Origin of the sequence: Streptomyces sp. NPDC102274 (assembly GCF_044766385.1) — a bacterium.
GTDB lineage: Bacteria > Actinomycetota > Actinomycetes > Streptomycetales > Streptomycetaceae > Streptomyces.
Map to the genome: position 1 here is coordinate 1 of NZ_JBIWLW010000026.1, position 57,671 is coordinate 57,671.

The following is a 57,671-nucleotide window of genomic DNA, read 5'->3' on the forward strand; positions in this document are numbered from 1 at the left end:
CGCTACCACCGCGGCCTGCAACGTGTCTTCTACACCTCCGCACTCATCAGCATCCAAAAGTGCGAGGAATCCCGTCGCTTCTACGACCGCAAGCGCGCCGAAGGCAAGCGGCACACCCAGGCAGTCCTCGCGCTGGCCCGACGGCGCGTCAACGTCCTGTGGGCCCTCATCCGTGACGGACAGTGCTTTCAACCTGGACTCCAGGTCACAGCAGTTGCTTGACAACGGCATTAGGAGGTGACGCCGGTACGGTAGAAACTCCAGTCCAGTGGAGGTTCAAGTGCCTTTGCTCGATGAGACGCTCGGGATCGGCGACCTCTCACGGCTGACGGGCGTACCGGTACGGACCATTCGGTTCTACTGCGACGAGGGCATCCTCGACTCGGTGCGCAGCACGGGCGGGCACCGAAGGTTCGACCAGGCGGCGGTGGAGCGGCTCGGCCTGGTCCGACGGCTGCGTGGGCTCGGACTCGGACTGCCCTCCATCAGGGACGTACTCGACGGCGAACGCTCCGTGGCCGAGGTCGTCGCGGCCGAACGGGCCGCGCTCGACGTGCGGCTCGCGGACCTGGCCTGGCGGCGGGCCTCGCTGCGCGCCGTCGAGGAGGCCGGACCGGCCGACCGGGCCGCCAGGCTGGAGCTGCTGGCCGCCGTGGAGAACGGGGGCGCCGCCCGCGACGCGCTGATCGACTTCTGGAGACGCACGATGGTCGCCCCGGTGTCCGAGGCGATGCTCACGGCGTTCGTGACCATGGCCGTGCCCGAGCCGCCCGCCGACCCGACCCCGCCGCAGGTGGTCGCGTTCGCCGAACTGTTCGCCCTGGCCGACGACCGGGAACTGACGCGTCGCCTGCAGGCCATGGCGCGGGCCAACGCCGAACTGGTCGCCGACGAGGACGAGTTGTTGAACGCGATCAGCGAGGCGTGTGCGCTGGCCCGGCCCATGGTGCGGGCGGGCGAGCCGCCCCGCGTGGGACCCGCACTCGACCGGTTCGTCGCGGCACACGCCTCGGTGCGCGGCGGCAAGGACACCCCGCGGTTCAGAGACAGGCTGCTGGCCTGCGTGGCCGCCGACCGTGACCCGCGGATGCGCCGCTACTGGCGGCTCGTGGCCGAGGCCGGCGGCGACCCGGGCGCGCTCGGCGTCTCCCACCTGTGGCTGACCGACTCCCTCGAACGCTCCGTAAGTTCCGGCGGCGCGGCAGCGGGAGGCGGCGGGAAACCCCGCCAAGGCGGGGCGAAAGACCCCGCCAGGGCGGGATCTGGGCGATTGTCGGGCGGAAGCCGAGCGGGCGCGGACTCTTCGTTGACCGGGGTGTTCGGGGCTGGACAGACTGGTGGTCGACCGTAACGCCGGATACGTCCGGTTACCGGGCAACTCGCGCTGACTGGGGGACAGGTGAACAGTGCGGCACACCACATCGGACCGGACACGGCACCGGACCGCTACCGGCTGCTCAGCTCCATCGGGCGCGGAGGCGAAGCCGTGCTCTACCGGGCGGAGATCGAGCTGGACGGGGCGCCGGAGACGGTGGTCGTCAAGGTGCTCGACTCCGAATCCGCGCTCGGTCCCGGGCAGTTCGCCCGGCTGAGCACGAAGTGGAACGAACAGGCGGAGCTGCTGCGCTTCGCGAACCGGCCCGGCGTCGTCGGGGTGCGCGAGCACTTCGAGGGGGCGCCGATCCATGCGCCGGGCGGCGCCTCCACCGTGTCGGGCCGGGCGCTCGCGCTGGTGATGAACCATGTCGAGGGCGTCGATCTGCGCGACTGGCGGTTCGAGCGGACCCTCACGACGCCCACCGAGCGGCGCGAGGTGATGGGGACGCTCGCCCAGCTCGCCGACGTACTGGACTGGCTGCACTCCGGCCGGGCCACGACCTCCGGCCGGATGGTCGTCCACGGCGATCTGTCCCCCGGCAATGTCATGGTGGACGCCCACGGTCAGGCCACCCTCGTCGACTTCGGCCTGAGCAAGCTGACGGCGGACCACGAGACGGCGGAGGTCTGGTTCACGCCCGGGTACGCCGCCCCTGAGGTCTTCGACGGCAGGCGCACCCCCGCGACGGACCGGTACGCGTTCGGGGCGATCGCGTACTTCCTGCTGAGCGGTCAGGCGCCGCCGAACACGCCGGAGCAGCTGCGCCACGCGATACGGGCGCTGCCGCAGCTCTCGTCACTCCCTCCGGAGCGCAAGGAGCGCGTGCTCGCCGTCTGCGCGACGGCTCCGGAGCAGCGTCCGGACAGCCTGGCGGGGTGGCTGAAGGACGTACGGGACGCGGTGGTGTCCACGTCCTCCGCCTCCGCCACGCCCGCCACGCCCGTCTCGCCTGCTTCCGCCATGCCCGTCCCGCCGGATTCCGCCACACCGTTCGCTCCAGCTTCCGGCACACCCGCCTTCCCCGGTCCCGGCACGCCCTCCGCTCCGACCGTGACCTCCGCTCCCCCGGTGCCGCCCCCGCCGACGCTGCCACCCCCACCGCCCGCCAAGGCGGCCGCACCGGCCCCCGCACCCAGCCCGTCGCCTCCCCCGGTCCACTCCGTGCAGGACGCCGTACCGCCCCGCCGGGTCGCCCCCGAGCTCCGGCCGGGACCGCTGGGCATCACCCCCGCCCCGGCCCGAAAGCGCCGCCCGGCCGTCGCCGTGCTCGCGGTGGCGCTGGCGGGTGCGCTGGCCGTGATCGGCGTTCAGTCGATGTCGACGGGGAGCGACGACGAGAACACCGGGGCGCCGACGGTCACCGAGACCGTCACGGCGACGGAGACGGAGACGGCCGCCCCGGAGGCCCCGGACCCGTCCGCGAGCGGCAGCCCCGACGAGTCTGCCGAACCCGGGAGCGTGGCCGACGCCGACGCCGTGTCGCTCACCGGCTTCGGGCAGGTCGACGGGGACGACGTGTTCTCGGTCAAAGAGGCGGTGATCAACAGCAAGGGCCACAGTGACGCCTTTGTCTCCGAGTCCGACTGCGGTGGATACATGGAGTTCAATATCGGCCGCGCCTGGTCGACCCTCGATCTGGTCGCGGGCATCGAGGACAACAGCGTCGAGTACGCCGCCCGGCTCCGTATCACGCTCGACGGAACGTCCCTGTTCGACGAGAAGATAGAGCTGGGCAAACCGCGGACTCGGCCCCTCAGCGTCAAGGACGGGCTGCGGCTGGTGATCTCGTACAGCGCGACGGACACGGAGACCTGCGACGCGGGCACGGTCGCGCTGGGCACTCCCACCCTGCGGAAGTGACCGGGGCGGGCACGGACACCGGGGCCCGCCCCGAACACCGGGATCCGCCCGAACGCCGGAGTCCGCCCGAACGCCAGGATCCCGCGCCCTACTCCCCGTACGGCCACACCAGCAGCACCGGGCACTCCGCGTGGTCGACCACGAATCGGGTCGCCCGGCCCAGGCTGTGCGGCCCCGGGCGGTCCCGCTCCCCGTCGCGCGCGCAGATCAGCAGCGCCGCGCCGGCCGCCGCGCGTACCACCTCGTGCTCCACGCGCCCGTGATGGTCGAGCAGTTCGCAGGGCCTGCCGAGCCGGTGCGCGGCGGCCTCCAACAGGTCGGCCGCGGCCGTACCCGAGAGGGCTTCGAGCCGGGCGCCGGGGTCACGGTCGGTCCGGTGGCCGCGGCCGAGCAGCCCCGTATAGGCCTGGTGCGCGGCGGCCGCGATCTCGTCGTCGCTCACATGGAGCAGCACCACGTCGTCGTGCGGAGCGCGCTCGCGCGCCGCGTCGACACAGGCGGGCCAGGTGGATTCGGTGATCCAGACGAGAACGGTCCTCGCGGAATCGGTTCTCGCGGAATCGGTCCTCGGTGGACCGGTCGGCGGTACGGTCACAGCGGTCAGCCTCCGATCAGTTGCAGCATGCCCCACAGCGCCACGGTCGAGACGACGAGCGTGGCGGGCACGGTCAGCAGACCGAGCCGGGTGAAGTGACCCAGCGCGGGCGACGTGTCGTGCTCGTGCAGGATGCGCCGCCACAGCAGGGTGGCTAGCGAACCGACATACGTGAGATTCGGCCCGAGGTTGACGCCGATCAGCGCGGCGAGCACCGGTCCGGGACCCGCGGGCGCGAGGACCGGCAGCAGCGCCAGGATCGCCGGCAGGTTGTTGATCAGGTTGGCCAGTACGGCGGCGATCGCCGCGATCACCAGCAGCGAGGAGAGGGACGAGCCGTCCGGCAGGAGCCTGCTGATCCCGGTGTTCAGGCCGTTGTCGACGACCGCCTTGACGACCACGCCGAGCGCGAGGACGAAGAGACAGAACAGCGGGGAGGTGGCCCGGACCAGCCCCGTGAGGGTCGTCCGCTTCTGCCGCAGGGCGCGGGCCGCCAGGACGGCCGCACCGGCGACGGCCGCCCACAGCGGTTCGATCCCGGCGAACGAGGTGACCACGAACCCGGCCAGGGTCAGCGCCAGCACCACCAGCGTGAACACCGGCACCTCGCGCCGCTCGTCCGTGCTCGGGGGGTGCGCCCCGGCGGCCAGATCGGCGGCGAAGAAGCGGCGGAAGACGGCGTACTCGACGGCGATCGCGGCCAGCCACGGCAGCGCCATCAGCGCGGCGAACCGGGTGAAGGACAGCCCGCTCGCCGTGAACGCCAGCAGATTGGTGAGGTTGGAGACCGGCAGCAGCAGGGACGCGGAGTTCGCCAGATGCGTACAGGCGTAGACATGCGGCCGGGGCCGGGCACCGACCCGGGCGGCGGTCGCGAAGACGACCGGGGTCAGCAGCACCACCGTGGCGTCCAGGCTCAGTACGGCGGTGATGACGGCGGCGACGGCGAACACCCCGCCGAGCAGCCGCCGCGGCCGGCCGCCGCAGAACCGCGCCACCAGATCGCCCGCCGCCGTGAACAGCCCTTCCTCGTCGCAGAGCTGAGCCAGCACCAGCACCGCCGCGAGGAAGACGACGACGGGCAGCAGCGTGTACGTCTGCGCGCGGGCGTCCTCGGGCGAGACCGCGCCGAGAGCGATGACCAGCAGCGCCGCGGGCACGGCCGCGACCGCCTCGGGCAGTCCGCGCGGCCGTACGACGGCGAACGCCAGCACGGCGAGCAGCAGCCCGACGGAGACGATCTCAGCGACGACGGAGTTCACGGGCGTTCACGTTCACGGGCATTCACAGGAAGAGCCGGGCCTCTGCTTCGGGAACGACGCCGCGACGAACCGTGCCGCGACGAACGAGCGAGGGCGGCGCACCCGTCGGATGCGCCGCCCCCCGTGGGGTACCTACGAATCGCGTCAGCCCTCGACGCCCGGCTTCTCCGCGCCGCGCCCGGTCATTCCGCCGGAGCGAGCCGCTCAAGGATCAGCTCACGCACCCGCGCCGCGTCCGCCTGGCCGCGCGTGGCCTTCATGACCGCGCCGACCAGCGCGCCCGCGGCGGCGACCTTGCCCGCGCGGATCTTGTCGGCGATGGCCGCGTTGCCCGCGATGGCCTCGTCCACGGCCGCGCCGAGCGCGCCCTCGTCGGAGACGACCTTGAGTCCGCGCTTCTCCACGACGGTGTCCGGGTCGCCCTCGCCCGCGAGCACGCCCTCCAGCACCTGGCGGGCCAGCTTGTCGTTGAGATCGCCGGAGGTGACGAGCTCCGCGACCCGCGCGACCTGCTCCGGGGTGATGGGCAGCTCGTCCAGCGCGCGGCCCGACTCGTTGGCGTGCCTGGCCAGCTCGCCCATCCACCACTTCCGGGCCTGGTCGGCCGGGGCGCCCGCGTCGATCGTGGCGACGATCGGCTCGATCGCGCCCGCGTTCAGGATCGACTGCATGTCGTGCTCGGAGACGCCCCACCCCTCGCGGAGCCGGTTGCGCCGCACCCGCGGCAGCTCGGGCAGAGCCTGCCTGAGCTGCTCCACCCAGTCACGGGGCGGGGCGATGGGCACGAGGTCGGGCTCCGGGAAGTACCGGTAGTCCTCGGCCTCCTCCTTCACCCGTCCCGAGGTGGTGGAGCCGTCCTCCTCGTGGAAGTGGCGGGTCTCCTGGACGATCGTGCCGCCGGAGTTCAGCACCGCGGCGTGGCGCTGGATCTCGTAGCGGGCCGCGCGCTCCACGCTGCGCAGCGAGTTGACGTTCTTCGTCTCGGAGCGCGTACCGAACTTCTCCCGCCCGTGCGGGCGCAGCGAGAGGTTCACATCGCACCGCATCTGGCCCATCTCCATCCGGGCCTCGGAGACGTCGAGCGCCTTGATCAGCTCACGCAGCTCGGCGACGTACGCCTTGGCGACCTCGGGGGCGCGCTCGCCCGCGCCCTCGATGGGCTTGGTGACGATCTCGATGAGCGGGATGCCCGCGCGGTTGTAGTCGAGCAGGGAGTGGGACGCGCCGTGGATCCGGCCGGTGGCGCCGCCGACGTGCAGCGACTTGCCGGTGTCCTCCTCCATGTGGGCGCGCTCGATCTGCACGCGGAAGATCTCGCCGTCCTCCAGCTGGACGTCCAGATAGCCGTTGAAGGCGATCGGCTCGTCGTACTGGGAGGTCTGGAAGTTCTTCGGCATGTCCGGATAGAAGTAGTTCTTCCGGGCGAAGCGGCACCACTCGGCGATCTCGCAGTTGAGCGCGAGGCCGATCTTGACGGCCGACTCGACGCCGATCGCGTTGACGACCGGGAGCGAGCCCGGCATGCCCAGACAGATGGGGCAGGTCTGCGAGTTGGGCTCGGCGCCCAGCTCGGTCGAGCAGCCGCAGAACATCTTGGTCCTGGTGCCGAGTTCGACATGGACCTCCAGGCCCATGACGGGGTCGTAGGTCGCGAGGGCGTCCTCGTACGGCACGAGTTCAGTGACAGTCACGGTGAAACTTTCCCTCTCAGCCCAGCAGGACGTCGTCGTCGCCCAGGCGCTTCAGCTCCCGCAGGAGCAGAGCGACGCCCGTGACGATGGCGGCGGCGGAGACGACCGCGTCGACCAGCCGGAGCGTGTCATTGTCCTTGCGGGCCGTCCTGGCCTGCTTCACGACGCTGATCGCGCCGAACGCGGTGGTTCCGATCGACAGGTACGTGCCGGTCTTGGACTTCTTGAAGCCCTTGGCCTTGCTCATTGCACTGGTCATAGTGACGGAGCCTCCTCAAGCAGCGGGTGGCCCCACTTTTCCACGAAGGCCGCCTCGACGGCGGCACCGACCTTGTAGAGCCGGTCGTCCTTCATGGCGGGGGCGATGATCTGCAGTCCGACCGGGAGGCCGTCCTCCGGCGCCAGGCCGCAGGGCAGCGACATGGCGGCGTTGCCGGCCAGGTTGGCCGGGATGGTGCACAGATCCGCGAGGTACATCGCCATCGGGTCGTCGGCGCGCTCGCCGATCGCGAAGGCGGTGGTCGGGGTCGTCGGCGAGACGATCACATCGACCTGCTCGAACGCCTTCTCGAAGTCCCGGGTGATGAGCGTACGGACCTTCTGCGCCGAGCCGTAGTACGCGTCGTAGTAGCCGGAGCTGAGCGCGTACGTACCGAGCATGATGCGGCGCTTGACCTCGTCGCCGAAGCCGGCCTCGCGGGTCAGGGCCGTGACGTCCTCGGCGGACCTCGTACCGTCGTCGCCGACCCGCAGGCCGTAGCGCATGGCGTCGAAGCGGGCGAGGTTCGAGGAGCACTCGGACGGCGCGATCAGGTAGTACGCGGCGAGAGCGAGGTCGAAGGACGGGCAGTCCAGCTCGACGATCTCGGCGCCGAGCCTCTGGAGCAGCTCCACGGACTCGTCGAAGCGCTGGACGACACCGGCCTGGTAGCCCTCGCCGCGGAATTGCTTGACGACACCGACGCGCATTCCGGCGACCGAGCCGCTGCGGGCCGCCTCGACGACCGGCGGGACCGGGGCGTCGATGGAGGTCGAGTCGAGCGGGTCGTGGCCGGCGATCGCCTCGTGCAGCAGGGCGGCGTCCAGGACCGTACGGGCGCAGGGGCCGCCCTGGTCGAGGGAGGACGAGAAGGCGACCATGCCGTAGCGGGAGACCCCGCCGTACGTCGGCTTGACGCCGACCGTGCCGGTCAGGGCGGCGGGCTGGCGGATGGAGCCGCCGGTGTCCGTGCCGATGGCCAGCGGCGCCTGGTACGAGGCGAGCGAGGCGGACGAGCCGCCGCCGGAGCCGCCGGGCACCCGGGTCAGGTCCCAGGGGTTGCCGGTGGTGCCGTACGCGCTGTTCTCCGTGGAGGACCCCATGGCGAACTCGTCCATGTTGGTCTTGCCCAGGATGATGACGCCGGCCGCCTTGAGCCTCTTCGTGACCGTCGCGTCGTAGGGCGGGATCCAGCCTTCGAGGATCTTGGAACCGACGGTGGTCGGCACGCCCTCGGTGGTGAAGATGTCCTTGAGCGCGAGCGGGACACCGGCCAGCGGTCCGAGCTTCTCGCCCGCCGCCCGCTTCGCGTCCACGGCGCGGGCCTGGGCCAGCGCGCCCTCGCGGTCGACATGGAGGAAGGCGTGGACCTTCTCGTCGACGGCCTCGATCCTGGCGAGATGGGCCTCGGTGACCTCGACGGCCGTGAGTTCGCCGGAGGCGATCTTCGCGGCGATCTCGGCGGCCGTGAGCTTGACGCAGTTCTCGATCTTGCTGTTGACCGTCATGGCTGTTAGTCCTCCCCCAGGATCTGCGGCACCTTGAAACGCTGCTGCTCCTGGGCAGGGGCGCCGGAGAGCGCCTGCTCGGGGGTGAGCGACGGACGGACCTCGTCCGCGCGCATGACATTGGTCAGCGGCAGCGGGTGGGAGGTCGGCGGTACGTCTTGGTCGGCTACCTCGGATACGCGGGCGACCGCGCCGATGATGTCGTCGAGCTGTCCGGCGAAGTGATCGAGCTCTTCGGCCTTCAGCTCCAGACGCGCCAGCCGGGCGAGGTGGGCGACCTCCTCGCGCGTAATGCCAGGCATGCAGCGATCCTCAGGGGTGAGTGTGATTGGTTTTGGCCCAATCCTATGGGGCCGGGGCCCCTGGCCACGAAACGGTTAGGCCCCACCCGGTCCCGCGGGCCCCGGGGACCCCGTCCCAAGGGCCGCCGCAGGCCCTCACCGCCGTCCGTTTCCGTCAGCGAACGGCCTGCGTCAGCGGACGGCCGACCCGGCAGCCGTCACCCGACAGCCCGCGCCCGGCAGCCGGCCCGGCCGGGGGTCCTCGCCCGGCCGGGGGCCGTCACTGGACGACCTGGCCGGACTGCTCCCGTGCGCGCTCGACGGCGAGCTCGCGGGCGCGCGCCGCCTCCAGCTCCGCCGGACGCTGCCAGCCGCGCTCGCCCCTGGCCAGCAGCCAGGCCGTCGCCTCGTGCGGCGGCATCGCGGCGGCCACCAGCCAGCCTTGCACCGCGTCGCAGCCCAGATCTCGCAGCCGCTCCCAGGTCTCGTCGTCCTCGACGCCCTCCGCGACGACCAGCAGGCCCAGCGAGTGCGCGAGATCCACCGTGCAGCGGACGATCTCCGCGTCCTCGGTGTCGACGGCGAGCCTGGCCACGAAGGAACGGTCGATCTTCAGCTCGCTGACCGGCAGCCGCCGCAGATGCACCAGGGAGGAGTAGCCCGTACCGAAGTCGTCGAGGGACATCTTCACGCCGTGCCCGGTCAGGCCCGCGAGGGTGTCGGCCGCGCGCTGGGGGTCCTCCAGCAGGACGTGTTCCGTTATCTCCAGCTGGAGGGAGCCGGCCGGTACGCCGTGCCGGGCCAGCCTCGCCGCCACCGCGCCCGCGAACCCGGGGGTGTGCACGTCACGCGGCGAGACATTGACCGCCACCGGCACCATCAGGCCCTGGGACCGCCAGCGGGCGACCTGAGCGAGAGCCATCTCCAGTACGTACTCGGTGAGATGAGGCATCAGACCGGAGGACTCGGCGATCGCGATGAAGTCGTCGGGAGGGACGCGGCCGCGCTCCGGGTGCACCCAGCGCACCAGCGCCTCCAGCCCGGCGACCTGGCCGTCGAACCGGACCTTGGGCTGATAGTGCAGCTCCACCTCGCCCGCGTCCAGCGCACGGCGCAGATCGCCCAGCAGGCCGAGCCGGTCGGGGGTGTTGGAGTCCCGCTTGGACTCGTAGACCTCGACGCCCGTACGGTCCCGCTTCGCCTGGTACATCGCGACGTCCGCGCGCCGCAGCAGCCCTTCCGCGTCCACCGCGTGGTCGGGATAGACGGCGACTCCGGCGCTCGCCTCCAGGACGAGTGTCAGCCCGTCGAGGTCCAGCGGCGAGGACAGCTCGGCCACCAGATGGCGGGCGACCCGCTGGGCGCTGGTCGTGGAGTCGCAGGTGGGCAGCAGCACCGCGAACTCGTCTCCGCCCAGTCGCGCGGCCTCCGCGCCGCGCGGCAGGGCCAGCCGGAGCCGGTCGGCTATCTGCAACAGCAGCCGGTCTCCCGCGAGGTGACCGAGCGTGTCATTGACCGAGCGGAACCGGTCGAGGTCGATCAGGACCAGTCCGGCCCTGGCGCCCAGACCCTCCGCCTCCTCCAGCGCCGACCAGGTGCGCTCCAGCAGCCACTGTCTGTTGGGCAGTTTGGTCAGCGGGTCGCGCAGCTGCTCCTCGGCCCGTGCCCTGGCGATCCACAGCGTGGAGTCGAGGGCGATCAGCGGGATCGCGAAGAGCGGCAGCAGGACGGGCAGGGACACCGCGACCACACAGATCAGCGGCGCGATGCCGAGCAGGGCGACCGCGACGAGACCCTGCCGGTACAGGGCCGTTCGGGCGGCGGTCGGCAGCCCGCCGCTCTGCGGGGAGAGCGCGTACCAGAGCAGCAGCCGGGTGACCACGAGATGCGCCGCGGCGGCCAGCACGATTTCCACGATGCTGGCGAACCCCCAGTCGAGCGGCTGCCAGGGGTGCTCGACGGTGGGGACCACACCGAACAGGGCGAGCACGAGCGCGGCGGCGCCGACGCCCAGCATGTCCGCCGCGCCGTGCAGGACACCCAGGCGCCAGCGGTGTCTGCGGGCCACCCCGACCAGCACCACGACGGCCACGGAGACCAGTCCGGCCGCCACCCAGCCGTAGAGCAGCAGGACGGCCAGGGTGAGGGCGGCGCCTGAGCCCGTGCCGCCCCACCAGCGGTCCCGGCCGAGGGCGACCAGATGGCCCACGATGATGCCGGTCAGCACGGCCAGGGCCCATCCCGATGTGCCACCGGGGAAGAGCGCGTGGCCGTCGCGCACCGTATGGAAGAGTCCCGTCGCCAGGACGACGACGGCGAATCCCACCACAAGAGCGGGCGTCCTGGCCGCAAGGCCCGCAATTCGCGCGAATCCGCGCGGGGGTGGGACCGGGGCGGCGCTCTCGGTCGGTTTCATTCCCGTCCCTCTCACAGCCGGCGAAGCCGATGCCACACGATGTCACGTTGTCATGCACACACGGCCGGAATCACACCACTCAGCCGTTCACGACAGGCGCGCTTCTCAACAGTAGGCCGCGGAACGCTCCGACGGGCAGCGCTCTACAGCTGTTGCCCGAATGCGACCTGCCCATCCGTATCCATCTGGTATGCACCGAACGGGTGAGCTTTGCGGCCCGAATTCGACGGTATGGGACCCCGCTTTCCGGGGGATTGCGCGCTACTCCTCGGGGGTGACCGCCGGCTCTTCCGGCCTGACAGCGGCCTCCCTGGCCGCGTCCGGACCCTGTTCGAGCAGGATGGTGAACCCCTGTTCGTCCAGGACCGGAACCTTCAACTGCATCGCTTTGTCGTACTTCGAACCGGGGTTCTCCCCGACCACCACAAAGCCTGTCTTCTTCGAGACGGCCCCGGTCACCTTCGCGCCACGGGTTTGAAGCGCCTCTTTCGCGCCATCCCTCGTGTACCGCTCCAGCGTGCCCGTGACGACGACCGTCAGGCCCTCCAACGGCCGTGGTGCCTCGTCATCGCCGGTGCCCTCCTCCTCCATACGTACCCCGGCGGCCCGCCACTTGCGCAGGATCTCGCGGTGCCAGTCGACCTCGAACCACTGCTTGACGGAGGCGGCGATGATCGCTCCGACACCGTCGACGTCGGCCAGCTCCTGTTCCGTGGCCTCCTCGATCCGGTCGATCGAGCGGAACTCCCTGGCCAGCGCCTCGGCGGCGACCGGCCCGACATGGCGGACGGAGAGCCCGGCGATGATCCGGGCCAGCGGGCGTTCCTTGGCCGCCGCGATGTGCTGAAGCATCGCCAGGGCGTTCTTCTTCGGCTCGCCCTCCTGATTGGCGAAGACCGTGACGACCTTCTCCTCGCCGGTCTTCGGGTCGCGCTTGGGCAGCCCGCTGTCCTGGTCGAGGACGTACGCCTTGATGGGCAGCAGCTGTTCGACCGTCAGATCGAAGAGATCGCCCTCGTCCAGCAGCGGCGGTGTCTCCGGCTCCAGTGGTCTGGTCAGGGCGGCGGCGGCCACATAGCCGAAGTTCTCGATGTCCAGGCACTTGCGGCCGGCGAGATAGAACAGCCGCTCCCGCAACTGGGCCGGGCAGGTACGGGCGTTGGGGCAGCGGAGGTCGATGTCGCCCTCCTTCATGGCCCGCAGCTCCGTACCGCACTCGGGACACACCGCCGGCATCTCGAACTCGTACGCGTCCTCGGGGCGCAGATCGATGACCGGGCCGAGGATCTCCGGGATGACATCGCCGGCCTTGCGGATCACGACCGTGTCACCGATCCAGACGCCCTTGGCCTTCACCACGTCCTGGTTGTGCAGTGTGGCGAACTCGACCTCGGAACCGGCGACCGTGACCGGCTCGACCTGCGCGTACGGCGTGACGCGCCCGGTGCGGCCGACGCCCACCCGGATGTTCACCAGCTTGGTGTTGACCTCCTCGGGCGCGTACTTCCAGGCGATCGCCCAGCGAGGGGCGCGCGAGGTGGAGCCCAGCCGGCCCTGGAGCGGGATCTCGTCGAGCTTGACGACCACACCGTCGATCTCGTGCTCCACGGAGTGGCGGTGCTCGCCGAAGTACGCGATGAACTCCCGCACCCCCCCGATCGATCCGACCACCTTGTTGTGCCGGGCGGTCGGCAGCCCCCACCCGCGCAGCAGGTCGTACGCGTGCGAGAGGCAGTCGATGTCGAAGCCCTCGCGGGCCCCGATGCCGTGCACCACCATGTGCAGCGGGCGGGTCGCGGTGATCTTGGGGTCCTTCTGGCGCAGTGAACCCGCCGCCGCGTTGCGCGGGTTGGCGAACGGTTTGTCACCCGCGGCCACCAGACGCGCGTTCAGCTCCTGGAACGCCTCCATCGGGAAGTAGACCTCGCCGCGAATCTCCACCAGATCCGGGACGCGCTCGCCCGTCAGCCGGTGCGGGATCTCGGCGATCGTACGGACGTTGGGCGTGATGTCCTCGCCCGTACGGCCGTCGCCGCGGGTGGCGGCGCGGGTCAGCCTGCCGTGCTCATAGGTGAGATTGACCGCGAGCCCGTCGACCTTCAGCTCGCACAGGAAGTGGAAGTCGGGCGTGCCCACGTCCTTGGCGACCCGGTCGGCCCAGGTGGCCAGCTCGGCGTCGTCGAACGCGTTGTCCAGGGAGAGCATCCGCTCGCGGTGCTGGACCGCGGTGAAGTCCGTCTCGTACGCCCCCGCGACCTTCTGGGTCGGCGAGTCGGGCGTGCGCAGCTCGGGATGCTCCTCCTCCAGCGCCTCCAGCGACCGCAGCAGCCTGTCGAACTCGCCGTCGCTGATGACCGGCTGGTCCTTCACGTAGTACCGGAAGCGGTGCTCCTCGATCTGCTCGGCGAGTTGGGCATGTCGCTCCCGTGCCTCGGCGGGCACCGCCGTCCGCTGTTCGCCAGCCACCGTTTCGTCCTCCCGTTCACCATGACCCGGCATCCGGATCGTCACTCAGGGTTGTCCACGAGGGATCTCGCGGCCCTGACGCAGTGCGCCATCGTGGCGCGCGCGTACGCGGGAGAGGCCCCCGCGAGCCCGCACGACGGGGTGAGCACCACGGACTCCGCGAGAGTCCCCGGATTCAGCCCCAGCCTGCGCCACAGCTTCCTGACACCCATGACGCTACCGGCAGGGTCTGACAATGGGCCGTCGGTGCCCGGGACGATTCCGGCGAAGAGTTTCGTTCCGCCCTCGACCGCCTCACCGATGGTCTCCTCGTCACGCTCGGTGAGCAGACCGAAATCGAACGAGACCGCCGCCGCGCCCGCCCGCCGCAGCAGGGCGAACGGAACGTCGGGCGCGCAGGAGTGCACGACCGCCGTTCCCGCGCTCAGCGCGGTCACCTCGCGCAGCGCGCCCTCCACGACCTGACGGTCCACGGCCCGGTGGGTGCGGTAGCCGCTGGCCGTCCTGACGTGTCCGCGCAGTACGGCGGTGAGGGACGGCTCGTCGATCTGGAGCACCGGTACGGCGCCGGGCACCCGGCGCCGTACCTCCGCGAGATGCGCGGTCAGCCCCTCCACCAGCGAGCCGGTCAGGTCGCGGCGGGCTCCGGGGTCGCTCAGCGCCGACTCGCCGTTGCGCAGCTCCAGTGAGGCGGCCAGCGTCCACGGCCCGACGGCCTGGACCTTGAGCGGACCCACGTACCCCTGGGTGAACTCCTCCAGCGCGTCGAGGTCCTCGCCCATCCAGGACCAGGCCCGTTTGGTGTCACGGCCCGGCCGGTCACCGATCCGCCAGCCGCTGGGCTCCACCCGCGCGTAGACCTCGACGAGCAGCCCCGCCGTGCGGCCGATCATGTCGGCGCCGGGGCCGCGGGCGGGCAGCTCGGGCAGATGCGGGAAGTCCTCGAAGCTGCCGGTGACGGCCTTGGCGGTCTCCCGCGCGTCGCCGCCGGGCATCGAACCGATCCCCGTGGCGGCCCCCCAGACGCTCCCGGGCGGCTCTGCCCGCGACACGGCGCCCGGCTCGTTCCGCGACTCGTTCCGCGAATCGTCCATCGGCGCGCTCACCGGCCCAGCCGTACGGTCACGTCGTCGATCCGCGCGTCGCGCGGCAGATCGAGCGCCGCGAGGATCGTCGTCGCCACGGAATCGGGGTCGATCCAGCGGGTGGCGTCGTACTCCTGGCCCTCCTGCTGGTGGACCTTGGCCTGCATCGGGCTCGCCGTACGGCCCGGGTACACGGAGGTCACCCGCAGACCGCTCGCCCGCTCCTCCTCGCGCAGCGCGTCGGCGAGCGCCTTGAGACCGTGCTTGGACGCGGCGTACGCACCCCACCCGGCATGCGCGCTGAGCCCGGCGCCCGAGTTGACGAAGATCACCTGGCCGTGGGAGATCCGGAGCTGGGGCAGCAGGAGCCGGGTCAGCTCGGCGGGGGCGACCAGGTTCACGTTGAGCTGGTGGTGCCAGGTCTTGGGGGTCAGGTCCCCGACCGGCCCCAGGTCGACGACGCCCGCGATGTGCAGCAGCGAGTCGAGCCGGTCCGGAAGCGACTGCTGGGCCAGCGCCCAGGAGAGCCGGTCCGGGTTGGCGAGGTCGCCGACGAGGGTACGGGCGCCGGGGAAGGCGGATCCGAGGTCCTTGGCGCGGCCGGCGTCGCGGGCGAACAGGATGAGGTCGGCGCCGCGCTCGTGCAGCCGGCGCGCGACCGCGGCGCCGATGCCGGAGCCCGCACCGGTGATCAGATGGGTAGCCATGCGGTCATGGTCGCATCACCGCACCCCGATCACTGAACGCCGGCCGACTCCTCCAGACAGGCGAGGGCGCTCACCCCGTCCTCGGCGAAGAACACCAGGTCGCCGAGGGGCAGCGGCAGGAAGCCGTCCTCGTCCATCCGCCGGTACTGCTGCTTGAGACCGTCGTAGAAACCGGCCGTGTTGAGCAGCACCACGGGCTTGGTGTGCAGGGCGTGCTTCTTGAGCTCCAGAATCTCGGTGGCCTCGTCGAGCGTCCCCGTACCGCCGACCATGATCACGACCGCGTCGGACTTGGCGAGCAGCAGGGCCTTGCGCTCGGCGAGGTCCTTGGCGATCACCATCTCGTCGGCGTTCGGCCGGGCGACCTCGCTCAGGAAGTCCACCGACACCCCGACCAGCCGCCCGCCCGCCTCCTGCACCCCGTCGGCGACGACCTTCATCAGCCCGCTGTCGGAACCGCCCCATACAAGGGTGTGGCCGCCCTTGCCGATCAGCTCGGCGAATTCACGGGCGGGGCGGGTGTAGTGCTCGGGAAGATCGGCGGCGGAGAGGAAGACACAGATATTCATGAGGTAAACGGTACGGGCGGGAAGAGCACGCCATGGTTCGTTGCTGAACATACGGAGGGACCGAGCGGGGCATCGCGATGTCCCGCAGCCGCGAAGGGGCCGAGCACCATGAGCACTGGACACCGCATCACGATCGAGCAGGGCACGGAGCATGTACGTGTCGTACGTGACGGACAGATCATCGCGGAGAGCCGCTCTCCGCTGGTGCTGCGCGAGACCGGGAGTCCGGTCCGCTACTACCTCCCGCCCGAGGACGTACGTACCGAACTGCTGACGCCCTCCGACTCCAGCACGCACTGCCCGTTCAAGGGCGACGCCTCGTACTGGTCGCTGCCCGGCGCGCCGGACGTCGTCTGGGCGTATCCCACACCCAAGGCCGAAGTCGCCCAGGTCAAGGACCACTTCTGCTTCTACGACACGGAGGTCGTCGCGGCCTGAGAGAAAAACTCCCCGCGCGAGCGATGAGTTGCGCCGGGCACGCCGGTCTGAATCGGTATGGACAATGTGTGCACGGTGACATCGGGGGACGGCACCCCGATCGCGTACCGGCGGTCGGGGGACGGCCCGCCGGTGATTCTGGTGGGGGGCGCGCTCAACACCGCCGAATCCGACGCTCCGCTGGCGAAGCTGCTCGCGCCGCGTTTCGACGTGATCACCTATGACCGGCGCGGGCGCGGCGCCAGCGGCGAGAGCGGTCCGTACGCCGTGGAGCGGGAGACGGAGGATCTGGCCGCGCTTCTCGACGAGGCGGGCGGCAGCGCGTCCGTGTACGGCAGGTCCTCGGGCGCGGCGCTGGTCCTGGAGGCGACGGCCGCGGGCCTGCCGATCACCCAATTCGCCTTGTACGAACCCCCGTACGCGATCGATCCGGCCGATCTTCCGGGCAAGGCGGCCTACCGCGAGCGGCTCACGGACCTGCTGGCGCGGGGGCGGCGGGGCGAGGCGGTGGAGCTGTTCCTCTCGCTGGTGGGGATGGTGCCCGAGATGATCGCCCGGATGCGCCGGTCCCCGATGTGGCCGGATCTGGCGGCGCTGGCGCACACCCTGGCGTACGACAACGCCGTACTGGGCCCGGGGCTGATCCCGGCCGACCGGCTGGCGACGATCAGGACGCGCGCGATGGTCGTGGACGGCGGCGCCAGCCCGCCACCGCTGCGCGATGCCGCCCGAGCGGTGGCCGGTGCCCTCCCCCGGGGCCGGCACCGCACCCTGACGGGCCAGACACATGAGGTGGCGCCCCACGTGCTGGCGCCGGTCCTGGAGGAGTTCTTCGCGGCGTAAGGCGTTTCGCGGGTGCCCGCGCTCTCCGGCCGATGAGTGAGGCGTTGGCCTGCTCACAGGGGAACTACCGCTCCACCGAGGTCACTTAAGTGGCTCACGAGTGGCTCGCGCGACCCGTGAGGGTTGACATGCCCATGACCACCCGATAGGTGTGGAGCGTTCAACTCGCGTAGACCCCCCACGGATCCGCTCAGGCGGAGACCGCGAAACCGGCCAGGAGGAAGCATGTACCGACGATCGACGCCGGGAAACGGAACGCCGGGAAACAGACTGTGGCAGAGAACGCGGAGAACGCGGAGAACACTGCCGAAGAGAACGGCGCTGTCCGCACTCGGTGGTCTGGTCACCACGGTGCTCCTCGCCACGGCCCACTCGGCGGGCGCCGCGCCCGCGCCCGGCCCCCCGTCGGACCGGGACGACATGAGCCGGGCCTTCACCCGGGCCGCGGCTGAATTCGAGGTCCCCCGGGACCTGTTGGTGGCCGTCGGGTACGGCGAGACACACCTCGACGGGCACCGGGGCGAACCCAGCCAGGCCAACGGCTACGGGGTGATGCACCTGGTGAGCAACCCCAAGAACCGCACCCTGGAGAAGGCCGCCGAGCTGACCGGCGAGCCGAGCGCCGAGTTGCGTGAGGACACGGCGGCGAACATCCGCGGCGGCGCGGCCGTACTGCGCGCCTACGCCGACGGGCTGGGGCTGGACACCGCGGAGCGCGGCAGCGTCGACGAGTGGTACCCGGTGGTCGCCCGGTACGGCGGAGCGGCCGACGTCCGTACCGCGCGGCTCTACGCGGACACCGTCTACACGCTCCTCGCGCAGGGCATCGACGCGGACGTCACGGGCGGCGAGAGCGTCACCGTACGGCCCCGCGCCGTCGAGCCCGAGCGCGGCGCGTACGCGGCCACGGACACGGACCGGCGCGCCGAACTCTCCCCCGACTACCCGGACGCGGCGTGGGTGCCGGCCAACTCGGCCAACTACGCGGCCGGCCGGTCCGCGTCGATCAGCAGCGTGGTCGTGCATGTCACGCAGGGCTCGTACGCCGGGACCATAAGCTGGTTCCAGAACCCGTCCTCCAAGGTCAGCTCCCACTACGTGGTCCGCTCTTCGGACGGCGCCGTCACCCAGATGGTCCGCGACAGCGACACCGCGTACCACGCGCGCTCGGCCAACTCCTCCAGCCTGGGGATCGAGCACGAAGGCTTCGTCGACGACCCGAGCTGGTTCACCGACTCGATGTACCGGTCGTCGGCCGCCCTCACCAGGTACCTGTGCGACCGGTACGGCATACCCAAGGACCGGGCGCACATCGTCGGCCACGTGGAGGTGCCGGGCAACGACCACACCGATCCGGGACCGAACTGGAACTGGAACTACTACATGCAGTTGGTGGGCGGCAGCGCCGGCGGGGGCGGCGTACAGCTGAGCTTCCCCTCGTACACCACCCTGAGCAGCGGCTCCACCGGCGCCCAGGTGAAAGCCGCTCAGACCCTGCTGAACCAGCAGGGGCACAACGCCGGCACCGTGGACGGCATCTTCGGCAGCGGTACGGCGAACGCGGTCAAGTCCTTCCAGAGCGCCCGCGGGCTGCCCGCGGACGGCGCCGTCGGCCCCCGTACCTGGACGGCCCTGCTCGCCGCGGGGAGCACCCCCGTGGTGCGGGAAGGAAGCACCGGCGCCGATGTGGAACGTCTCCAGCGTGCGCTGACGGCGGCCCTCCGCCGGACCGTGTCCACCGACGGCCAGTTCGGGACGGGTACGGCCCAGGCGGTCCGCGACTACCAGAACAGCCGCTCGCTGAGCGCGGACGGCATCGTCGGCCCCGCGACCTGGTCCGCCCTGCAGGCCGGCCGGTAACACCACGCCACCACGCTCGGGCCACCGTCTCCGGCCCTGGACCGGTGGCCGGAGCGGTGGCCTCTCGTACTTCCCCCTGTCGGTTCTTGTTTTCCGCTGTCGGTCAGCCAGTCAGGTGAGCCCGCCGGCGGACCGCGCCGCGCCACAGGTCGGGCTCTGCCTCGGCGAACCAGCGCTCCCGGGCATCGGCGTCCGGCAGCACGAGACGCACCTCACGCCGGAAACGCTCACCGTGGCCAGGGACCCGCAGATGGCACAGTTCATGGACGAGCACCAGATCCACCAGTGCGGGCGGCAGCTGTAGAACGGCCCAATGGACCTTGATCGATCCGTCTCTTTCGCGGGCGCCCCAGCGACGGCCGAGGTCATCTGCTCCGACCACTTCAGCAGGGACACCGGCACGCAATGCGAGAGAAGGCATCCTTGCCGACAGCCAGCGACCGCCGCACGCCTTGTACCACTCGGCGACCCGGAGCGCGCCCTCGCTCGCGGTGTCGGGTTGGGGCAACTCCAGCCAGCCACGGTGCAGACGTACGCGCCGCCCCGCTCCCGCCGGAACGAGCTTCAGCCTGTGACGGCGCCCGAGGTAGGCGAAGCTCGTCCCCCCGACGAGTTCCTTGACCGGTTCGCCCGGACGCTCCTGTCTGCGCCGGACCTCCAGAGCGAGCTTCGGCAGCCGTGACCGTACGGCGTCGGCCACCGCGGCCGGGTCGGCGCCTGCCGGGACGGCGAACAGCACACCGCCGTCGGGCGCCACCTCAATACCCAGGGTTCGCCGACGAGGCCGTACGACGACCTGCCACAGCCACTCCCGGGGCACCGGGAGGGCGGCGATCGCCTGCTGGACGGGTGTGGTCACACGGCCATTCCTACCACCCACCCCGGACAGTGCCGTATCAGGCCCCAGTTGCCCGGGACTCGGTCACGGCCGGACTCGGTCACGGGGACCCAGCCGAGCCTTCCCCCGCGCGATAGCCCAGAAAGTCGTCCCTCCGCTCGACCGCCAGTTCCAGCAGGAGGTTGGCCAGCGGGCCGGTGTCGTCCCAGTCAAGGTCGAGGCGCAGTTCCAGTTGGCTCCGCAGTTCCCTGCGCACCCGGTCCTGCGCGTCGTCGGCGGTCAGGAACTGCGGCGGCCGGACACGCAGTGCGATGTCGGCCGCCAGCCCACGGGCCGCCTGGTGGAAATCCACACCGGGCGGCGACTCGACGGCTCCGGCCTCGACGAGTTGCTGCCGCAACAGGCGGTAGATGGGCTGTTCCGTACGGGGGGCCAGTCCGCTCGCGTCGTCCGGTTGCCGCTCCGCGGCGTTCACATCCTGGATCAGGCCGACCAGATCCGCCGCCGCCTTCTCGAAGTCGTCCGCCATGCGGCGGGTGATCTCTTCGAGGCGCTTACTGAACGGCGTGTACCGGCCTCGGTCCGCGGCGATCTCGGCCGTGATGTGGAGCCTCAGCCGACTCGTCATGTACGCGGTCCTGGCGCGCGGGTCGCTGTTGGCGTTGACGCGTGCCAAGAAGTCGGGCGCGGTGAGTTCCACAGGGGGAATGCGCTGCTGGATCCCGTTGACTTCGAGGTGCTGCGAGATCAGTTGCCGCACCTTGGCCCCGTAACGCCGCGGGCTGAACTGGTCGCGGCCGTCCAGGTAGCGCTGCCTTGCCAGGACTTGGGTCTCACCGAGCAGTCGTGCGGCGCGTTCGTGATCCAGCGCCTCGGGGCGCGGCAGCACCGCGTTGAGCGCGGTGAGGAAGTCCCGCACCAGTTCATCGAACTCACCCCGCGCGAGCGGCTCGGCGAGCGCCGCGAGCAGGTCTTCGCGCCGGCTCTCGTCGGCGAGGTCCTCGATGTCATCGAGGCCGCGCAGCGCCAGAAACTCACTGATCCTCCGCGCCAGGTCGGCCAAGAGCGCCTCGGCGGCCACGTCGGACTGGAGCAGCAGGCCCTCGCGGGCGGGCTCTTCCGCTCGGCCGGACTCTCGTGCCGCCCGGTCCGCGTGGGGTGCCTCACGGTCTTCACGTGTCAGATGGTCGACGGACATCGTGTCGTAGCCGTACACCTGCCGCAGGTGCGCCTCGTCGTAGGCGGCGAGGGATCGGGCCAGGGCGGGGCCGATGCCGACGAAGTCGACGACCTGTCCCCATTGCTTGCCGGCATAGGGCCGGTTGGTGCGGGCGACGGCTTGCAGCAGCCCGGCGCCTGCCATGGCCCGGTCCAGGTAGAGCACCTGTTCCACGGGGGCGTCGAAGCCCGTGAGCAGCATGGACTGGACGAGGAGGAAGGCCATCGGACCATCCGCCGTCTCCGAGGTCTCGCCCCTCCCGCTCTCCGCGCTCGCTGCTTCACTTGCTTCTCTCTCGGGCGCTTCCGAGGTCTGCGGCTGCGACGCCTCGTGCCAGACCTCGCCGGTCCCGGCTCCTGTCCCCCACCCCGGCGACACGGTGCCGTGCGGATCGACGTCCCACGACGGATCGGCAGCCGCCGCGTGCGGATCGCCGATGCCCTGCTTGAAGCGATCGATGTGGGCGTCCTGGTCGGTCTTCGTGGTCCAGGGCTTCCAGTCGTCAGGGTCCTTGGGCTTCCCGGGCTGGGCCTTGGAGATCACCACCGCGGCCTCGATGGACGCGAGCACGTCCCGGTGCGGCAGGATGTCCAGCAGCTCGCGTTCCTCGGGTGTGACGACGGCGAGCGGGTCGTACGTCAGCTGCGGGTCCAGTGCGTCGAGGCGTTCCAGCAGCCGGTCACGCGCGTCGAGCAGCGCCTCGTGGTAGCGGACCGCGGCGAGCCGGGACGCTGCGGCGATCTGCGCGCCGAAACGGTCCGGCAGAGCCGACCGCGCCCAGTGGCGCAGCATGTGATCGGCCTTCTCCGCGATCACGGAAGGCGCTTCCAGAACCTCTTTCCGGCGGGCGAACGTGCGAAGTACGCGGGTCCGCTGTTCCGGGTCGCTCGGCACCTTCTCGTCGAACTTGGCGTCCAGCGCGGCCTTTTCGACCACTTCGAGCGACACCCTGTACGCCTCGTAGCGCACCGGTTTCACGGACCGGTCCCGTTCGGCGTCCCGCAGTGTGTAGATGTCGGCGAACGCCCCGAAGATCTCCTCGGTCGTCCTACGGTTTTTGTCGATGATCGGAGTGCCGGTGAATCCGATCAGTACCGCGTTCGGCAGCATGGCACGGAGCCGGGCGTGCTGCCAGGCGGCGTGGCCCCGGTGGGCCTCGTCGATCAGAACGACGATGTCATGATTCGGATTGGCGATCCGGTTGTGGATGACCTGTCCTGTGCTCTGCTGCCCATCGGCGTCGTTCTCCTCCTCACCGTTCGCGCCGTCGTCCCCCAGGGACTCGGTGGTCCCGTCGTTGGCCGTGTCGTCCCGCTGGGCCTTCTGAATCATCACGAGGACCAGGTCCGGCACGTCGACGGCGAGGTAGGCACGGGCGCCCTTGACGCTCCCCGCCCGGTGCACCGTCTCGTCACTCGCGCCGAGACTCTTCCTGATCTGTTTCTCCAGATCGATCCGGTCGGTGATGACGACGACCTTGTGCCCGGCCAGCTCGGGGTCGCTGCGGAGATGCCGTACGAGAAACGCCATGGTCAGGCTCTTGCCGGAACCTTGCGTGTGCCAGATGACCCCGCCGCGCTGGTCGGTGTCGCGTCCTGCCGCGACAGCCTCGCTCCGGTGCCGCAACCGCTCGGAAATGGTCGATACGGCCCGGAACTGCTGGTAGCGGCCGATGACTTTGACCGTGCGGGCGCTCCGGCCGGTAAAGGTGGTGAAGTCCCTTACGAGGGTCAGCAGATGAGCGGGGCGCAACACTCCGGCGACGAGTATCTCCTGCGCGGTGAGAGGTACGTCCGCGCCCTTACCCACCTCCCCCTTCACCTGGGCGTCGGAGATCGGCCGGACGGTCCGCCACGGTGCGAAATGTTCGGGTTCGGCGGTGACGGTGCCCAGCTCGGCGTGGTCGCGGTCGGTACCGATGAGGACCTGGGCGAATCGCGTCAACTCGGCGGCTGATGCGTTCGCGTTGGCGCCCGCGTAGCCGACGACCTGCTCGACAGCCGCGTCCAGGGCGGCCCGGCTGTCGTTCTGGGTGAGTGAGGGCGCCTTGCACTCGATGACCACCCAGGGCAGGCCATTGACGAACAGGACCAGGTCGGGAGTGGTGGGCTCGAAGTCCTTGCGTTCGACGCGGAACTGGGAGACGGCGAGCAGATCGTTCCCGCCGTACCCGTGCGTGTCGCCGTCGTCGGCCGAGGTGGTGAACTCCCCGTACCAGTCGACCAGTCGTACGGTCTCCGGTTCTCCTCTGCGCCAGCCGGGGACGGTACGGGAGGGGATGCCCTCCCGGAGCATCGAGGTCACTTCCGCGTTGCCCGCCACGCCTCGGCCGGCGGGGCCCTGACCGGGGGCGGTGCCCTGGACCCACGCGAGGATGTGGTCGATTTGAGCTGCCGAGAGCCACGTCCGGCCGTTCGGCCCCGGGTTGATACGAGCGATAGCGGTACGGAACCGATCCTTGTACAAAACCTGGGCGAACGAGGCACGTTCGGATGCACCAGGCTCGGTAGCGGGGCCGCCCGGCGGCCCACCCTGGAGGTATTCCCAGCCCATGGCGATCAGCTGATCGATCAGCGGCTTCTCGGTCTTGTCGTACTCCGGCTGCGCCATCGCTGGTCTCTCCGCCCGCCCGTCACCGTACGTCCCGCGTACCCCGAAAGGGTGTACGCGGAACTCTACCCGCGGGCGGGCGCAAGGCCAGGGGCACGGACGGGGGCAGACGTGGACAGCGACCAGGGCGGTCAGGCGAGCAGGGCGGAGGTGCTTCCCGAACCTGTCGATGGGCCCTCATCGAGGGCGAGTTCGAACCAGATGGTCTTACCGCCCGGACCGTACGGCCCTTCCCCTATGGCGCAGCCACCCCATCGGTCGGCGACGAGATCGAGGATCACCAGCCCGCGGCCGGAATCGGCGTCCCGGCGCGGCCGGCGGAGATGGCGCGGCTCGGGCAGATCGGGGCTCATGTCCCAGACGCTGACGCGGAGTACGGGGAACGTCCAGTGCAGGCGTACGGAGGCGGGGCCCTTGGTGTGCCGTACGGAGTTGGTGGTCAGCTCGGACGCCAGCAACTCGGCGCGATAGGCGAGTTCGACCAGACCGTGCGCGGCGAGGACGGCCCGCAGTATGGCGCGTGCGACGCGGGGCCCACGCGGGTCGCAGGGGAAGCTGAGTTCGTACTGCCAGGGGTCGGTGAAGCGGATGGGGGCGGGGTGGGTGTCCGGGTTGGCATCGCGGGCGGGGTCGCAGACGGATTCCGGGGCCGCGAGGGGGTTCGGGTGCGGACGACTATTCACGAGGCACCTCCTGGGGTGCGTGACGTGAGGTGGACGGGTGGAGTTGAGCCGTGTGGTGGTGCGGGGCGGGCTTGTTGATGCGTCGGTGGTGGCAGTGCCGGCGGGGCCTGCCGTCCCGGGCGGGCAGGGCGAAGCCGGTGCGCTTCCGCTGACGCGGTGCGAGTAGCCCGGGTCACACACTAAGTTAGATCGACTCACCTGTGAGTCACTTTTCACGAAAGAGTGACCAGAATGCAGACTCACTAGATCTCACCATGGCGTGCTGACAGACTGCGTGTGCCCCTGAGAAGAGGAGACATGGCCTCACGAAACGCTCCAACCGGTCGTCAGCGGCGCTTGGCGACGGAGATCCGCCGCATGCGCGAGCAGACTGGCATTTCCATCCAGGAAGCGGCGTCCATGCTGGGCGCGGACCGAACGATGATCTCCAACATTGAGGCCGGCCGGACGAGACTGAGCGAGGAGCGCGTCCGGCAGATCGCCTGCTATTACAAGTGTCCCGATCCGGCATTGATCGATGCGCTGGCCGACATCGCGGCGGGCCGTCGAACTCGCTACTGGTGGACCGAATACCGCGGCAAGCTTCCTGACGGTTACCTCGACGTCTCCGAGATCGAGTTTCACGCCGCACGTATCAGAACAGCACAGACCGTGCACTTGCCCGGTCTCCTTCAGACCGAGGAACACGCACGCGCCATCTTCGACTTGAACGTGCCGAAACTGCCGCGTCTGGAAGTTGAACTGCGCGTCGCGCATCGCATGAGCCGTCAGTCGATTCTCACCGGAGCGAACCCGACACCGTATGTCGGCATCATCCACGAAGCAGCACTGCGGCTGGAGTTCGGCGGTCGGGACGTGGCGCGCCGGCAACTGCACCACCTGGCCGAGGCAGTCGATCAGACCAACGTGACGCTGCTGGTCATCCCGTTCAGCGCGGGAGCGTTCCACGGCGCAGGGCAATCGATCCTGTATACCGAGGGTGTTGTGCCACAGTTGGACACCGTCCAACTGGATACCGCGTTCGGGGGTCACTTCGTAGATGCCCCGACGCCGCTGACCAACTATCGTTCATTGCTGGACCTCATGGAGCGCTCCGCGCTCCGGCCTGACGAGTCTCAGAAGCTCATCAGGTCCATCGCACACGATCTCTGAGGGGGCACGACGTTGAACGATGGCATCTGGCAGCGCTCGTCATTCTGCTCAGGAGGCGGCAACAACTGTGTTGAGGTGGCCGCCAATGACACCGATCTCGTGGCGCTTCGTGACAGCAAACAGCCGGAGAGCACCATGGCCACGAACCGCGCCGCGTTTCGTGCGCTCGTACGTGGAATCAAGTCCGGAGCGTTCGTTTCTCCGCTCACCTGACCGCCGCTGGTAGCCGCCCGCCTTCCGGTTCACGCCGCCGGAAGGCGCTCCGCGCCACTGAGCAGATCTTCAACCACGCCTTGTTGTACGGTCCGCAGCTTCGCGATCTGCCGCTCCATCGACGCCTGCCGATACCGAATCGTCCGAATAGCCCCCATGATGCGCTCCTGCTCCTCGCGCGGCGGTACGGGAATGGGCATCTGCTTCACCTGCGTCGAGTTGATCGAGGCAAGGTTGGTCGTCTGTTTGCCGACGCTCTGGAAGTAGGCGCGGCCTTCGGGCGAAGACGTATACAAGGCAAGGAAGTCAGGCAACGTGCGTTCCCCACATCGAACGCGAAAGACATGGTTCTGGTGCAGGCATTCCTCAAGCCTGCCATCCCAAACCGCGCCACGGCCAAGCTTGTCAAGATCCCCACCTTCGGTAAGCAAGAGGTCGCCTTTCTGGAGCGCGAACCGCTCATACCGTGATTGGAGGATTCGGACGGTCTTCACCTCGGTGGTATCGATACGCCCGTCCAACACGTTGGCTACTCGAAGGTAGGGAAGTTCAACAGTGCCGTTGCCAACTGGCTCGGAACCGAGAGTGACCCCGGCGGCCACGGACGCGACCGCATCCAAGCGGACGCGTTCCCAGCGGCCGATGCGCTCCTGATCCAACGCGTTCGCGGCCAAGGCTTCTTCGGCCACGCGCAGCTTGCGGAGCACCCCTCGGAGCCCGACGATACGACGCTCGAAGGCGGCGTGGGCGGCGATGATCCGGCGCTGCTCCGCCATTGTCGGGATACCAATCTCCAACTCCTGGAGCCTCGCTGTATCCAGCCGCCCCGTGCCGTGGCTGGTCTCCTCGACCATACGAAGGATCTCAGGCGTGCGGACCTTGATCGCGTAGGCGAGGAAATATGGATCAATCCCCTCTCTCGGGATCACGGCCTTACAGTCCTGCCCGAAAGCTACTTCGCGCTCTGTCACACCGATACGGAACTCGGACTTGAGGCTCATTCCTCGCACCAGGAACAGGGTGGTGCCCTTATCTACAAGGCGAGAGCCATTCTTCGCGCCGAGCTGTGTGACCCGGCGGTCAGAATCCTTGATGTGGAAGTCCTTCATGCTCGCGCCGCTGATCCACGGAATGTCACCGCCCCAATACGCTGCATTGGACGTGGCGGGCGTGCCACCGGACAGCCACGTTCCTGCGTCAGCAAGAGCCAGCCGCCTCCAGCCAACCGGCCAAGAAGTCCCTCGCCGCCCTTCGGCAGTCTCACCGCGCATATCCGAGCTCCTTCAGCCAGCCCGTAAGCTCCCCCGCCGACACCTCGCTCTCCCCCTCAAGCTCCGCCAGCGACACCTCGTACTTTTCCGCCCATCGTCGGAACGCCTCCACCAACTCCCGGCGCCCCGAAGCGACCGCCACGCCCAGGCGACGGGTCAAGTCACCGTCCAGCACCTCAAGCACCACCCGCTCCGCTTCCCCGTCGGTGGCGTTCGCGACCTCCGCCGCCGCCCGCAGTTGCTTGAGGAACTGGTCGTCCAGCCCCTTGCGCTTCTTCTTGGCCGCCGTCAATTCCCTCTTGCGCAGGGCGAGAGCCTTCTCCAGGCGGGCGATCTCCTCCGGGGACGCCGGCTCCGCCGCCTCACCCTCGCTGTCCGGCTCCTCGGCATCGTCCTCGCCCGCAGCGCCCTCGGCCACCGGCGCCGGCTTCGCCTCCGCCAGTTCCTCCAGCGCGGTCCGCTGCGCCGCGTCCGCCGCCGTCACGGCCGTTTCCGCCGCGGCGACGGCGTCCAGGAATTCGGGGATCAGCGCCCGCACCACCGGGTGGTCCATCGCGCGGCGGCGGTCCGCCGCGGGCACCGTGGACTTCTTGGCCGGGGCTTCACCGTCCGGCTCAGGCGGCATCACTGGTTCGACGATCGCCTCGACCGAGTCGACCCAGCCCTCCAGCACCCGGCCGTACCCACCGGCCGCCAGCGCCTTGAGGTCGTACCTGTTCGCCGTCCACCAGTCGGCCATGATGCCGGCCGTCGTGTACTCGTCCAGGACACGGACGGCTCCCACCGACTCCGTGAAGCCACCCACCAGCGAGCCACGCAGCTCCATCAGTCGCCCGTTCTCCACCAGTTGGGCGAACCGGCGGACCTGCTCCGACCACCAGGTTTCGTACGCCCCCCACAGTTGCTTCTCGCGCTCCGCCGCGAGGCCGGGAATGCGTTGCGCCGTCGCCTCCGGGCCCTCGTCCAGGAAGTCGTAGTAGTCCGGATCACCGTCCCGCTGGGCGAAAAGCGCCGACGGCTCGACCCCGTACGCCGTGAACAGCTCCTGCTTGCTCGCGACCTCCACCACCGGCACCCCTCCGTACAGGTGCGCCCGGACGTCCTGGGTCTCGGCAGGTGGCGAATTGTCCACCCAGCGACGGATATTGAGGTTGGCTTCCGCCTTCAGCAGGTCCGCCACCTTCACCGCCCGCGAGTAGCCGGGGATCTGACGCCAGTTGTGGTAGACCGTGACGATCTTCTCCACGTGCTCCGGGCCCAGCTCATTCTGGTTGCGGCCCACCGTGTAGTCGCGGTCCGCGTTGATGAACAGGACACGCTTCTCCCGGTCGCCGCGCTTGCGGCGCGGGCGCCGCAGCACCAGCACACACGCTGGGATGCCGGTCCCGTAGAACAGGTTCGGGCCGAGGCCGATCACCGCCTCGATGCAGTCGTCCTCAAGTAGCCGCTCACGGATGTCCCGCTCCTTCCCTCCCCGGAACAGCACGCCGTGCGGCATGACGATCGCCGCCACACCCCGCTCCTCCAGCACCGACACCATGTGCTGGACGAACATCAGGTCGGCCTTCTTGCCGCTCTCCGGTGCCCAGCCCCACCTCATCCGGGTGCCGTGGTCCGTGTCGGCCTTGGCCACCAGATCCGCGTCGTAGTTGAGCGAGAAGGGCGGGTTCGAGAGCACCTTGGTGAAGGTACGGAGTCGCTTGGTGCCGGGGGAGAAGTGAAGCGGTTCGGTGAGGGTGTCTCCGTGGTACAGCTCGAATTCGCGGATGCCGTGGAGCACCATGTTCATGCTGGCCATGGACCAGGAAGGGCCGTTCTTGTCCTGGCCGTTGATCCCCAGTTCATTGGGATCTCCGCCGTGCTCCTCGACGTGCTCCCGCGCGGCGATCAACATGCCGCCCGAACCCGCGCACGGGTCGTAGACGGACTCCGTCGGCTTCGGGTCGATAAGGCGGACCATCATCCGGACGACGGCACGAGGGGTGTAGAACTCGCCGCCCTTCTGTCCCGCCGAGTCGGCGAACCGACCGAGGAGGTATTCGTAGGCAGCCCCCAGCATGTCGGGGAACTCGAAGTCCTCGTTACGAAGCCGGTAGAGACTGAAGTGCCGGATGAGCGAGCGGAGTTCGGGCGTGGTGAAACGCGGCTTGGTGCCGACGACCGCGTTGAACTCGATGTGTGTGGTGACGCCGGCCAGCCGCCTGTTTCCCTGAGTGAGGGCCACCAGCGCCTGGTCCAGCCCCTCACCCACTTCGCTCGTCAGATGGCCGACCCCGGGCACGGTCTCGTCCGGAGTCTCGGGATCGAGGACATGCGGGCCCTTCCACCATCGCGCCCTCGGAGGCACGAAGAACACCCGGGTGTAGCGCTCGGGATCGTCGGCTCGCTTCAGTGCCTTGACTTTGTCGCCCGTCTTCTCCAGCGCCGCCGCGTACTCACGCCGCCACTCGGGTTCGAACTCGTCGGAGGCACGCTTCAGGAAAAGCATCCCGAAGATGTAGTCGCGATACTCCGAGGCGTCCATCCGCCCACGCAGAATGTCGGCGGCCGAGTAGAGATGCCGTTCGAGCTCGGGCAGGGTGATTCTGGCCACGCGCCATTCCTTCGTACGACTGGGAGACCGGAGTGCTACGGCAGCCTAGACGCCCCAGTGGCCCCGAGGGTAACCACGTTCCTTGCCCGCCGCCGGGCGTGTGGAGTCCGGGACAATACCCAGACTCACCACCAGCCGCCATACGTCCGTCGACGGATCGCGCCGGAGCACCTCGCAGTCATGAGCGTGCCCGGAGCGCGCGGCCCACGCAGTGGTGGACTTCGACGGATTGTCACGGCCGTGGACCGCGGTCTTGGCGTTGTTCGCCTTGCACGAGCCGTGCTCGCACTGGCTGACCAGACTCTTGGCGTGGGAAACCGCACTCTTCAGGACCTCGGCGTCCCCCAGCGCCGTTCGCCGCTCGCCCTTGACGCTCTTGTCGTTCCTCTTGTCGAAGTTCTTGAAGGCTGGGTGAGCCTGCCGCAGCTTCTCCACCACGATCTTGCTGCTTCCGCTCTGCCGCCCGCCGAACGCCTGGAAGTGCAACAGCAGCCACAGGTCGAAGGACGGGTGGGAGAAGCAGACCTCCGTGGATTCGTCTGCGGCGTCCTTCAGAGCTTTCGGGATGTCGTGGTGCTTGTCCCGGTCGAACAGAGCCCATGCCTCGTCCTCCTTCGCCTCCTCGCGTACGGAGGCGACGACTTGGGCAGGGGTCAGGCCATTTTCGGCGTAAACGGGCTGGATCTTGAACCGCTGCCCCTCGTGCCCGCTGCCATCCCCGAACTGGGCGGTGAGGTGGTTGAGGTAGTCCGGCTCGGTGGACTCCCCCTCGCAGCCGACATAGAGCACACGTACCGCACGGGACTCGTCCGGCGGCGGAGGCGGGGGTGCAACCAGCGGCTGCTCGTCGCCCTTGCTTCCCCTGCGCTTCTTCCGCTTCGGCGTCGTGACGTCCCGCGACTCACCACCGTGTTGTTGTCCCGCGTGCCCCTGCTGCCCGCCGCCCCACGTGCTCACGCTGTCGCCTTCGCCTCCTGCCAGGACACCTCACGGACGATCTCGCCCGCACTGACACGCGGCACTCCGCCGTATCGGCCGCGCAGATAACCGCGTTCCAGGTTCTCGCCGTCCGCCGGACGGGCCGCGGTCAGCGGATACAGCTCCGTCGCTCCCGTGCGGTCCTTCGCCGTGATCCACACCTGGTCACGGGCCAGCGGCTGGTCCAGGACCTCACTGCCCAACAAGGTGGCGTCATGCGTAGTGAAGATCAACTGGGCGTCGTGGGGATTGGCCTTGGGGTCCTGGAAGATCCGTACGACCTCGGCCGCCAGCGTCGGGTGCAGGCTGGAATCCAGCTCGTCGACCAGCAGCACCGCCCCCTTGTCGAGCACGGTGAGCATCGGCCCCAGGAAGGCGAACCAGGCGTGAGTACCGAAGGATTCCTCCGCGAGGAAGTCCAGTGAGACGTCCTGGCCGTCATGGGTGCGGTGCCGGAGCCGGATCTCATTCGTCTCCGGGTCAATCTCGATACCGGTGACACCGAGGTCGGCGACCGAGAGCAGATGCAGAATGCGTTCGCCGTAGCCGCCTTTGCGACCGGACTCACCGAGGAGTTCCTGAGTCCACTTGGTTCGGTGGACGACGTCCTCTCCCGGAGTCACCAGCCACAGGTTGTCGAGGAACCATCGGTACAGCGCGGACAATTGCAGGTCGTTCGCGGTAGCGCCGGTGGACAGGAAGAGGGCATCGGGCCGGGTGAACGCGACCAAGTCGTCGCGCCGGCCGGTGAAACCGTCGCTTTCGAAGACGAACTCTCCGCCTTCCGACTCCGGCCGGCCGGCCTCCCGGTCGAACCAGATCTCGCGCTCACCCTGCGGGTAGGCGTGCAGCCACTCGGCCTCGACACGCTCGTCCGAGAGCTCGAAGCCGTACGTGAAGCGGACAGGCTTCCGGCCGAGCGTGAGATCGACTTCATAGAGGCTCGTCTCCCCGGCACTCTCGCGGTCGAGCTTGAAAGGCCGGCGGGGCACGCCGGGCGCCTTCTGCCAGTCAGCGAAAGAGGTCCGCACCGCCGCTCTCATGTCACTCAGCGCGCTGATCAGATTGGTCTTGCCGGAGGCATTGGCTCCGAAGACGCCGAGCACGGGAAGAGCCGTCACCTGGTGGTCGTCGTGGCGCAGGCCGGTATCGCGGGCGGTGCCTTCGTTCGGCGCCGTGCCGATCAGCGACAGCTCGCGCTCGTCACGAATCGAGCGGTGATTGGCCACCCGAAATCGCAGGAGCACCTCGACCTCCCGACAGGACGGGGAGTCTCCCCCGCCGCATGCGTACTCGTGCGGACGTTCCGCATGGGGCAGCCTATGACGGGCGAGCGGGCGGTGCCAGCCCTCTTGATCAGCTGAGACGACCGATCCTTCCGTCGTGCTGTGGCACGACGCGCTCCCGACGGCTCGGCCCTCGGCCGGCTGATCAGCCGGCCAGGGCTCCCGTACGGCGTTCCGTCGTCGCGATCGTCGCCGAGCCGACCACGCGCGTGCCGTCGTACAGCACGATCGCCTGGCCCGGTGCCACGCCGCGTACGGGCTCCTCGAAGCGGACGTGGAGCGTGCCGTCGGCCAGCTCCGCCGTCACCGCCGTCTCGCCGCCGTGGGCGCGCAGCTGGGCGGTGTAGTCGCCGGGGCCGGTGGGGGCGGTGCCGCACCAGCGGGGCTTGCGGGCGGTCAGCGCCGTGACGTCCAGCGCGGCGGCCGGGCCGACCGTCACGGTGTTGTCGACCGGGGAGATGTCCAGCACGTAGCGCGGCTTGCCGTCGGGCGCCGGGTGGCCGATGCGCAGGCCCTTGCGCTGGCCGATGGTGAAGCCGAACGCGCCGTCGTGGCTGCCCACCTTCGTACCGGACTCGTCGACGATGTCGCCCTCCGCCCGGCCGAGCCGGTCCGCCAGGAAGCCCTGGGTGTCGCCGTCCGCGATGAAGCAGATGTCATGGCTGTCGGGCTTCTTGGCCACCGCCAGGCCCCGGCGCTCGGCCTCCGCCCGGATCTCGTCCTTGGTGGTGAGCGTGTCACCGAGCGGGAACATCGCGTGGGCGAGCTGCCGCTCGTCGAGCACTCCCAGTACGTACGACTGGTCCTTGGCCATGTCGCTCGCGCGGTGCAGCTCACGCGCGCCGTCGGGGCCCAGGACGACCGTCGCGTAATGGCCGGTGCACACGGCGTCGAAGCCGAGGGCGAGCGCCTTGTCGAGCAGCGCCGCGAACTTGATCTTCTCGTTGCAGCGCAGACACGGGTTCGGGGTGCGGCCGGCCTCGTACTCCGCCACGAAGTCCTCGACGACGTCCTCGCGGAACCGCTCGGCGAGATCCCAGACATAGAACGGGATGCCGATGACATCGGCGGCGCGCCGCGCGTCGCGGGAGTCCTCGATGGTGCAGCAGCCGCGCGCGCCGGTACGGAAGGACTGCGGATTCGCGGAGAGCGCGAGATGCACGCCGGTCACGTCATGGCCCGCCTCGGCGGCACGCGCGGCGGCGACGGCGGAATCCACGCCGCCCGACATGGCGGCGAGCACGCGGAGGGGGCGAGGGCGCTGGGAATTCTGAGTCATAGCTCCACCAGGGTACGGCCCGAGGGAACCACAGTCGCGCGAGTATGCGTTGACGATCACATGGGCGAGAACACACAGGGCACGACGGGCAGCGGCGCGGGCGGGAGCCATCGCGCGGGCGGGAGCCGTCGTGCGCCCACGGACGGGAGCAAGGTCCGCCGCCGGGCCGTGCTGATCGGCGGCGCGGCGGCCGTGCTCGGCGGGGGCGTGCTGGCGCGCGAGGAGCTGGGGCATTTGTGGTACCGCGTGCCCGGCGTCGCGAAGCCGCGCAAGGAGGGCGAGCTGGACTACGCGGGCTCCGAGTGGGTGGCGGCGTCCTCCGCGAACTGGCGACGGGCGGACCGGCCGGACGACTTCACGATCGACCGGGTGGTGATCCATGTCGTCCAGGGCAGCTATCAGGTCGCGCTGAAGGTCTTCCGCGACCCCGGCCACGGCGCCGCCTCGCACTATGTGGTCCGCAAGGACGGCCATGTGGCGCAGATGATCCGCGAGCTGGACGTGGCGTACCACGCGGGCAACCGCGAGTACAACGAGCGCTCCATCGGTATCGAGCACGAGGGCTGGGTGGACAACGCCGCGTCGTTCACGGACGCGATGTACCGCTCCTCGGCGCGGCTGACCGCCGACATATGCAGGCGGTACGCGATACCCGTCGACCGCGAGCACATCATCGGGCATGTGGAGGTCCCGGGCACGGACCACACGGACCCGGGGACGAAGTGGGACTGGGACAGGTACATGAAGTTCGTACAGGACGCCTGAGCCCCGGCCCGCCCCGGCAGGGCCCGCTCGCGCCGAATCGAGTACGGCACGGTGTACTCAGCACCACCCCCGCACCCGGGCCCTATGCCCAATGTGCCCGCTCTCCCCCGTCCGTAGCGTCATGCATGGGCGCAGAGAGCGTCCCAACGGGGAGGGAACACCATGTTTCGCCGTACGAACTCGACAGAGCGCGCCAGAAGCGCCGAGGCGCTGCGCCTGGTCAAGGTCCGCAAGGTCTACGGATCCGCCGGGAACGCCGTGACCGCGCTGGACGATGTGTCGCTGAGCCTCCCCGCCGGTAGCTTCACCGCCGTCATGGGGCCCTCCGGCTCCGGCAAGTCGACCCTGTTGCAGTGCGCGGCCGGGCTCGACCGGCCGGACAGCGGGCTGGTCATGGTGGACGGCGCGGAGATGACCGGCGGCAGCGAGGCCGCGCTGACGAAGTTCCGCCGCCGCCGGATCGGCTTCGTCTTCCAGCAGTACAACCTGCTGCCCACGCTCACCGTGGAGCGGAACACGACCCTGCCGCTGAAGTTGGCCGGGCGCCGCGTCGACCGGGCACGGGCCAGGGAGATCCTCACCCAGGTCGGTCTCGGCGACCGGCTGGCCCACCGGCCCGACCAGCTCTCCGGCGGTCAGCGCCAGCGCGTCGCCATCGCCCGCGCGCTGGTCACCGAGCCCGCCGTGATCTTCGCGGACGAGCCGACCGGCGCGCTGGACACCCGCAGCGCGCGGGACGTCCTGCGGCTGCTCCAGCAGACCGTACGGGTCCACGGCAGGACGGTCGTGATGGTGACGCACGACCCGGTGGCCGCCTCGTACGCCGACTCCGTGGTCTTCCTCGCGGACGGCCGACTGGCCGGGCGGCTGACCGCGCCGACCGTGGACGCGGTCGCCGAGCGGCTCGCGCATCTGGGCGACGCGGCGCCCCACGGCACGGACCCGACGCACCACGACCTGACGGCTGGGGTGTGAGTCATGTTCTCGCTGGCCATGCGGTCCATCGCGACGCGTCCCGGGCGTTTTCTCGCCACCCTGCTGTCCGCCTTCCTGGGCGCCGCGATCATCATGGCGTTCCACTCGATGCACGACACCGCGGGCGCCCGGGGCATCGACTCCGCCAGCGCGGAGACGCTCGGGCTGGTGGCGAACGTCGTCGGCGGTTACGGCGCGCTGCTGGTGTTCTTCGCCGTCGCGTCCACCCTGACCGTGAACGTACGGCAGCGCGGTACGGAGATCGCCCTGCTCCGCAGCACCGGCGCCACCCCGGCGCAGATCACGTGGATGGTCGTGGGCGAATCGGCCGCGGTCGCCCTGACCGGAGCGCTGCTGGCCATCGGTCCGGCGATGCTCGGCGGACGGGAGCTGCTCTCGGTGTTCCAGGACACCGGCCAGGTCGCCGACGGCGTCGCGTACGCCTTCGGGCCCATCGCGCTCGGTTCCGGCCTCGGCATCACGCTGCTGGCCGCGACGGGCGCCGCGTTCCTCGCGGTGCGCCGGGCGACGAAGGCCCTGGCGGGCGCCGCCGAGCCCCGGGGCCGGGGCCGGAACGTCGCCGGCGCCGCCGCGCTCGTCGCCGGGGCGGCGGGGGTGTGCGTCACCTTCACGATCGACGCGACGGAGCCCGCGCTCATGGCGGCACCGGCCTGCGGCGCCATCCTGCTCGCCGTCGGAATGGCGCACTTCGCACCGGCGCTGCTGCGGGCCCTGCTGGGCGCGCTGGAGCGGCCCCTCACCGCGCTCACCGGGGCGAGCGGCTATCTGACCGTCCACACCATGCGCGACCGCGCCACGCGGCTGTCCGGCGTGCTGATGCCGCTGACCCTCTTCACCGGGATCGCGACGGCGACGCTCACCATGCAGGCGCTGGAGAACGACGCGATCACGGCGTCCGGTCTCACCAGATCGGTCGAGGACAAGAACCTGGAGACCGTGAACCTGGTGGTCGTCGGGATCATCGTGGTCTTCTCCTGCGTCACGCTGATCAACAGCCTGTACGCGGCGACCTCGTACCGCCGCCGCGAGTTCGGTCAGCAGCGTCTCGCGGGGGCCACCCCGGGCCAGGTGCTGGGGATGGTCGGCGTCGAGGGGCTGGCGCTGACGGTGACCGGGGTGTTCTTCGGCACGGTGGCGGGGCTCGCGGGGAGCGTGCCGTTCAGTCTGGTACGTACCGACGAGGTCCTGCCGGGCCAGGGGCCGGGGATCTGGCTCGGTGTCACTGCGGTCGCCGCCGCGGCGACGTTGGTCACCTCTGTCGGTACGGCGCGCAGGACGCTGCGTACCCCGGCGGTGGAGGCGGTGGCGACGGCGGCCTGAACGAGCCGCCCCGCCCCCGGTCCGGAGTCCTCCGGATCAGCTGAGGCCCGCGCTCCTCGCGCGGTCCACGGCCGGGCCGATGGCCTTCGCCACCGCCTCCACATCCGCCGCCGTGGAGGTGTGGCCGAGGGAGAAGCGCAGGGTGCCCCTGGCCAGGTCGGGATCGCTGCCGGTGGCGAGCAGGACGTGGCTCGGCTGGGCCACACCCGCCGTACAGGCGGAGCCCGTTGAGCACTCGATGCCCTGGGCGTCCAACAGCAGGAGCAGCGAGTCGCCCTCGCAGCCGGGGAAGCTGAAGTGCGCGTTGGCGGGCAGACGGTGGTCCGGGTCGCCGCCGAGGACCGCGTCGGGAACGGCCGTACGCACCGCCTCGATCAGATCGTCCCGCAGGGCGCCGATGTCGCGGGCGAAGCCCTCGCGCCGCTCCGCGGCGAGCCTCCCCGCGACGGCGAAGGACGCGATCGCCGGGACGTCGAGGGTCCCGGAGCGCACATGCCGCTCCTGGCCACCGCCGTGCAGCACGGGTACGGGGGTGTACTGCCGGCCGAGCAGCAGGGCGCCGATACCGTACGGGCCGCCGACCTTGTGGCCGGAGACGGTCATCGCGGCGAGCCCGGAGGCACCGAAGTCCACCTCCGTCTGGCCGAGGGCCTGGACGGCGTCGGAGTGCAGCGGAATGTCGAACTCGCCCGCCACCTCGGCCAGTTCACGGACCGGGAGGATCGTGCCGATCTCGTTGTTGGCCCACATCACGGTGGCGAGCGCGACATCCAGCGGGTTGCGCGCGATGGCCTCGCGCAGCGCCCCGGGAAGCACCCGCCCGTAGCAGTCGACCGGCAGATACTCGACGGTCGCGCCCTCGTGCTCGCCGAGCCAGGCCACAGCGTCGAGAACGGCGTGGTGCTCCACGGGGCTGGCGAGCACCCTGGTCCTGGCCGGGTCGGCGGCGCGCCGGGACCAGTACAGGCCCTTCACGGCGAGGTTGTCGGCCTCCGTACCGCCCGAGGTGAACACCACCTCGCTGGGCCGTGCGCCGAGGGCCTCCGCGAGCGCCTCGCGGGCCTCCTCGACGGTACGGCGGGCCCGGCGCCCGGCGGCGTGGAGCGAGGAGGCGTTGCCGACGAGGCCGAACTGGGCGGTCATCGCCTCGATCGCCTCCGGCAGCATCGGAGTGGTCGCGGCGTGGTCGAGGTAAGCCATGGTGGTCCTGAGTCTACGAGCCGGGACCGGCCGGGCACGCAGCCGGTCCGCCGGAACGGCCGGCGTACGGCTCCGGGCCGGCCCCCGCCGCGCGGGCCGGCGCCGGACGCGTCATTCCCTGGGCGCGCGCGCCAGTTGGCGCGACTGGGCCACCAGCCGGTCCGCGCTGTCCCAGACCTCCGCGTCCTCCTCCAGGAAGCCACCGGCCAGATTGCGGGTGGTGATCGTCACCCGGAGGGGGCCGGGTGCCGGACGGGAGCGTATGTGCGTGGTCAGTTCGACGGTCGGGGTCCAGCCCCTCAGCCCCAGATCGAAGGAGGTCGGCGGCAGGGCGTCCACAGTGAGGAGCAGGGAGTACGGATCGGCGTCGCGGCCGTCCGCGAACTCGAACCACGCGCGCATGTCGCCCTGTCCGGAGGGCGCGCCCAGCGCCCAGCCGACCGTCGCCGGGTCGATCCGCATGGCGAGGCGGTCCAGCATGGAGAAGTCACCGGGCGGCGGCGGGCCGGCGTCCGTGCCGACGCACCGCTCCAGCGGCGGGATGGCGGGCGGTTTCGCGGCCGTCCGTACGTCGTCGGGCAGCGCGTCCAGATCTCCGTAGGAGCCGATGACCCGGAGCCGCTCGACCTCACGGCCGTCCTCCTCGGTCTGGAAGAGGGACGCCTGTCCGGTGGAGAGCGTACGGCCGGTCCGTACGGTGACGGTACGCACCACGGCCGGGCCGGGCGTCGACGGCGTGAGGTAGTGGGCCGAGACGGCGAAGGGGTCGGAGTGCGGCAGCGCGTCGCCGAGCGCGCGGCCGATCAGCGCCAGCAGATAACCCCCGTTGGCGACGTTCATGATCGTCCAGCCCGGGGAGAGCTGTGCGTCGTAGACGCCCGGTTCGCGAAGGGTGAGGGCCGTACCGCGGTCGAACTCGCTGTCACCGATGGATGCCTGTGCCATGGCGGAAACCGTACAACAGGATTGTACTAAGCGGTAGCTTATGTAACCGAGGACTCCTCGGCGGCGGCCGACCGCCGGTTCCGGGCGCGTGGCGCCCGCCAGTGGAACCGCATCGCGAGCAGCCGCAGCGCGAACGCGGTCAGTACGGCGAACCCACTGGTCAGCCCGTTGAGCGCGTCGAAGCGGATACAGAGCGCCACCATCGCGGCCCCGACGATGGCCGGGACGGCGTACAGATCACGGTCCCAGCGCAGCAGCGAGGGCACCTCGTTGGCGAGGACGTCACGGAGCACACCGCCGCCGACCGCCGTGGCGAGCCCGAGCGCCGCCGAGGCGGTGAGGCCGAGACCGTACTCGTGCGCCTTGGTGGTGCCGGTGACACAGAAGAGGCCGAGCCCCGCCGCGTCGAAGACATTGACCGCGCCCTGGATGCGTTCCACCTGAGGATGGAGGAAGAACACCAGCGCGGTGGCCACCAGAGGCATGGAGAAATAGCCGAGATCGGTGAAGGCGGCCGGCGGGACGGCCCCGATGATCAGGTCGCGGAGCAGCCCCCCGCCCAGCGCGGTGATCTCGGCCAGTACCGCCATACCGAAGACGTCGAAGTTCTTGCGTACGGCGAGCAGGGCGCCGGATATCGCGAAGACGAAGATCCCGGCGAGGTCGAGCCCATGCTGGACAGAGGGCGTGAAGAGGTCGTGGAACACTCGGACATTGTGCGGGACCGCCGGGACACATCCCGAAGGAAGGCCCGGCGGTCCCGGTTCCGGTCTCCTGGGTCCCGGTCCCGGGTGCTCAGGGACCGGGGACCCGACCGGCTACTCCTTGGCCGGGCCTTCCGCGTCCTCGGCAGGCGCGGCGGAAGCCGCGGCGGCGGCCGGCGTCTGCGCCGCCAGCTCCACCGTCTCCCGCGCCGCCACCGACACCGTGTCCTGCGGACGCTGGTCGGCAGCGTTCTCCGGGTGGTGGCAGGCCGCCTGGTGGCCCGGCGCCAGCTGGATCAGCGGCGGCTCGGTCGTCTTGCAGATCTCCGTCGCCTTCCAGCACCGGGTGTGGAACCGGCAGCCGCTCGGCGGCGAGATCGGCGACGGCACATCGCCCTTGAGCAGGATCCGGTCGCTCTTCCCGCCGCGCCTGCTCGGGTCGGGCACCGGTACGGCCGAGAGCAGCGCGTTCGTGTACGGGTGCTTCGGCGACTCGTACAGCGACGTACGGTCGGCCAGCTCGACGATCTTGCCGAGGTACATCACCGCGATCCGGTCCGAGACATGGCGGATGACGGACAGGTCATGCGCGATGATCACGTACGTCAGCCCCAGCTCTTCCTGGAGGTCGTCCAGCAGGTTCACCACCTGCGCCTGGATCGACACGTCCAGCGCCGAGACCGGCTCGTCCGCGACGACCAGCTTCGGGTTGAGCGCCAGGGCGCGGGCGATGCCGATGCGCTGGCGCTGGCCGCCGGAGAACTCGTGCGGGTAGCGGTTGTAGTGCTCGGGGCTCAGGCCCACCAGCTCCAGCAGCCGCTGCACCTCCTTCTTCACGCCGCCCTCGGGCTCGATGCCCTGGAGCTTGAAGGGGGTGCTGACGATCCCGCCGATGGTGTGCCGCGGGTTCAGTGAACCGTACGGGTCCTGGAAGATCATCTGTACGTCGCGGCGCATCGGCCGCAGCGCTCCGGCGGACAGATGCGTGATGTCCCGGCCCTCGAACTCGACCTTTCCGCCGGTCGGTTCGAGCAGTCGCGTGATCAGCCGGCCCATGGTCGACTTGCCGCAGCCCGACTCGCCGACGACGCCCAGGGTCTCGCCGGGGCGCACGTCGAAGGAGAGTCCGTCGACCGCCTGGACGGCCCCGACCTTGCGCTTCAGCAGGCCCTTGGTGATCGGGAAGTGCTTGACCAGGCCGGTGACCTTGAGGATCGGCTCGGGTCCTGAACCGCCGGTCCCGGACGCGGACCCGGCCCCCGACTCCTGCTCCGGAATCTTCTTCTTCAGCTCAGTCACAGCTTCGGCGCAATCTCTTCGGTCCAGATCTGTTCCCGCTCCGCCGGCGACATGTGGCAGGCGGAGAAGTGCCCGTCGGTGATCTCCCTCAGGTCCGGACGCTCGGTGCGGGTGAGGTTGTCCTTGGGGACGTCGGCGTACGGGCAGCGCGGATGGAAGGCGCAGCCGGACGGGACGTTGATCAGACTGGGCGGGGTTCCCTTGACCGGCACCAGCCGGTCGGTCTGCTCCCGGTCGATACGCGGCATCGAGCCGAGCAGGCCCCAGGTGTAGGGGTGCTGCGGCCGGTAGAAGACCTTCTCGGCGGAGCCGCGCTCGATGCAGCGCCCCGCGTACATCACCAGCAGGTCGTCCGCGATCTCGGCGACGACGCCGAGGTCGTGGGTGATGATGACGACCGCCGAGTGGAACTCCTTCTGGAGGTCGCGGATGAGGTCGAGGATCTGCGCCTGGACGGTCACGTCCAGGGCGGTCGTCGGCTCGTCGGCGATCAGCAGCTCGGGGTTGTTCACCAGCGACATCGCGATCATCGCGCGCTGGCGCATACCGCCGGAGAACTGGTGCGGATAGTCGTTGAAGCGCTGGGCGGGCTCGGGGATCCCGACCCGGTCCAGCATCTCGACGGCCCGCTTCTTGGCGGTCTTCTTGTCGACCTTGTTGTGGACGCGGTACGCCTCCACGATCTGCGCGCCGATGCTGTAGTACGGATGCAGCGCCGACAGCGGGTCCTGGAAGATCATCGACATCTTGTGGCCGCGCAGCTCGCGCACCCGCTCGGGGCCCGCGCCGATCAACTCCTCGCCGTCCAGCCAGATCTCGCCGGAGATGCGGGCCCGCTCGGAGCTGTGCAGCCCCATGATGCCCAGCGAGGTCACGGACTTCCCGGAGCCGGACTCACCGACGATGCCGAGGGTCTTGCCCGCCTTGAGGTCGAAGCTGACGCCGTCGACGGACTTCACGAGGCCGTCATCGGTGTCGAAGTGGATGCGGAGGTCCCGTACGGAGAGGAACGAGCCGTCCGCGGCCGGAGCACCGACGGCAGCCCCCGTAGCCGTAGCCGTACCCGCGTCGTCCCCGCTCGCGTCCTTCGTCTTGCGCACGTCGCTCATGAGAGCCTCACCCGGGGGTCGATCGCGGCGTACACGAGGTCCACCAGCAGATTGCAGAAAACGATGAAGAAGGCGGCGACCAGCGTCACACCCATCACGATGGGCAGGTCGCTCTTGGTCACGCCCTGGATGGCGTACGCGCCCATCCCCTGGAAGGAGAAGACGCGCTCGGTGATGACCGCGCCGCCCAGCAGCAGCGCGAAGTCCATGCCGAAGATGGTGACGAGCGGGGTCAGTGCGGCGCGCAGGCCGTGCTTGACGACCACCTGGCGCTCGCGCAGACCCTTTGCCCGCGCGGTTCTGATGTAGTCCTCGCCCATGGTCTCCAGCATCCCGGCGCGGGTGAGCCGCGCGTAGAGGGCGGAGTACAGGAAGGCGAGGGTGCACCAGGGAAGGATGAGGTTCCACGCCCATTCGCCGGGGTTCTCGGAGAACGGCACGAACTCAAGGTTCTCCCAGATCGTCCAGTGGAAGCTGAACAGCGCGAGGGAGACCAGGCCGGTGAAGAACATCGGCAGCGAGACGCCGGCCAGGGCGACGCCCATGGTCAGCCGGTCGAAGATCGAGCCCCGCTTGAGCGCGGAGAGGACGCCGATGGCGACACCGGAGACGACCCAGATGACCGCCGCGCCGATGGCCAGCGAGAAGGTGACCGGGATGCGCTGGACGATCTCCGGCCAGACCTCGACATGGGTCTTGAAGGAATAGCCGAAGCAGGGCGCGTGGCACACCGAGGGGTTGGGGCCGAAGTTGTACTCGGCGCCGACCACGATGGCCTTGATGAAGTGCCAGTACTGGAGGTAGAGCGGATCGTCCAGTCCCAGGTTCGCCTTGATCGCGGCGATGGCGGCGGGATCGGCGCCCTTACCGACGTACTGGGCGGCCAGTGAATCGGTCGTCTGGCCGCCCAGGCGGGGCACCAGGAAGAAGATCGCGAACGTGACTGCGCTGACCACCAGCAGCAGCAACACCGCGGCGAATACGCGTCGGATGATGTACGCAGCCACAGCCGTGCGGTGGGGGGGGGGGGGGGGGGGGGGGGGGGGGGGGGGGGGGCCCCCCCCCCCCCCCCCCCGACACCTTCACCTGCCTTTCGGGGGGTGCTGTTTGATGTAACAGGTGTTACTCGGTCGTACGAAGTACGGAGCCGTACGGGATGTACGGACGTACTGAGTGCCGCTCGGTCTTACTTCGACGAGCCCATCAGCACGTAGTCGTACATGCCCAGGTAGGACTCGGCGACCGTGACGTTCGTCGCCGACTCCGGGCGGTAGAGCAGGTTCTTGCGGTAGAAGAGCGGAACCGCCGAGGCGTTCTCCAGGACCAGCTTGTCGACCTCGGCCCACTTCTCACCGCGGGCGGTGGGGTCGAGGGTGCCGATGCCGTCGGTCAGCGCCTTGTTGATCTTCGGGTCGTTCAGCTCCATCAGGTTCGTGCCACCCGACGGCTTGATCGCCGAGCCGTTCACGATCTGGTCGAGGAAGCCGTACCCGGTGGGCCAGTCGGCACCCCAGGCCATCATCATCAGACCGGCGTTGTTCTCGTGGACCCACTTGGGGGAGCCCGCGAAGTCGGTGAAGTACTTGTCCGCCGGGAACTGCTTGATGTCGGCGGTGATACCGATCGCCTTCAGGCTCTGCTGGATCTGCGTCGCGGCCAGGACCTCGTCGGGACGGTCGGAGCGCGCCGTCAGCGAGGTCTTGAAGCCGTTCGGCTGACCGCACTTGGTGAGCGCTTCCTTGGCCTTGGCGGCATCGCCCTTGTTGCCCGGGGTCGGGTACAGGTCGAACTTCTTGTACCCGGCGACCGACGGCGGGATCATCGTCGTGGCGGGCTCACCCTTGACCGCGCCGCCGATGGAGTCGACCACTCCGGCCTTGTTCACGGCGTACTGCACGGCCTTGCGGCACTCGATGTTGTTGAACGGCTTCACGTTGACGTTCATCGCCAGGTACTGGAGCGCGCCCGCGTAGGGGTTGTCCGTCTTGGCCTTCTCGGCGGGCTTGACGAGCACCTTCGGCTGCGTCTTGGACTGGAGCCCGGTGCCCTCGATACCCGCGGTGATCGAGTCGCTGAGCAGGTGCTCGTCGATCGTCGAGGCGTTGACGTTGAACTTCAGCTCGATCTTGTCCGGCAGCGCCTTGCGGATCGGGTCCGTCGCCGGGTCCCACTGGGGGTTGCGGACGAGCGTCGCGCCGCGGCTCTCGCTGTACGACTCGAACTGGTACGGGCCGGAGGAGACGATGTTCTGGACGTACTCGGCACCCTTGTCGGCCTTCTTCGGGACCGGAGCGGTCTGCGAGAACGCCGCGAGGTAGTCCATGTCCGCGAACGGCTTGTTCAGCTTGAAGGTGATCGTGTACTTGTCCGGCGTCTCGATGGACTTGAGGCCCCCGGCGGACGGGTCCTTGTACGGGCCCTTGTACTTGTCACCGCCCTCCAGGTACGACTTGAAGTACGTCGGGCCGTTGGAGAGGGCCTCGGGCGCGAAGTTGGAGCGCTCGACGGCGTACTTGACGTCCGCGGAGGTGATCTCGGTGCCGTCCTGGAACTTGATGCCCTTGCGGAGCGTGTAGGTCCAGGTCTTGGCGTCGGGGCTGCCCTTGCCCAGGGAGGTCGCCAGGTCGGGAACGACCGTGAGGCCCTCCTTGCCGGCGGCCGGCTTGAAGGTCACCAGGGAACGGCCGTACAGGCGGGAGAAGTTCTGCACCCAGCCGTAGTACGTGTTGCCCGGGTCCAGGGAGTCCGGGCCACTGGCGTGCTCGTACGTGACCGTTCCCCCCTTCTTGGTGCTGGCGTTGACGATGCTGGTCAGACCGGCGTCGGCCTTCGCGCTGCCGCCGCCCCCCTTGTCGTCACCCTTGTCGCTGCTGCCGCAGGCGGAAACACCCAGTGCCAACGCCAGCGTGACGGCTATGGCCGACGCTGTCTTTCTGCTGTTCACCTGAGGAAAGCCCCCTCGATCGATGGTGCGGCAGGGCCGCGATTACTTGCCACGGGGGTCGAGTGCGTCACGCAGACCGTCCCCCAGCAGATTGAAGGCCAGCACGGTGATGAAGATCGCCATGCCGGGAATGATCATGAACATCGGGTCGACCTGGTACAGGTCGACCGCGGTGGAGAGCATGCCGCCCCACGAGGACTGCGGCGGGGCGATACCGACACCGAGGAAGCTCAGGGACGCCTCGAAGAGGATGTTGGTGGGGATCAGCAGCGTCGAGTAGACCAGGATCGGCGCGATCAGGTTGGGCAGCAGTTCCCGGAAGAGGATGAACGGGCCGCGCGCACCGAGTGACCGGGCCGCCTCCACGAACTCCCGCTCCCGCAGGCTGAGTGTCTGCGCGCGCACGATCCGGCCGATGTACGGCCAGCTGAAGAAGCCGATCACGAAGATCAGTACGGCGATGCGCAGCGAGAGTCCTTCGAGTCCGAACACGCTGCCCTGGAGCGACGCGGAGATCGAGATCGCGAAGAGCAGCAGCGGGAAGGCGAGGAAGGTGTCCATCATGCGGCTGATGGCGCTGTCGACCCAGCCGCCGTAGAAGCCCGCCACGACGCCCATCACGACACCGATGACGACGGAGAGCAGCGTGGACCCGGCCGCGACGACCAGGGAGACCCAGGAGCCCTCGACGATACGGGCCAGGATGTCCCGGCCCGTCTGCGGTTCGACACCCAGGAGGTGGTCCCAGCTGATGCCACCGAAGCCGCCCTTGGGAGCGAGCAGCACGGGGTCGACGAGGTCCTGGTTGAAGGCGTTGGGGTCAAGACCGAAGACCGACTGGATCGGTTTGGAGAGTACGGCGACAAGGACCAGCAGGATCACGATGACGCCGCCCGCCATGGCGACCTTGTCCCGCTTGAAACGGGTCCATGCGATCCGGCCGAGCGAACGGCCTTCGATCTGCTTGCCCCCGGCGCCTTCCAGCACCGCTTCCGGCTGCGCCTGCGCCGCCGACCCGGTGGTCTCGATAGGTGCCGTCATTGCGCTGGAGACCCCTCTCGGCCGACGGTGGCCGGCCCATGACCGCCGCTGTAGCGGCTCTTTCACTTCACATGTCGCATGGTGGTCCCCCGGGAAAAGTGGGGGGAACTGTTTCTGTCAGCGCATCGCACACTAGGCCGAGTCCACCTGCTGCACGGAGTCTTCAGTCCTATCGCGATCACCCGCCAGCCCCCACAGGGAATGTTTGCGCAACCGTGATGCGATCCGAGGGTTACCGTTATCCGGACGTCGCGATCTTCTCAGCGGACCAACTCGGCTACTATTCCCCCAGATCGGACATGCGACCCGACTGCCCTCATCCCGCATGAAACCGGTGCGCGCGTCCCGGCGCGACGAAGCTCCGCGCCCGTGCGGTGCCGCTCAGTATGCGCGGCCGGCGGGCGGCGGGTAGCCGTATCCCGAAGTCGGCGCGGGAACGGCATGCGCCTCACGGTCGTAGAACGGCCTGGTGTTGGCGCGCAGCCACATCGTGACCGGGTCGTACTCGTCGGACATCGCGACGGTCGAGACCGGCAGTCCGTCCGGCACGGCGGCGATCGACTGCCGCATCATCATGCGTACGGAGTCGACGGAGACGGGGCTCGTGTCGTACAGGTCGAGACCGATCGCCAGATACGGGGCGCCGAGGGCCGGCTGCACCCAAGCGCGGCGCAGGGAGCGCACGGCGGGCGTGCGGTGCGCGTTCTGGGTGAGCTGGGCGTAGAACTGCGGGAGTTCGATGGCGGGCTCGGAGAGCCTGAGCGGTCCCGCGGGCATCCGGTCGAGACCGGTGGCGATCCGGCGCAGATCGAGCCAGGGGATGCCGACACCGCCGCCGGGGGCGTGCGGATTGAGCCAGATCCCCCAGCGGTCGGGATAGAGGGCTCGGGCGATGTCGCGCCCCGAGACCACCTCGTGGGCCCGGGTCCAGCCACTGACCGCCAACTCCTGGGCGGAGGTGACGCACGGGGCGTAACCCAGGCCGTCGATCTCCATGTTGCCGTACTGGGCCTCGGGTGATCCGGCGCGGCCGTGCCAGAGCAACATCCAGACACTGTCGTCGGCGAGCGCCTGGAGCAGCGCCTCGTACGCGTCGTAACGTCCTGGCGTCACCTGGCGCAGCATGTGCTCGACCTGCCCGGCCGCCGCGGTGCCTGACGCGCTCACTCTGGGTCCCGCCCCTCTTCGATCCACCACTCGTCCAGCCCCCCGAAGCCCGCGCGTCCCCATACGTCCGCCGCGCTCCGCCGCGGGAGGGGCGACCCGCCGGGCACACGGTGCGGCGGTCCCGCCATGAAACCAGCTTAGAGGGGCTTCCTGACACAGACTTGACGACCGGCGCGCCCGCCATGAGGGTGCGGGCGTGGCCGATCTCTTTCCCTGTCCTGCCCGTAGCCCGCCCGCTCGTACCCGCGCCTGCCCGTTCCGTCCCGGACTATGCGGCGGACAGGAGTCAGCCGCGCTGGTAGAACGGCCGCACCTTCTCGCGCAGCCAGTCACCGACCGGGTCCTGGGCCACGTCCAGCAGGACGAGGTTGACCGGCCAGCCCACCGCCACCCGCCCCAGCGCCCGGCCGAGCGCGTCCATGGGGGCGTTGCGGTCCGCGGCCTCCCAGGAGGAGAGCTGGACCCCGATGAAGAGCGCCGGGGGCTCGCCCTCGACGCTGGCGAGCGCGCGGCGGGCGGAGAGCACCACACCGGACGCCTCGAACTCGGCCCCGGCGGCCGAGAGGAACTCGACCGGATCCTCCTGCCAGTCCGGCTCGAAGAGCCGCACCCGGCCCCCGCTCGCCGGGCCGTCGAGCGGCGTACGCCCCACCCGGCACAGCTCGGCGACGGCCGGCGGCGGCAGCGGCATCCCGACGACGCCGCCCGGGTTCACCGCGATACCGAGCTGCGGGGGCAGGCCCCGGGCGAAGTCACGGGCGGGGGCGACGGTGCAGGCCATATGGGCGCCGACGCACTGGAGGAACTGCTGCTCGGAGCTGAACACCGGGACATACGGGATGCCCTCGATCTCCATCGTCGGCAGATCGAGCGCGGGGCTGTCGGGACCGCCGCCCTGGGGCAGCGGCACCCAGATCTCACTGCGTCCCAGTACCTCGATCAGCCGTCCGCCTGCCGCGTCGGCGCCGAGCGAGGCGACGAGCACCTCTTCCAGCTCGTTGCCGGGCCATGCTGTGTTCACCGTGCTCCCCTTCGCCACCCTCGCCCCCGCGGCAGCACCTTAGACCGATCGGCGCATGGGGAGCGGCGTCGCGGGGCTCCTTCTTCTCCCCCCTTGTGCCGGTCGGTCTCACACCTGGACGAGTGAGTCCGGACCCCGGCGCCGCCCCCGAACGGCTCCGTCCGGCCCGCCTGTTGGCTCAATCCGCCCGGGTGGCCGGGAAGGCGATCCGCTCCAGGGCCCGCGCCGCGTCCCGGTCCAGGAGCACCGCCGAGGCGCAGCCCCGGGGGAGGCGGCCCGTCTCGGCGTCGGCGAGCAGGCGGCGGACCGCGCGGCGGTGCCGGGCGAAGGCGTAGCCGGACACGCCCCGGCCGCGCTCCCGCTGGCCCTCGCGCGCCACCTCGGGCGGGACGTCCAGCAGGACGAGATGGAGCCGGCGGCCACGCCGACGGGCCTCACGGGCCAGCCAGCTCCGTACCCATCTCTGCGTACCGCAGTCATGGACGACGACGCTCTCGCCGGAGCCGAGCGCGCGCCGCAGCCCCGCGTAGTGCGCGAGCCGGACGAGCGGGCGGTAGACGGCGTACGGCAGGGCGCCCGGCAGCCGGCGCGCCCAGCGGTCCCTGGTGTCCTGGGAGTCGATACCGGTGGCCTCGGCGGCCCGCCGGATCAGGGTGGACTTGCCGCTGCCCGGCAGCCCGGAGACGACCACCAGATCCCCTTCGGCGAAGACGAGACTCTTCGTGCCGCGGCCCCGCGCCCGGCCGCCCTCGGCGGCGGGCCCCCGCCCCCGCAGATCCCGGACGACCCGCGCCACGCGAGCCGCGCCGTCCCGGACCGCACCGTCCCGTGCGGGTGCGCCCGGCTGCGCGGCCGTGCCCGTCTGTGCCGGCATCCCCGCGGTCGTCGCGTACGTACCGGACCCCTGCGACATCATCGCCGTCCCCCTGTCAGCTCAGTCGACCTGGCCCATGAACCTTGCCCATGAAGTGTAAAGAAATGGTAATGCGCCACAAGCTTTTTGCGGGGGCGGGCGAGTTGTGGACCGGGCTCCCCGCTCGGCGGCGATGCGTGCGATGATGTGCCCGCCAACTGCATACCGGCCGTTTGAATCCGCGCGGGAGAGTCCCGGTCACCGTGTGTGCGCCGGGCGCCGAAGGAGCAAGACCCTCCCTTGAATCTCTCAGGCCCCGTACCGCGTGGATGAGGCAGATCTGAAAAGCGGGCCGCAGCTCTGCGGCTCCACCCAAGGTGCAAGTCATGACCGCTCTTACGGTGGCCATGATGAACCTCTCAGGTTCCGATGACAGATGGGGAGGACCGTCCTCGCCGTCATGCCCTGGGAGTCACACCGATGAGCCATGTCCCCCCGAGCAGCACCAGCACGCCCGGCCCCGCCGCCCCCGGCACCCCGCGTCTCACCGCCCTCGACGCCACGCACCGCGCACTGGGCGCGACCATGACCGACTTCGCGGGCTGGGACATGCCGCTGCGGTACGCGAGCGAGCGCGACGAGCACCACGCCGTCCGCACCCGCGCCGGTCTCTTCGATCTCTCCCACATGGGTGAGATCACCGTCTCGGGACCGGCCGCCGGCGACCTCCTCGACTACGCGCTCGTCGGCAATATCGGCGCCGTCGCCGTGGGCCGCGCCCGCTACACCATGATCTGCCGGGAGGACGGCGGGATCCTGGACGACCTGATCGTCTACCGTCTCGGCGAGGAGACCTTCATGGTCGTCGCCAACGCCTCCAACGCCCAGACCGTGCTGGACGCGCTGACCGCCCGCGCCGAGGGGTTCGACGCGGCCGTACGCGACGACCGCGACGCGTACGCGCTGCTGGCGGTCCAGGGCCCCGAGTCCCCGGGCATCCTGAAGTCGCTGACCGACGCCGATCTGGACGGCCTCAAGTACTACGCGGGCCTGCCGGGCACCGTCGCCGGTGTCCCCGCGCTGATCGCGCGTACCGGCTACACCGGCGAGGACGGCTTCGAGCTGTTCGTCGAGCCCCGGTACGCCGAGCGGCTGTGGCAGGCGCTGACCGAGGCCGGCGAGGGCGTCGGGCTGGTGCCCTGCGGGCTGTCCTGCCGTGACACCCTCCGGCTCGAAGCCGGTATGCCGCTGTACGGGAACGAGCTGTCCACCGCCCTGACCCCGTTCGACGCCGGTCTCGGCCGGGTCGTGAAGTTCGAGAAGACCTCGAACGGCGGCGCCTTCGTCGGCCGCGAGGCCCTTCAGGCCGCCGCCGAGCGCGCCACGTCCGCCCCGCCCCGCAAGCTCGTCGGCCTGATCGCCGAGGGCCGCCGGGTCCCGCGCGCCGGGTACCAGGTGGTAGCCGGGGGCGCCGTCGTGGGAGAGGTCACCTCGGGCGCCCCCTCCCCGACCCTGGGCAAACCGATCGCCATGGCGTACGTCGACGCCGCGCACGCCGCGCACGGCACGCCGGGCGTCGGAGTCGACATCCGCGGCTCCCACGAGCCGTACGAAGTCGTGGCGCTGCCGTTCTACAAGCGCCAGAAGTGATACGGACGTCAGCACGCCCCTCGACGCCGTCTCGGTCCGTAAGACAGCTGTTCCGCACCACACACCCGCGTACAGGAGAATTCAGGTCATGAGCAACCCCCAGCAGCTGCGTTACAGCAAGGAGCACGAGTGGCTGACGGCCGCCGAGGACGGTGTGTCGACGGTCGGTATCACGGAGTTCGCGGCGAACGCCCTCGGCGACGTCGTGTTCGCCCAGCTTCCTGAGGTCGGTGACACGGTGACCGCGGGCGAGACCTGCGGAGAGCTGGAGTCCACCAAGTCGGTCAGCGATCTGTACGCCCCGGTGACCGGTGAGGTCACCGAGACGAACCAGGACGTCGTGGACGATCCCTCGCTGGTGAACTCCGCCCCGTTCGAGGGCGGCTGGCTGTTCAAGGTACGTGTCGCGCAGGAGCCCGATGACCTGCTCACCGCCGATGAGTACACAGAGTTTTCCGGCAACTGAGACCCCAGGGACCGTGATGTCTTCGAAGTCGCTTCTGAACGCCTCGCTCCATGAGCTCGACCCCGACGTCGCCGCCGCCGTCGACGCCGAGCTCCACCGTCAGCAGTCCACGCTCGAAATGATCGCCTCGGAGAACTTCGCTCCGGTCGCGGTCATGGAGGCGCAGGGCTCGGTGCTGACCAACAAGTACGCCGAGGGCTACCCGGGCCGCCGCTATTACGGCGGCTGTGAGCACGTCGATGTGATCGAGCAGATCGCCATCGACCGGGTGAAGGCGCTCTTCGGCGCCGAGCACGCGAACGTCCAGCCGCACTCCGGCGCCCAGGCGAACGCGGCGGCGATGTTCGCGCTGCTCTCCCCCGGCGACACGATCATGGGTCTGAACCTCGCCCACGGCGGGCATCTGACCCATGGCATGAAGATCAACTTCTCCGGCAAGCTCTACAACGTCGTCGCGTACCACGTCGACGACAAGACCGGCCAGGTCGACATGGCCGAGGTCGAGCGACTCGCCAAGGAGTCCCGTCCGAAGCTGATCGTGGCCGGCTGGTCGGCCTACCCCCGCCAGCTGGACTTCGCGGCCTTCCGCCGGATCGCGGACGAGGTCGGCGCGTATCTGATGGTCGACATGGCGCACTTCGCCGGTCTGGTCGCCGCGGGCCTGCACCCCAACCCGGTGCCGCACGCGCATGTCGTCACGACCACCACGCACAAGACCCTCGGCGGCCCGCGCGGCGGTGTGATCCTCTCCACCAAGGAACTGGCGAAGAAGATCAACTCCGCGGTCTTCCCCGGCCAGCAGGGCGGCCCGCTGGAGCATGTCATCGCGGGCAAGGCGGTCTCCTTCAAGGTGGCGGCCACGGACGAGTTCAAGGAGCGCCAGCAGCGCACCCTGGACGGCGCCCGGATCCTCGCCGAGCGGCTGGGCCTGCCGGACGTCACCGAGGCGGGCGTCTCCGTGCTCTCCGGCGGTACGGACGTACACCTCGTTCTCGTCGATCTGCGCGACTCGGAGCTGGACGGCCAGCAGGCCGAGGACCGGCTCCACGAGATCGGCATCACGGTCAACCGGAACGCCGTCCCGAACGACCCGCGCCCCCCGATGGTCACCTCGGGCCTGCGGATCGGCACGCCCGCGCTGGCCACCCGCGGCTTCACCACCGAGGACTTCACCGAGGTCGCCGAGATCATCGCGGCGGCCCTGAAGCCCTCCTTCGACCGCGAGGCGCTGGCCGGCCGGGTCACCGCGCTGGCCGAGAAGCACCCGCTGTACCCGGGCCTGTAGTCATCCGTACGGCCTGAGTTACGGGGCACCGCGCACACTGGACCGTGCGGCGCGGTGCCCCGCACCACGTTCCCCCGCGTGTCACCGTCATCTCCGCACCACCCCGGCAGACAACGGCGTCTACCAACCAGCAAGGAGTCACCCGTGGCCATCTCGGTCTTCGACCTGTTCTCGATCGGAATCGGCCCGTCCAGCTCCCATACGGTCGGTCCGATGCGCGCGGCGCGGATGTTCGCGCGCCGGCTCAAGAACGAGGGCCTCATCGCCCACACCGTCTCGATCCGGGCGGAGCTGTACGGATCGCTCGGCGCCACCGGCCACGGCCACGGCACGCCCAAGGCCGTGCTCCTCGGCCTGGAGGGCAACTCGCCGCGCACCGTCGACGTGGAGAGCGCCGACGACCAGGCGGAACGTATTCGCAGCAGCGGCCGGCTCAATGTGCTCGGTATGCACGAGATCGCCTTCGACGCCGGTACGGACCTGGTCCTGCACCGCCGCAAGACCCTGCCGTACCACGCCAACGGCATGACCGTCTTCGCGTACGACGCGGCCGGCGCGGTGCTCCTGGAGAAGACGTACTACTCCGTGGGCGGCGGCTTCGTCGTGGACGAGGACGCCGTGGGCGAGGACCGGATCAAGCTCGACGACACCGTGCTGAAGTACCCCTTCCGCACCGGCGACGAGCTGCTGCGGCTGTCGGCCGAGACCGGACTGTCGATCTCCGCGCTGATGCTGGAGAACGAGAAGGCCTGGCGCACGGAGGACGAGATCCGCGCCGGGCTGCTGGAGATCTGGCGGGTCATGCAGGCGTGTGTCTCACGCGGGATGGCCCGCGAGGGCATCCTGCCGGGCGGCCTCAAGGTCCGCCGCCGCGCCGCACATTCGGCACGCCAGCTGCGCGCCGAGGGCGACCCGCAGGCGCACGCCATGGAGTGGATCACGCTCTACGCGATGGCCGTGAACGAGGAGAACGCCGCGGGCGGCCGCGTGGTCACCGCCCCCACCAACGGCGCCGCGGGCATCATCCCGGCGGTAATGCACTACTACATGAACTTCGCGGCCGGGGGCGCCACGGCGGAGGAGAAGGACGAGAACGTGGTCCGCTTCCTGCTCGCCGCGGGCGCCATCGGCATGCTCTTCAAGGAGAACGCCTCCATCTCCGGTGCCGAAGTCGGCTGCCAGGGCGAGGTCGGCTCGGCCTGCTCCATGGCGGCGGGCGCCCTCGCGGAGGTGCTGGGCGGCAGCGCCGAACAGGTCGAGAACGCGGCCGAGATCGGCATGGAACACAACCTCGGCCTGACCTGCGACCCGGTCGGCGGCCTCGTCCAGATCCCGTGCATCGAACGGAACGGCATGGCGGCGGTGAAGGCGGTCACGGCGGCGAAGATGGCGCTGCGCGGCGACGGCAGCCACAAGGTCTCCCTGGACAAGGTCATCAAGACCATGAAGGAGACGGGCGCGGACATGTCGGTCAAGTACAAGGAGACCGCGCGCGGCGGGCTCGCGGTGAACATCATCGAGTGCTGACGGAACACGCTCTGATCAGTGGTTTCCCGTCTTTCAGCGCTGTCACGGGCTTTCCGGTACGCACGGCGGATCCTCCCTGCTCAAGCTGACCAAGAGGGGGGGGACGGTCCTGGCCTGATCAGGGCGGACAGGGGCTGTTTCGGCGTCCCTGATGGCGCGTGCCGCGTTGATGAGTCCGATGTGGCTGAAGGCCTGGGGGAAGTTGCCGAGGTCTTCGCCGGTACGGGTGTCGACCTCTTCGGGGAGGAGGCCGATGTCGTTGGCGCAGGCGTCGGCCGCCGCGCACTGCTCCCGGGCTGTCCAGCAGGTGACGGGGGGCGGCGCCCGCTGACGAGTGGCCTTACGCCACCGTCGCACGGGACGCCGGGTCCGGCGACACGGGTGGACCGACGGGTGGGCCGAACGCGTGGCCTGCCGAAGACAGGCCCTGGTGTGATGCGCCAGAGGTTGGTTGTTCGTCAAGAGGTCATCTCATTTGGTGAGTCTTCGGTAGCACATGATGCCGCAGGCGAGTTGAAGAAGACCCGGCAAGGGCCACTGAAGTTGGCGGGTGCCGTTCCGGATGGCCGCGTAATTCTTCTGGGACGCGTCAGCGGGTGCGGCGTTCCGCCTCGGCCGTGACCGCCAGGGCGACGACGGTCAGCAGGGACAGCAGTGCCCAGGCCGGGGTGAAGCTGCTGGTGAGATCGACCAGCAGGCCGAGCACGGGCGGCACCGTGACGATGGCGATCTGGTTGACGGACATGGCCAGCCCCAGGGCGAAGCCCGTCTTGCCCGGTGGGGCCGCTTCGGTGACGTAGGCGACCCACGGGCCGTACCAGCCGAATCCGAAGAACCCGAGCCAGACGAAGACGCCGGAAGCGACGACCGGCGCCCGCCCGGCCGGTGTCATCAGCACGGCCAGCCCGGCGATCACAGCGACCATGCAGACCAGCACAATGACATAGCGCCCTGAACTGCTCCGGTCGCTCCAGGCCGCCAGGCATATCCGGCCCGCGACTCCCGCACTTTGAGATGCCACCAGGATCAGGGCCGCCTGCCCGGCGCCGACCGATGAGGTCTGGTGGAGGTGCAGCACCGTCAGGATGCCCACGCCGTACTGCACCGAGATCAGGCTGGTCCCCGACAGCATGATCTTCAGGGTGGACGGTTCACGGAGCATGCGCAGCCGGGCGCGGAGCTGTGCCGCGAGCGGGTCCGACGGCTCCCTGTCCTGCGGGGCGGGCAGTGCGGGTGGCCGACGGTAGCAGCCCATGAAGAGGCCGGCTCCGAGCAGCGCGACGAAGCCGCCGGTCAGCAGTGTCGCCCGCCAGCCGAACTCCTCGGCGACGAGTGGGAGTACGGCCGAGGCGAGCGCCGCCCCCAGCGGCAGCCCGGCCTGCCGGATACCCATCGCCAAGCCGCGCTGTGACGCGTCGAACCAGGAAGCCACCGACTTGCTCCCACCCGGCTGGACGGTGCTGTATCCCGCGCCGACCACCAGCAGTGCGACCAGCAGAGCCGGGTATCCCGGCGCCAGGCTCCCCGCACCCAGAGCCAGCGCGACAGCGCCGGCCCCGATCCCGACCACCCAGCGCTCGCTGTAGTGGTCCAGCAGCTCGCCGGCCACCAGCAGCCCGGCCAGCGGGACGAGCTGGGCCGCCGAGACCAGCAGACCCAGCTGCGCGGTGCTCAGGTCCAGGGCGCTCTGAAGGTGGACGCCCAGCGCTCCGATGCCGCCCACGAAGAACCCGGACGCGGCCTGGGTGAAGGTGGCGATGCCCAGCACGATCCAGCGATAGCGCCACGGGTCGCGGGCCTGAAGTCCGGTGCGTCCGGCGGTCTGTTGTGTCATGCCGGCCACCCTGCTGTAATACCTTTATGCTGCTCAACCCTTACGGCGAGGACGCGGTGAACCTGGCCGCGGACCTGGCCAACCGCCGACCCGAGAGCTCGGCCGAGCTGACAGACCGCTGCCGCGCCGCCGGGCTCATGCTGGAGCGCCCGGTGACAGCGGACGATCTCGGCCGCACCCAGGCCGCGCTGGACGCCTGGGAGACGGTCGTCGACGCCGCCGGGGAGCAGGAGCGCGCCGACCTGCTCAACCGGATGCTGGCCGAGGCCGCCGCCTACCCGCGGCTGACTTCCCACCCCGGTACCGGCTGGCATCTGCACTACCGGGACGCGGAACAGCCTCTCGGCTCGGTGCTGTTCACGCTGATCACGGTCGGTACAGCACTGCATCTGGCGGGCCGGGGCATGCACCGGCTGCGGCGCTGCGAGGTGACCGAGTGCGACACGGCTTTCGCCGACACCTCGCGCACCGGACGGCAGCGCTACTGCTCACAGCGCTGCGCCAACCGCGACGCCGTCCGCAGACACCGGGCGCGAGCCGCGGTCACCTGACCAGCTGCGGTGTGCGACACCGGCGTCCCCAACCGCGCCCACGTACAACCCGACGTGGCACCGAGGACAATCGCCGCCAAATGAGATGAGCCGGCGCCGCCCGGTCCGCCCGAAGCGAGCTCCAGCCGTGTGGGAACGGGCAAATGCTGCTTCCGCGGGCTCCGATCCATCGCCCATATCGACGCATACGAGTGGCCGGAGTCCGAGTGGACACCTGAGTGAGGGCCCGGCAGGGGCGGATCTTCGCGTGGACCCTTGACAGAAACGTTGGCGGATTAAAACCTATGGCAACGTTGTCAGGCAGGCCGACACAGGCCGCCTGCTCTTGAGGGCTCGCCTGGAATGGATCACGTCACTCATGTCTGACCAGTCATCTCACCCTTCCCGCCGGTCCGTTGTCGCGACCGGATCGACCCTGCTCGCGAGCTTCGGGCTCGGGGGCGCGTTCTCCGGAACCAGTCACGCGGCGGGGTCCCCGGTCACCGCCGGCGAGACCGGGCCCCGGGGTGAGCTCGCCGCGTACCGGCCCGTCGAGGTGTCGTCCGTCGACTACGCCCCCACACCGGGCCAGTTCGTGGTGGACGGGCTCAACTCCACCGGCGTGAAGGGCAGCGGGTGGCGGGCCGCCGGTGGTGATCCGCAGTGGATCTCCATCGATCTCCAGGCGGAGTGCGAGGTCGATTCCGTACGGCTCACCTTCGAGGCGACCAAGGACGACCCGGTCTTCACCCCGTCCACCAGCGGTAATCCGCGGGACAACACGACCGGCCAGGAGATCCTGTCCAGCTGCGCGGTGGCTTTCACCATCGAGGCGTCCCGGGACCGGCGCGAGTGGACCACCGTGTACCGCACCCTCTCCGGAGTCGGCGGGGTGGTGGAGATAAAGCTGAACAAACCGGCCGAGGCGCGCTGGGTACGGATGACCGTGACGAAGCGGTCGAACGACAACCCGCTCGGCCTCAACGGCTTCGAGGTCTACGGCACGGCCAAGGGCCGCAGGCCCGCGGCCAGCGGGTGGACCGACTGGGGCAGGCACGAGCACCACGCGCCCGCGTTGGAGGTCGCCGACGACGGAACGGTCCCGCTGGAGTCGGGCTGGACGCTGACGATGGACGACTGGGCCGGTGCAGAGGGCGGCGAGCTGTCCCTCCCCTCGGTCGACACCAGCCGCTGGCTGCCCGCGACCGTGCCCGGTACGGTCCTCGGTTCGCTGGTGGACCAGGGCCATCTGCCCGACCCGGTCGCCGGAATGAACAACCTCCGCATCCCCGAGGCCCTTTCGCGCCACGCGTGGTGGTACCGGCGCGGTTTCCTTCTGCCGCGCGAACTGCGCACCGGCCCCGGCCGCCATGTCTGGCTGGAGTTCGACGGCGTCAACCACCAGGCCGACATCTGGCTCAACGGCACGCGGGTGGGCGGGCTGACGTATCCTTTCGCGCGCTCCGCCCACGACGTGACACCTCTGCTGGTCTCCGGCGGCGGCGAGCAGGCGCTCGCCGTACGGATCACGCCCATGCCCTTCCCCGGGAGCCCCGGGGACAAGAGCGAGGCGGGTCTGGCCTTCGTGGACGCCGGAGCCACCATGATGAACCGCAACTCCCCCACGTATCTGGCCGCTTCCGGCTGGGACTGGATGCCGGCCGTACGCGACCGG

General features: G+C 69.9%; 48 protein-coding genes, 1 pseudogene and 1 riboswitch (1 of these 50 running past the window's edge). Of the genes and pseudogenes, 17 read left to right on the forward strand and 32 right to left on the reverse strand.

The annotated features are described in order from the left end of the window. From ACIRQP_RS29000 to ACIRQP_RS29010, 3 genes and pseudogenes are all read left to right on the forward strand, one after another. Positions 1-222, forward strand: a pseudogene (locus tag ACIRQP_RS29000) (IS110 family transposase); the annotation flags it as partial. 58 nt (positions 223-280) lie between these two features. After that, positions 281-1,351 carry a MerR family transcriptional regulator gene (locus ACIRQP_RS29005; protein ID WP_403894724.1) on the forward strand — a complete coding sequence of 357 codons (1,071 nt, stop codon included), beginning with the start codon at positions 281-283 and terminating at the stop codon, positions 1,349-1,351. 48 nt (positions 1,352-1,399) lie between these two features. Next, positions 1,400-3,238, forward strand: coding sequence for a serine/threonine protein kinase (locus ACIRQP_RS29010; RefSeq protein ID WP_403894727.1), 1,839 nt, complete (start codon positions 1,400-1,402; stop codon positions 3,236-3,238). Positions 3,239-3,326: 88 nt separating this feature from the next. Here the strand turns inward: ACIRQP_RS29010 and ACIRQP_RS29015 are convergent, their stop codons facing one another. The 11 genes from ACIRQP_RS29015 to ACIRQP_RS29065 form a co-directional block, all read right to left on the reverse strand. Further along, positions 3,327-3,758, reverse strand: a complete 432-nt coding sequence (locus ACIRQP_RS29015; RefSeq protein WP_403894992.1) for a universal stress protein — start codon at positions 3,756-3,758, stop codon at positions 3,327-3,329. A gap of 80 nt (positions 3,759-3,838) precedes the next feature. Beyond that, on the reverse strand, positions 3,839-5,095 hold the full coding sequence (locus ACIRQP_RS29020) for an SLC13 family permease (protein WP_403894730.1): 1,257 nt from the start codon (positions 5,093-5,095) through the stop codon (positions 3,839-3,841). Between the two features lie 182 nt (positions 5,096-5,277). Then, positions 5,278-6,786, reverse strand: coding sequence for an Asp-tRNA(Asn)/Glu-tRNA(Gln) amidotransferase subunit GatB (gene gatB, locus ACIRQP_RS29025; RefSeq protein ID WP_403894733.1), 1,509 nt, complete (start codon positions 6,784-6,786; stop codon positions 5,278-5,280). A 16-nt stretch (positions 6,787-6,802) separates the two neighbouring features. Then, entirely contained in the window at positions 6,803-7,045 is a 243-nt protein-coding gene (locus ACIRQP_RS29030; RefSeq protein WP_365746211.1) for a hypothetical protein, read from the reverse strand. Next, positions 7,042-8,553, reverse strand: a complete 1,512-nt coding sequence (gatA, locus tag ACIRQP_RS29035) for an Asp-tRNA(Asn)/Glu-tRNA(Gln) amidotransferase subunit GatA (RefSeq protein WP_403894736.1) — start codon at positions 8,551-8,553, stop codon at positions 7,042-7,044. Before gatA ends, ACIRQP_RS29030 begins: the two co-directional genes overlap by 4 nt. Positions 8,554-8,558: 5 nt before the next feature. Beyond that, positions 8,559-8,855 (reverse strand): Asp-tRNA(Asn)/Glu-tRNA(Gln) amidotransferase subunit GatC, encoded by a 297-nt coding sequence (gene gatC, locus ACIRQP_RS29040; RefSeq protein WP_010984178.1) that lies wholly within the window; start codon positions 8,853-8,855, stop codon positions 8,559-8,561. A gap of 259 nt (positions 8,856-9,114) precedes the next feature. Further along, complete coding sequence (locus tag ACIRQP_RS29045; protein WP_403894739.1) at positions 9,115-11,250, reverse strand: putative bifunctional diguanylate cyclase/phosphodiesterase; 2,136 nt, start codon at positions 11,248-11,250, stop codon at positions 9,115-9,117. A 261-nt stretch (positions 11,251-11,511) separates the two neighbouring features. Then, positions 11,512-13,716 carry an NAD-dependent DNA ligase LigA gene (gene ligA / locus ACIRQP_RS29050; RefSeq protein WP_403894742.1) on the reverse strand — a complete coding sequence of 735 codons (2,205 nt, stop codon included), beginning with the start codon at positions 13,714-13,716 and terminating at the stop codon, positions 11,512-11,514. 41 nt (positions 13,717-13,757) lie between these two features. Continuing rightward, entirely contained in the window at positions 13,758-14,810 is a 1,053-nt protein-coding gene (locus tag ACIRQP_RS29055) for a methionine synthase (RefSeq protein ID WP_403894745.1), read from the reverse strand. 8 nt (positions 14,811-14,818) lie between these two features. Further along, a complete protein-coding gene (locus ACIRQP_RS29060) occupies positions 14,819-15,508 on the reverse strand; it encodes an SDR family oxidoreductase (RefSeq protein ID WP_403894748.1) in 690 nt (229 codons plus the stop codon). A 29-nt stretch (positions 15,509-15,537) separates the two neighbouring features. Continuing rightward, entirely contained in the window at positions 15,538-16,077 is a 540-nt protein-coding gene (locus ACIRQP_RS29065; RefSeq protein WP_403894751.1) for a TIGR00730 family Rossman fold protein, read from the reverse strand. A 108-nt stretch (positions 16,078-16,185) separates the two neighbouring features. Here ACIRQP_RS29065 and ACIRQP_RS29070 point away from each other — a divergent pair, with 108 nt between their 5' ends. The 3 genes from ACIRQP_RS29070 to ACIRQP_RS29080 all read left to right on the forward strand — a co-directional run bounded on the left by ACIRQP_RS29070 (position 16,186) and on the right by ACIRQP_RS29080 (position 19,218). Then, positions 16,186-16,515, forward strand: a complete 330-nt coding sequence (locus ACIRQP_RS29070) for a DUF427 domain-containing protein (protein ID WP_403894754.1) — start codon at positions 16,186-16,188, stop codon at positions 16,513-16,515. A gap of 66 nt (positions 16,516-16,581) precedes the next feature. After that, positions 16,582-17,358 carry an alpha/beta fold hydrolase gene (locus ACIRQP_RS29075; RefSeq protein WP_403894757.1) on the forward strand — a complete coding sequence of 259 codons (777 nt, stop codon included), beginning with the start codon at positions 16,582-16,584 and terminating at the stop codon, positions 17,356-17,358. Between the two features lie 303 nt (positions 17,359-17,661). Next, positions 17,662-19,218: a peptidoglycan-binding protein gene (locus ACIRQP_RS29080; RefSeq protein ID WP_403894995.1), complete on the forward strand. Its 1,557-nt coding sequence runs from the start codon at positions 17,662-17,664 to the stop codon at positions 19,216-19,218. Positions 19,219-19,321: 103 nt separating this feature from the next. Here the strand turns inward: ACIRQP_RS29080 and ACIRQP_RS29085 are convergent, their stop codons facing one another. From ACIRQP_RS29085 to ACIRQP_RS29095, 3 genes are all read right to left on the reverse strand, one after another. Continuing rightward, a complete protein-coding gene (locus ACIRQP_RS29085) occupies positions 19,322-20,077 on the reverse strand; it encodes a M48 family metallopeptidase (protein ID WP_403894760.1) in 756 nt (251 codons plus the stop codon). Positions 20,078-20,156: 79 nt separating this feature from the next. Next, positions 20,157-23,885, reverse strand: a complete 3,729-nt coding sequence (locus tag ACIRQP_RS29090) for a type I restriction endonuclease subunit R (protein WP_403894763.1) — start codon at positions 23,883-23,885, stop codon at positions 20,157-20,159. Between the two features lie 131 nt (positions 23,886-24,016). Beyond that, on the reverse strand, positions 24,017-24,568 hold the full coding sequence (locus ACIRQP_RS29095) for an ATP-binding protein (protein ID WP_403894766.1): 552 nt from the start codon (positions 24,566-24,568) through the stop codon (positions 24,017-24,019). Between the two features lie 297 nt (positions 24,569-24,865). Between ACIRQP_RS29095 and ACIRQP_RS29100 the strand changes: the two genes are divergently transcribed. Further along, positions 24,866-25,720: a helix-turn-helix domain-containing protein gene (locus ACIRQP_RS29100; protein ID WP_403894769.1), complete on the forward strand. Its 855-nt coding sequence runs from the start codon at positions 24,866-24,868 to the stop codon at positions 25,718-25,720. 12 nt (positions 25,721-25,732) lie between these two features. Beyond that, on the forward strand, positions 25,733-25,933 hold the full coding sequence (locus tag ACIRQP_RS29105; RefSeq protein ID WP_403894772.1) for a DUF397 domain-containing protein: 201 nt from the start codon (positions 25,733-25,735) through the stop codon (positions 25,931-25,933). Positions 25,934-25,962: 29 nt separating this feature from the next. On the opposite strand, the gene ACIRQP_RS29110 is transcribed toward ACIRQP_RS29105, so the two are convergent. From ACIRQP_RS29110 to mnmA, 5 genes are all read right to left on the reverse strand, one after another. Beyond that, positions 25,963-27,204, reverse strand: a complete 1,242-nt coding sequence (locus ACIRQP_RS29110; protein ID WP_403894775.1) for a restriction endonuclease subunit S — start codon at positions 27,202-27,204, stop codon at positions 25,963-25,965. After that, a complete protein-coding gene (locus tag ACIRQP_RS29115; protein ID WP_403894778.1) occupies positions 27,194-29,797 on the reverse strand; it encodes an N-6 DNA methylase in 2,604 nt (867 codons plus the stop codon). Before ACIRQP_RS29115 ends, ACIRQP_RS29110 begins: the two co-directional genes overlap by 11 nt. A 45-nt stretch (positions 29,798-29,842) precedes the next feature. Continuing rightward, the gene (locus ACIRQP_RS29120; protein WP_403894781.1) at positions 29,843-30,754 is read right to left on the reverse strand and encodes an RloB family protein; all 912 of its coding nucleotides are present in this window, start codon (positions 30,752-30,754) and stop codon (positions 29,843-29,845) included. Next, positions 30,751-32,022, reverse strand: a complete 1,272-nt coding sequence (locus tag ACIRQP_RS29125) for an ATP/GTP-binding protein (protein ID WP_403894784.1) — start codon at positions 32,020-32,022, stop codon at positions 30,751-30,753. The genes ACIRQP_RS29120 and ACIRQP_RS29125 overlap by 4 nt, the downstream gene beginning before the upstream one ends. Before the next feature lie 184 nt (positions 32,023-32,206). Further along, a complete protein-coding gene (mnmA, locus tag ACIRQP_RS29130) occupies positions 32,207-33,340 on the reverse strand; it encodes a tRNA 2-thiouridine(34) synthase MnmA (protein ID WP_403894786.1) in 1,134 nt (377 codons plus the stop codon). 60 nt (positions 33,341-33,400) lie between these two features. Here mnmA and ACIRQP_RS29135 point away from each other — a divergent pair, with 60 nt between their 5' ends. The 3 genes from ACIRQP_RS29135 to ACIRQP_RS29145 all read left to right on the forward strand — a co-directional run bounded on the left by ACIRQP_RS29135 (position 33,401) and on the right by ACIRQP_RS29145 (position 36,421). Further along, on the forward strand, positions 33,401-34,105 hold the full coding sequence (locus tag ACIRQP_RS29135; RefSeq protein ID WP_403894789.1) for an N-acetylmuramoyl-L-alanine amidase: 705 nt from the start codon (positions 33,401-33,403) through the stop codon (positions 34,103-34,105). A 162-nt stretch (positions 34,106-34,267) separates the two neighbouring features. After that, a complete protein-coding gene (locus ACIRQP_RS29140; protein WP_403894792.1) occupies positions 34,268-35,080 on the forward strand; it encodes an ABC transporter ATP-binding protein in 813 nt (270 codons plus the stop codon). A 3-nt stretch (positions 35,081-35,083) separates the two neighbouring features. Next, positions 35,084-36,421, forward strand: coding sequence for an FtsX-like permease family protein (locus tag ACIRQP_RS29145; RefSeq protein ID WP_403894795.1), 1,338 nt, complete (start codon positions 35,084-35,086; stop codon positions 36,419-36,421). 36 nt (positions 36,422-36,457) lie between these two features. Here the strand turns inward: ACIRQP_RS29145 and ACIRQP_RS29150 are convergent, their stop codons facing one another. From ACIRQP_RS29150 to ACIRQP_RS29200, 11 genes are all read right to left on the reverse strand, one after another. Further along, on the reverse strand, positions 36,458-37,621 hold the full coding sequence (locus ACIRQP_RS29150; protein WP_403894798.1) for a cysteine desulfurase family protein: 1,164 nt from the start codon (positions 37,619-37,621) through the stop codon (positions 36,458-36,460). 111 nt (positions 37,622-37,732) lie between these two features. Further along, positions 37,733-38,566 (reverse strand): thioesterase family protein, encoded by an 834-nt coding sequence (locus ACIRQP_RS29155; protein WP_403894801.1) that lies wholly within the window; start codon positions 38,564-38,566, stop codon positions 37,733-37,735. A gap of 38 nt (positions 38,567-38,604) precedes the next feature. Next, positions 38,605-39,273, reverse strand: a complete 669-nt coding sequence (locus ACIRQP_RS29160; protein WP_403894803.1) for a trimeric intracellular cation channel family protein — start codon at positions 39,271-39,273, stop codon at positions 38,605-38,607. 111 nt (positions 39,274-39,384) lie between these two features. Then, entirely contained in the window at positions 39,385-40,569 is a 1,185-nt protein-coding gene (locus ACIRQP_RS29165) for an ABC transporter ATP-binding protein (RefSeq protein ID WP_403894805.1), read from the reverse strand. Further along, positions 40,566-41,678, reverse strand: a complete 1,113-nt coding sequence (locus ACIRQP_RS29170; protein WP_403894810.1) for an ABC transporter ATP-binding protein — start codon at positions 41,676-41,678, stop codon at positions 40,566-40,568. The genes ACIRQP_RS29165 and ACIRQP_RS29170 overlap by 4 nt, the downstream gene beginning before the upstream one ends. Continuing rightward, positions 41,675-42,685 carry an ABC transporter permease gene (locus tag ACIRQP_RS29175; protein ID WP_403894813.1) on the reverse strand — a complete coding sequence of 337 codons (1,011 nt, stop codon included), beginning with the start codon at positions 42,683-42,685 and terminating at the stop codon, positions 41,675-41,677. Before ACIRQP_RS29175 ends, ACIRQP_RS29170 begins: the two co-directional genes overlap by 4 nt. A gap of 179 nt (positions 42,686-42,864) precedes the next feature. Continuing rightward, positions 42,865-44,622, reverse strand: a complete 1,758-nt coding sequence (locus tag ACIRQP_RS29180; RefSeq protein WP_403894816.1) for an ABC transporter substrate-binding protein — start codon at positions 44,620-44,622, stop codon at positions 42,865-42,867. 42 nt (positions 44,623-44,664) lie between these two features. After that, the gene (locus ACIRQP_RS29185) at positions 44,665-45,663 is read right to left on the reverse strand and encodes an ABC transporter permease (RefSeq protein WP_403894818.1); all 999 of its coding nucleotides are present in this window, start codon (positions 45,661-45,663) and stop codon (positions 44,665-44,667) included. 381 nt (positions 45,664-46,044) lie between these two features. Then, positions 46,045-46,830, reverse strand: coding sequence for an enhanced serine sensitivity protein SseB C-terminal domain-containing protein (locus ACIRQP_RS29190; RefSeq protein ID WP_403894821.1), 786 nt, complete (start codon positions 46,828-46,830; stop codon positions 46,045-46,047). Between the two features lie 286 nt (positions 46,831-47,116). Further along, positions 47,117-47,851, reverse strand: a complete 735-nt coding sequence (locus tag ACIRQP_RS29195; RefSeq protein ID WP_403894823.1) for an enhanced serine sensitivity protein SseB — start codon at positions 47,849-47,851, stop codon at positions 47,117-47,119. Positions 47,852-48,029: 178 nt separating this feature from the next. Then, a complete protein-coding gene (locus ACIRQP_RS29200) occupies positions 48,030-48,767 on the reverse strand; it encodes an AAA family ATPase (protein WP_403894826.1) in 738 nt (245 codons plus the stop codon). A 171-nt stretch (positions 48,768-48,938) separates the two neighbouring features. Next, positions 48,939-49,038: riboswitch (glycine riboswitch) on the forward strand. 146 nt (positions 49,039-49,184) lie between these two features. Here ACIRQP_RS29200 and gcvT point away from each other — a divergent pair. From gcvT to ACIRQP_RS29220, 4 genes are all read left to right on the forward strand, one after another. Further along, positions 49,185-50,354 carry a glycine cleavage system aminomethyltransferase GcvT gene (gene gcvT, locus ACIRQP_RS29205; protein ID WP_403894828.1) on the forward strand — a complete coding sequence of 390 codons (1,170 nt, stop codon included), beginning with the start codon at positions 49,185-49,187 and terminating at the stop codon, positions 50,352-50,354. Between the two features lie 88 nt (positions 50,355-50,442). Further along, positions 50,443-50,820: a glycine cleavage system protein GcvH gene (gcvH, locus tag ACIRQP_RS29210; RefSeq protein ID WP_030351860.1), complete on the forward strand. Its 378-nt coding sequence runs from the start codon at positions 50,443-50,445 to the stop codon at positions 50,818-50,820. A 16-nt stretch (positions 50,821-50,836) separates the two neighbouring features. Further along, on the forward strand, positions 50,837-52,105 hold the full coding sequence (gene glyA / locus ACIRQP_RS29215) for a serine hydroxymethyltransferase (RefSeq protein ID WP_403894831.1): 1,269 nt from the start codon (positions 50,837-50,839) through the stop codon (positions 52,103-52,105). 144 nt (positions 52,106-52,249) lie between these two features. Then, complete coding sequence (locus ACIRQP_RS29220; RefSeq protein WP_403894834.1) at positions 52,250-53,632, forward strand: L-serine ammonia-lyase; 1,383 nt, start codon at positions 52,250-52,252, stop codon at positions 53,630-53,632. A 42-nt stretch (positions 53,633-53,674) separates the two neighbouring features. On the opposite strand, the gene ACIRQP_RS29225 is transcribed toward ACIRQP_RS29220, so the two are convergent. Together ACIRQP_RS29225 and ACIRQP_RS29230 are read right to left on the reverse strand one after the other, a co-directional pair. Beyond that, positions 53,675-53,989: a glycoside hydrolase family 15 protein gene (locus ACIRQP_RS29225; protein WP_403894836.1), complete on the reverse strand. Its 315-nt coding sequence runs from the start codon at positions 53,987-53,989 to the stop codon at positions 53,675-53,677. 232 nt (positions 53,990-54,221) lie between these two features. Then, positions 54,222-55,466 (reverse strand): MFS transporter, encoded by a 1,245-nt coding sequence (locus ACIRQP_RS29230; protein WP_403894839.1) that lies wholly within the window; start codon positions 55,464-55,466, stop codon positions 54,222-54,224. Positions 55,467-55,492: 26 nt separating this feature from the next. Between ACIRQP_RS29230 and ACIRQP_RS29235 the strand changes: the two genes are divergently transcribed. Continuing rightward, a complete protein-coding gene (locus ACIRQP_RS29235; protein WP_403894842.1) occupies positions 55,493-56,017 on the forward strand; it encodes a CGNR zinc finger domain-containing protein in 525 nt (174 codons plus the stop codon). A 358-nt stretch (positions 56,018-56,375) separates the two neighbouring features. Then, positions 56,376-57,671 carry the beginning of a discoidin domain-containing protein gene (locus ACIRQP_RS29240; RefSeq protein ID WP_403894845.1) on the forward strand. Its footprint extends 2,784 nt past the window's final position, so only the first 1,296 of its 4,080 coding nucleotides appear in the window; it begins with the start codon at positions 56,376-56,378; its stop codon lies beyond the right edge, outside the window.

Excerpts from the sequence above, each read along its gene's own strand:
- ACIRQP_RS29030 (WP_365746211.1), bottom strand. The coding sequence starts at position 7,045 with ATGACCAGTGCAATGAGCAAGGCCAAGGGCTTCAAGAAGTCCAAGACC.
- gatA (WP_403894736.1), bottom strand. The coding sequence starts at position 8,553 with ATGACGGTCAACAGCAAGATCGAGAACTGCGTCAAGCTCACGGCCGCC.
- gatC (WP_010984178.1), bottom strand. The coding sequence starts at position 8,855 with ATGCCTGGCATTACGCGCGAGGAGGTCGCCCACCTCGCCCGGCTGGCG.
- ACIRQP_RS29045 (WP_403894739.1), bottom strand. The coding sequence starts at position 11,250 with ATGAAACCGACCGAGAGCGCCGCCCCGGTCCCACCCCCGCGCGGATTC.
- ACIRQP_RS29055 (WP_403894745.1), bottom strand. The coding sequence starts at position 14,810 with ATGGACGATTCGCGGAACGAGTCGCGGAACGAGCCGGGCGCCGTGTCG.
- ACIRQP_RS29060 (WP_403894748.1), bottom strand. The coding sequence starts at position 15,508 with ATGGCTACCCATCTGATCACCGGTGCGGGCTCCGGCATCGGCGCCGCG.
- ACIRQP_RS29065 (WP_403894751.1), bottom strand. The coding sequence starts at position 16,077 with ATGAATATCTGTGTCTTCCTCTCCGCCGCCGATCTTCCCGAGCACTAC.
- ACIRQP_RS29070 (WP_403894754.1), top strand. The coding sequence starts at position 16,186 with ATGAGCACTGGACACCGCATCACGATCGAGCAGGGCACGGAGCATGTA.
- ACIRQP_RS29090 (WP_403894763.1), bottom strand. The coding sequence starts at position 23,885 with ATGGCGCAGCCGGAGTACGACAAGACCGAGAAGCCGCTGATCGATCAG.
- ACIRQP_RS29100 (WP_403894769.1), top strand. The coding sequence starts at position 24,866 with ATGGCCTCACGAAACGCTCCAACCGGTCGTCAGCGGCGCTTGGCGACG.
- ACIRQP_RS29110 (WP_403894775.1), bottom strand. The coding sequence starts at position 27,204 with ATGCGCGGTGAGACTGCCGAAGGGCGGCGAGGGACTTCTTGGCCGGTT.
- mnmA (WP_403894786.1), bottom strand. The coding sequence starts at position 33,340 with ATGACTCAGAATTCCCAGCGCCCTCGCCCCCTCCGCGTGCTCGCCGCC.
- ACIRQP_RS29135 (WP_403894789.1), top strand. The coding sequence starts at position 33,401 with ATGGGCGAGAACACACAGGGCACGACGGGCAGCGGCGCGGGCGGGAGC.
- ACIRQP_RS29140 (WP_403894792.1), top strand. The coding sequence starts at position 34,268 with ATGTTTCGCCGTACGAACTCGACAGAGCGCGCCAGAAGCGCCGAGGCG.
- ACIRQP_RS29145 (WP_403894795.1), top strand. The coding sequence starts at position 35,084 with ATGTTCTCGCTGGCCATGCGGTCCATCGCGACGCGTCCCGGGCGTTTT.
- ACIRQP_RS29150 (WP_403894798.1), bottom strand. The coding sequence starts at position 37,621 with ATGGCTTACCTCGACCACGCCGCGACCACTCCGATGCTGCCGGAGGCG.
- ACIRQP_RS29155 (WP_403894801.1), bottom strand. The coding sequence starts at position 38,566 with ATGGCACAGGCATCCATCGGTGACAGCGAGTTCGACCGCGGTACGGCC.
- ACIRQP_RS29170 (WP_403894810.1), bottom strand. The coding sequence starts at position 41,678 with ATGAGCGACGTGCGCAAGACGAAGGACGCGAGCGGGGACGACGCGGGT.
- ACIRQP_RS29185 (WP_403894818.1), bottom strand. The coding sequence starts at position 45,663 with ATGACGGCACCTATCGAGACCACCGGGTCGGCGGCGCAGGCGCAGCCG.
- ACIRQP_RS29200 (WP_403894826.1), bottom strand. The coding sequence starts at position 48,767 with ATGATGTCGCAGGGGTCCGGTACGTACGCGACGACCGCGGGGATGCCG.
- gcvT (WP_403894828.1), top strand. The coding sequence starts at position 49,185 with ATGAGCCATGTCCCCCCGAGCAGCACCAGCACGCCCGGCCCCGCCGCC.
- gcvH (WP_030351860.1), top strand. The coding sequence starts at position 50,443 with ATGAGCAACCCCCAGCAGCTGCGTTACAGCAAGGAGCACGAGTGGCTG.
- glyA (WP_403894831.1), top strand. The coding sequence starts at position 50,837 with ATGTCTTCGAAGTCGCTTCTGAACGCCTCGCTCCATGAGCTCGACCCC.
- ACIRQP_RS29230 (WP_403894839.1), bottom strand. The coding sequence starts at position 55,466 with ATGACACAACAGACCGCCGGACGCACCGGACTTCAGGCCCGCGACCCG.
- ACIRQP_RS29235 (WP_403894842.1), top strand. The coding sequence starts at position 55,493 with ATGCTGCTCAACCCTTACGGCGAGGACGCGGTGAACCTGGCCGCGGAC.